This window comes from Oerskovia rustica (assembly GCF_014836555.1).
Taxonomy (GTDB): domain Bacteria; phylum Actinomycetota; class Actinomycetes; order Actinomycetales; family Cellulomonadaceae; genus Oerskovia; species Oerskovia rustica.
The window spans coordinates 89,368-136,021 of the sequence record NZ_JACSQQ010000009.1; the positions used below are offsets into that span (position 1 = coordinate 89,368).

40 protein-coding genes are annotated in these 46,654 nt (G+C 72.3%); 33 read left to right on the plus strand and 7 right to left on the minus strand.

The genetic code is table 11. The features are described 5' to 3' along the window. Window positions 1-43: 43 nt before the first annotated feature. A complete protein-coding gene (gene serA / locus H9652_RS07255) occupies window positions 44-1,243 on the minus strand; it encodes a phosphoglycerate dehydrogenase (RefSeq protein WP_191795652.1) in 1,200 nt (399 codons plus the stop codon). Window positions 1,244-1,315: 72 nt separating this feature from the next. Further along, window positions 1,316-3,550: a HelD family protein gene (locus H9652_RS07260; RefSeq protein WP_191795692.1), complete on the minus strand. Its 2,235-nt coding sequence runs from the start codon at window positions 3,548-3,550 to the stop codon at window positions 1,316-1,318. A gap of 316 nt (window positions 3,551-3,866) precedes the next feature. Here H9652_RS07260 and H9652_RS07265 point away from each other — a divergent pair, with 316 nt between their 5' ends. The 5 genes from H9652_RS07265 (at window position 3,867) to H9652_RS07285 (ending at window position 9,113) form a co-directional block, all read left to right on the plus strand. Then, window positions 3,867-5,174, plus strand: a complete 1,308-nt coding sequence (locus H9652_RS07265; protein ID WP_318244024.1) for a PP2C family protein-serine/threonine phosphatase — start codon at window positions 3,867-3,869, stop codon at window positions 5,172-5,174. After that, window positions 5,171-6,853 (plus strand): sensor histidine kinase, encoded by a 1,683-nt coding sequence (locus H9652_RS07270; protein ID WP_318244025.1) that lies wholly within the window; start codon window positions 5,171-5,173, stop codon window positions 6,851-6,853. The genes H9652_RS07265 and H9652_RS07270 overlap by 4 nt, the downstream gene beginning before the upstream one ends. 129 nt (window positions 6,854-6,982) lie before the next feature. Beyond that, window positions 6,983-7,423, plus strand: a complete 441-nt coding sequence (locus H9652_RS07275) for a response regulator (RefSeq protein WP_030150524.1) — start codon at window positions 6,983-6,985, stop codon at window positions 7,421-7,423. A 225-nt stretch (window positions 7,424-7,648) separates the two neighbouring features. Then, entirely contained in the window at window positions 7,649-8,596 is a 948-nt protein-coding gene (locus H9652_RS07280) for a proteasome assembly chaperone family protein (RefSeq protein WP_191795653.1), read from the plus strand. A 313-nt stretch (window positions 8,597-8,909) separates the two neighbouring features. Continuing rightward, entirely contained in the window at window positions 8,910-9,113 is a 204-nt protein-coding gene (locus H9652_RS07285; protein WP_030150522.1) for a cold-shock protein, read from the plus strand. A 79-nt stretch (window positions 9,114-9,192) separates the two neighbouring features. Here H9652_RS07285 and H9652_RS07290 read toward each other — a convergent pair whose 3' ends face one another. Then, window positions 9,193-10,299 (minus strand): spermidine synthase, encoded by a 1,107-nt coding sequence (locus tag H9652_RS07290; RefSeq protein ID WP_191795654.1) that lies wholly within the window; start codon window positions 10,297-10,299, stop codon window positions 9,193-9,195. A gap of 124 nt (window positions 10,300-10,423) precedes the next feature. On the opposite strand from H9652_RS07290, the gene H9652_RS07295 reads away from it, so the two are divergent. The 3 genes from H9652_RS07295 to H9652_RS07305 are packed head-to-tail and all read left to right on the plus strand — an operon-like array spanning window position 10,424 to window position 12,604. Then, window positions 10,424-10,870: an SAV_6107 family HEPN domain-containing protein gene (locus H9652_RS07295; protein WP_191795655.1), complete on the plus strand. Its 447-nt coding sequence runs from the start codon at window positions 10,424-10,426 to the stop codon at window positions 10,868-10,870. Between the two features lie 22 nt (window positions 10,871-10,892). Continuing rightward, window positions 10,893-12,152 carry a DNA polymerase IV gene (gene dinB, locus H9652_RS07300; protein ID WP_191795656.1) on the plus strand — a complete coding sequence of 420 codons (1,260 nt, stop codon included), beginning with the start codon at window positions 10,893-10,895 and terminating at the stop codon, window positions 12,150-12,152. A 38-nt stretch (window positions 12,153-12,190) separates the two neighbouring features. After that, window positions 12,191-12,604: a DUF3040 domain-containing protein gene (locus H9652_RS07305; protein WP_138824735.1), complete on the plus strand. Its 414-nt coding sequence runs from the start codon at window positions 12,191-12,193 to the stop codon at window positions 12,602-12,604. Here H9652_RS07305 and H9652_RS07310 read toward each other — a convergent pair. The 3 genes from H9652_RS07310 to H9652_RS07320 are packed head-to-tail and all read right to left on the minus strand — an operon-like array spanning window position 12,552 to window position 17,225. Next, complete coding sequence (locus tag H9652_RS07310; protein ID WP_191795657.1) at window positions 12,552-14,894, minus strand: transglutaminase family protein; 2,343 nt, start codon at window positions 14,892-14,894, stop codon at window positions 12,552-12,554. The two genes, H9652_RS07305 and H9652_RS07310, sit on opposite strands and share 53 nt — an antisense overlap. Continuing rightward, entirely contained in the window at window positions 14,891-16,219 is a 1,329-nt protein-coding gene (locus tag H9652_RS07315; RefSeq protein ID WP_191795658.1) for a DUF58 domain-containing protein, read from the minus strand. Before H9652_RS07315 ends, H9652_RS07310 begins: the two co-directional genes overlap by 4 nt. 1 nt (window position 16,220) lies before the next feature. Further along, on the minus strand, window positions 16,221-17,225 hold the full coding sequence (locus tag H9652_RS07320; RefSeq protein ID WP_318244026.1) for an AAA family ATPase: 1,005 nt from the start codon (window positions 17,223-17,225) through the stop codon (window positions 16,221-16,223). Between the two features lie 336 nt (window positions 17,226-17,561). Here H9652_RS07320 and mraZ point away from each other — a divergent pair, with 336 nt between their 5' ends. The 24 genes from mraZ (at window position 17,562) to H9652_RS07440 (ending at window position 44,911) form a co-directional block, all read left to right on the plus strand. Next, window positions 17,562-17,996, plus strand: coding sequence for a division/cell wall cluster transcriptional repressor MraZ (gene mraZ / locus H9652_RS07325; RefSeq protein WP_191795696.1), 435 nt, complete (start codon window positions 17,562-17,564; stop codon window positions 17,994-17,996). 301 nt (window positions 17,997-18,297) lie between these two features. After that, a complete protein-coding gene (rsmH, locus tag H9652_RS07330) occupies window positions 18,298-19,320 on the plus strand; it encodes a 16S rRNA (cytosine(1402)-N(4))-methyltransferase RsmH (RefSeq protein WP_191795659.1) in 1,023 nt (340 codons plus the stop codon). 173 nt (window positions 19,321-19,493) lie between these two features. Beyond that, complete coding sequence (locus H9652_RS19685; RefSeq protein ID WP_225227870.1) at window positions 19,494-19,760, plus strand: hypothetical protein; 267 nt, start codon at window positions 19,494-19,496, stop codon at window positions 19,758-19,760. Further along, window positions 19,757-21,838, plus strand: coding sequence for a peptidoglycan D,D-transpeptidase FtsI family protein (locus H9652_RS07340; RefSeq protein ID WP_318244027.1), 2,082 nt, complete (start codon window positions 19,757-19,759; stop codon window positions 21,836-21,838). The genes H9652_RS19685 and H9652_RS07340 overlap by 4 nt, the downstream gene beginning before the upstream one ends. Before the next feature lie 263 nt (window positions 21,839-22,101). Next, the gene (locus H9652_RS07345; RefSeq protein ID WP_191795661.1) at window positions 22,102-23,793 is read left to right on the plus strand and encodes a UDP-N-acetylmuramoyl-L-alanyl-D-glutamate--2,6-diaminopimelate ligase; all 1,692 of its coding nucleotides are present in this window, start codon (window positions 22,102-22,104) and stop codon (window positions 23,791-23,793) included. Continuing rightward, window positions 23,790-25,190, plus strand: a complete 1,401-nt coding sequence (locus H9652_RS07350; RefSeq protein WP_191795662.1) for a UDP-N-acetylmuramoyl-tripeptide--D-alanyl-D-alanine ligase — start codon at window positions 23,790-23,792, stop codon at window positions 25,188-25,190. Before H9652_RS07345 ends, H9652_RS07350 begins: the two co-directional genes overlap by 4 nt. After that, window positions 25,187-26,287 carry a phospho-N-acetylmuramoyl-pentapeptide-transferase gene (mraY, locus tag H9652_RS07355; protein ID WP_191795663.1) on the plus strand — a complete coding sequence of 367 codons (1,101 nt, stop codon included), beginning with the start codon at window positions 25,187-25,189 and terminating at the stop codon, window positions 26,285-26,287. Before H9652_RS07350 ends, mraY begins: the two co-directional genes overlap by 4 nt. Next, entirely contained in the window at window positions 26,287-27,747 is a 1,461-nt protein-coding gene (murD, locus tag H9652_RS07360) for a UDP-N-acetylmuramoyl-L-alanine--D-glutamate ligase (RefSeq protein ID WP_191795664.1), read from the plus strand. The genes mraY and murD overlap by 1 nt, the downstream gene beginning before the upstream one ends. A 391-nt stretch (window positions 27,748-28,138) precedes the next feature. Further along, a complete protein-coding gene (locus H9652_RS07365; RefSeq protein WP_191795665.1) occupies window positions 28,139-29,389 on the plus strand; it encodes an FtsW/RodA/SpoVE family cell cycle protein in 1,251 nt (416 codons plus the stop codon). 126 nt (window positions 29,390-29,515) lie between these two features. After that, a complete protein-coding gene (gene murG, locus H9652_RS07370; RefSeq protein WP_191795666.1) occupies window positions 29,516-30,640 on the plus strand; it encodes an undecaprenyldiphospho-muramoylpentapeptide beta-N-acetylglucosaminyltransferase in 1,125 nt (374 codons plus the stop codon). Further along, the gene (gene murC / locus H9652_RS07375) at window positions 30,637-32,133 is read left to right on the plus strand and encodes a UDP-N-acetylmuramate--L-alanine ligase (RefSeq protein WP_191795667.1); all 1,497 of its coding nucleotides are present in this window, start codon (window positions 30,637-30,639) and stop codon (window positions 32,131-32,133) included. Before murG ends, murC begins: the two co-directional genes overlap by 4 nt. Window positions 32,134-32,336: 203 nt before the next feature. Further along, a complete protein-coding gene (locus H9652_RS07380; protein ID WP_191795668.1) occupies window positions 32,337-33,242 on the plus strand; it encodes a cell division protein FtsQ/DivIB in 906 nt (301 codons plus the stop codon). Between the two features lie 173 nt (window positions 33,243-33,415). Next, window positions 33,416-34,729 carry a cell division protein FtsZ gene (ftsZ, locus tag H9652_RS07385; RefSeq protein WP_138824721.1) on the plus strand — a complete coding sequence of 438 codons (1,314 nt, stop codon included), beginning with the start codon at window positions 33,416-33,418 and terminating at the stop codon, window positions 34,727-34,729. A gap of 3 nt (window positions 34,730-34,732) precedes the next feature. Next, the gene (locus H9652_RS07390; protein ID WP_318244028.1) at window positions 34,733-35,518 is read left to right on the plus strand and encodes a polyphenol oxidase family protein; all 786 of its coding nucleotides are present in this window, start codon (window positions 34,733-34,735) and stop codon (window positions 35,516-35,518) included. A 143-nt stretch (window positions 35,519-35,661) separates the two neighbouring features. Next, window positions 35,662-36,147 (plus strand): cell division protein SepF, encoded by a 486-nt coding sequence (locus tag H9652_RS07395; protein WP_030150500.1) that lies wholly within the window; start codon window positions 35,662-35,664, stop codon window positions 36,145-36,147. Window positions 36,148-36,173: 26 nt separating this feature from the next. After that, window positions 36,174-36,458, plus strand: a complete 285-nt coding sequence (locus H9652_RS07400; RefSeq protein WP_191795669.1) for a YggT family protein — start codon at window positions 36,174-36,176, stop codon at window positions 36,456-36,458. Between the two features lie 156 nt (window positions 36,459-36,614). Then, entirely contained in the window at window positions 36,615-37,271 is a 657-nt protein-coding gene (locus H9652_RS07405) for a DivIVA domain-containing protein (RefSeq protein WP_138824719.1), read from the plus strand. A gap of 162 nt (window positions 37,272-37,433) precedes the next feature. Continuing rightward, the gene (locus tag H9652_RS07410; protein ID WP_138824718.1) at window positions 37,434-37,895 is read left to right on the plus strand and encodes a TraR/DksA family transcriptional regulator; all 462 of its coding nucleotides are present in this window, start codon (window positions 37,434-37,436) and stop codon (window positions 37,893-37,895) included. A 106-nt stretch (window positions 37,896-38,001) separates the two neighbouring features. Continuing rightward, window positions 38,002-38,781 (plus strand): signal peptidase II, encoded by a 780-nt coding sequence (locus tag H9652_RS07415; protein ID WP_225227872.1) that lies wholly within the window; start codon window positions 38,002-38,004, stop codon window positions 38,779-38,781. Continuing rightward, window positions 38,781-39,719 carry an RluA family pseudouridine synthase gene (locus H9652_RS07420; protein WP_191795671.1) on the plus strand — a complete coding sequence of 313 codons (939 nt, stop codon included), beginning with the start codon at window positions 38,781-38,783 and terminating at the stop codon, window positions 39,717-39,719. The genes H9652_RS07415 and H9652_RS07420 overlap by 1 nt, the downstream gene beginning before the upstream one ends. A gap of 43 nt (window positions 39,720-39,762) precedes the next feature. Beyond that, on the plus strand, window positions 39,763-40,230 hold the full coding sequence (locus tag H9652_RS07425; RefSeq protein ID WP_191795672.1) for a GNAT family N-acetyltransferase: 468 nt from the start codon (window positions 39,763-39,765) through the stop codon (window positions 40,228-40,230). Between the two features lie 178 nt (window positions 40,231-40,408). Then, window positions 40,409-43,966: a DNA polymerase III subunit alpha gene (gene dnaE / locus H9652_RS07430; RefSeq protein ID WP_191795673.1), complete on the plus strand. Its 3,558-nt coding sequence runs from the start codon at window positions 40,409-40,411 to the stop codon at window positions 43,964-43,966. Continuing rightward, on the plus strand, window positions 43,963-44,493 hold the full coding sequence (locus tag H9652_RS07435; RefSeq protein WP_318244029.1) for an NUDIX domain-containing protein: 531 nt from the start codon (window positions 43,963-43,965) through the stop codon (window positions 44,491-44,493). Before dnaE ends, H9652_RS07435 begins: the two co-directional genes overlap by 4 nt. Before the next feature lie 10 nt (window positions 44,494-44,503). Further along, a complete protein-coding gene (locus H9652_RS07440) occupies window positions 44,504-44,911 on the plus strand; it encodes a pyridoxamine 5'-phosphate oxidase family protein (protein ID WP_191795674.1) in 408 nt (135 codons plus the stop codon). A 36-nt stretch (window positions 44,912-44,947) separates the two neighbouring features. On the opposite strand, the gene H9652_RS07445 is transcribed toward H9652_RS07440, so the two are convergent. Further along, on the minus strand, window positions 44,948-45,175 hold the full coding sequence (locus H9652_RS07445; protein WP_138824712.1) for an RNA-binding S4 domain-containing protein: 228 nt from the start codon (window positions 45,173-45,175) through the stop codon (window positions 44,948-44,950). Between the two features lie 94 nt (window positions 45,176-45,269). Here H9652_RS07445 and hisD point away from each other — a divergent pair, with 94 nt between their 5' ends. Next, on the plus strand, window positions 45,270-46,595 hold the full coding sequence (hisD, locus tag H9652_RS07450; RefSeq protein ID WP_191795675.1) for a histidinol dehydrogenase: 1,326 nt from the start codon (window positions 45,270-45,272) through the stop codon (window positions 46,593-46,595). Window positions 46,596-46,654: the final 59 nt, after the last annotated feature.

The following is a 46,654-nucleotide window of genomic DNA, read 5'->3' on the forward strand; positions in this document are numbered from 1 at the left end:
GCCCGACGGGCTGGTCCCCTTCCTCATGTCAGGACGGCGGCGGTCAGGACAGCACGCGCAGCTTGACGGTCGCGTCCATGGCCTGCAGCTCGGCGATGGCGGCGGGCAGGAGCTCTGCACCGACGTCGGTCACCACGTAGCCGAGCTCGCCGCGCGTCGCGAGCATCTGGCCCTCGATGTTCGTCCCGTGCTCGGCGAGGACCGCGTTGACGGCCGCGAGCACGCCTGGCGTGTTGCGGTGCAGGTGGGCGATCCGGCTCACGCCGGTGCTCTGCTCGAGCGCGAGGTTCGGCATGTTGACGCTCAGCGTCGTCGACCCGGTCGCCAGGTAGTCGCGGAGCTTGCCGGCGACGAACTGGCCGATGGACTCCTGCGCCTCCTCGGTCGAACCGCCGATGTGCGGGGTGAGGATGACGTTCGGCAGGCCTCGCAGCTCCGAGTCGAAGTGGTCGCCGCGCTTCTTGGGCTCCTCGGGGAACACGTCGATGGCCGCCCCCGACAGGTGCCCCGAGAGGATCGCCTCGCGCAGGGCGACGGTGTCGACGACGAAACCGCGCGACAGGTTCAGCAGGATCGAGCCCTGGCGCATGCGTGAGAGCTGCTTCTCGCCGAACAGGCCGGCGTTGCCGCCGCGCCCGTCGACGTGGAGCGTGACGACGTCCGCCGTCTCGAGGAGCTCGTCGAGGCTGTCCATGCGCCGCGCGTTGCCCAGGGCGAGCTTCTCGGCGGTGTCGTAGAAGACGACCGACATGCCCAGGGCCTCGGCGACGACCGAGAGCTGCGTGCCGATGTTGCCGTAGCCGATGATGCCCAGCGTGCGACCGCGGACCTCGTGTGCGCCCTCGGCGGACTTGTCCCAGACGCCCTCGTGCAGCGCACGGTCGCGCTCGGTCAGACGGCGGGTCAGCGCGATGATCTCGGCGAGCGCGATCTCCACGACCGAGCGCGTGTTGGAGAACGGCGCGTTGAAGGTCGCGACGCCGTGGGAGGCCGCGGCCTTGAGGTCGATCTGGTTGGTCCCGATGCAGAACGCGCCGATCGCGATCAGGTCCGGGGAGGACTCGATCACGCGGGCGGTGACGTTGGTCTTGGACCGGATCCCGAGGATGTTCACGCCCTCGAGGGCTTCGATCAGCTCGGACTCGTCCATGGCCCCGGTGCGCACGGTCACGTCGATACCGGCGGACTCGAGGATCGAGGTGGCGAGAGGGTGCAGGTTTTCAAGGAGGAGGGCACGTAGCACGTGTCTATGGTGCGCCGAGTTGTTGCGAGCACCAAACGAGTCTTGTCCCTCGGACGACGTGATCTCCTCCGGTCAGTCGGCGAGGCCCCGGGGGAGCGGGCGGGAGTGCACGACCACGAGCCGCTGGGTCGGACGGGTCATCGCGACGTAGAGCTCGGACGCGCCGGAGGTCGCCGCGAGGACGTCGGCCGGCTCCAGGAGGACCACCGCGTCGAACTCGAGCCCCTTGGCCTGGGTCGGACTCATGACCGCAAGGGCCGCGCCCAGGGCGCCCTCGACCTCGGCCGCGGGGCCCGTGAGCAACGGGTCGACGGCGTGGGCACGGGTCAGGTGCTCGCGCACGCCCGCCACGCGGTCGGCCGGGGCGACGACCGCGACCCTGCCCGCGCCGTCGGGCCCGACGAACTCCGCGAGAGCCGACCGGACCCGGGCGGCGACCTCGGCCAGGAGGTCCTCGCCGTCCGGGACCGGGGCAAGGACGAGCGCTCCCGGCACGTCGCGCGCCGAGGTGAGCGACGACGTCGGGAGGCGGTGGGCCGCGGCGAAGCGCTGCGCGGTGTCCGCGATCTGCGTGGGCGTGCGGTAGTTGACCGTGAGCGTCGCGAGGCGCCACGAGGTGCGCAGCAACGGGTCGAGCATGCTCGCCCACGACCGGGCCCCCGCGAGGGAGGACGTCTGGGCGACGTCGCCGACGATCGTCATGGACCGCGTCGGGCAGCGACGGACCAGGGCCCGCCACGCCATGGCGGACAGCTCCTGCGCCTCGTCGACCACGACGTGCGCGTAGGTCCACGTCCGGTCCTGCGCGGCACGCTCGGCCGTCGTCAGGCGCGAGCCACCCCCGGCGAACCGGTCGGCGAGGACCTCCGCGCCCACGATCCCGCCGCCTGCACCGGACGACTCGAGGACCTGACGCGCGTAGTCCAGGCTCGCCGCCCGTTCCGCGGCCTCGGCCTTGGCCTGGGCGCGGGCGGCCTGGTCGTCCTCGCCCAGGAGCTCGGCGGCCTCGTCCAGGAGCGGGACGTCCGCGGGGGTCCACGGCGAGCCCTTGGGACGCGCGAGCGCGGCACGGTCCGCGCGTGACATGTCGGGGGCGGCCTCCGCGAGCCGGTGCGGCTTGATGAACAGGTCCTCGATCAGGCGCTCTGGCGTCAGCGGCATCCACGCGAGGTTGAGCGCGATCCGGATCTCCCGGTGGTGGCGAAGGTCGTCTATCACCTCGGCCCGCTCCTCGGGGGCGACCGGTCCGCCGAGCTGCGTCACGTACTGGTCGGCGAGGCGGCCCAGCATCTCCCGTACGAAGGGGACCCGGGCGAGGTTGTGCGGCTTGTGGGTGCGGTGGGCCTTGGCGATCGCGTCGCGCACGTCCGCGCGCCGGATCACGAGGTCGTGCCCGTCGATGCGCAGGTGCTGGTCCTCGGCGGGGACGCGCTGGCGGGCCCGGACCGCCCGCTGGACGATCCGGGCCCAGGACGCGCGGCCCTTGATGCGGGCCACCTCGGGAGCCTCCTCGCCGTCGGCGACGAGGCCCGGGAGGAGCTCGGCGACGGTCGTGCTGACGACGCCCGTCTCGCCGAGCGAGGGCAGGACCTGGTCGATGTAGTGCAGGAAGGACAGGCTCGGCCCGACGAGCAGCACGCCCGAGCGCTCGAGCAGGCGCCGGTGCGCGTACAGCAGGTAGGCGGCGCGGTGCAGCGCCACGGCGGTCTTGCCCGTGCCCGGCCCGCCCTGCACCACGAGCGCCCCGGCGAGCTCGGAGCGGATGATCGCGTCCTGCTCGGCCTGGATCGTCGCGACGATGTCGCCCATGCGGCTCGTGCGGCCCGCGGCCATCGCGGCGAGCAGAGCGCCCTCGCCCGACAGGGACGACTCGGCGACCGTTCCCGAGGTGAGGTCGAGGACCTCGTCCTCGATGCCCGTGACCGAGCGCCCCTGGGTCACGAGGTGACGGCGGCGCCTGACCCCGTCCGGGTGCGCCGCGGTCGCGCGGTAGAACGACTGCGCGGCCGGAGCACGCCAGTCGGTGAGGATCGACGTGTGCTCCTCGTCGGACAGCCCGATGCGCCCGACGTAGCGGGTCGCGCCGTCCTCCAGGTCGAGGCGGCCGAACGCGAGCCGGTCCTCGACCGCCTCGAGCTGGGCCAGCCGGTCCTCGTAGAGGGTCGCGAACGCGTCGCGCTCGCTGCGGTTCTGGGGAGAACCGGAGGGCCCGGACCGGCGAACCCCCGCGAGCCGCGAGCGGGTCGAGGCGCGCAGCTCGTCGAGACGCGCGTAGAGAGTGTCGACGACGCTCTGCTCCGTGGTGATCTCGTGCTGGCGGTGCGACGTCGGGACGTCCTCCGGCCGGACCTTCTCGCCGGTGGTCGACGCCCCGCTCGTCCGGTCGCTCGTCTCGCGCACGCTGTTCCGTCCTGTCGTCTGGTCCCTCGCGGTCCGCTCGCGCGCCCCGCGACGCAGCCGTCCATTATTGCCGATCCCGCACGTACCGGGCACCACCCGCCCCGTGCGTGGACACGCTCTCCCGAGAGCGCACGGGCTCCGCGGTACGGGCCTCACCTCCCAGCACGAGGCGCCTGCTTCCTCTACGATCGGGAACCATGGCGACTGACCGGAGGCGCGCGTCGTGGTGACTGAGCCCTTGTCGCCCCGTCCGCAGAGCGGGACCCCAGGTGTCCTGTCCCCGGAAGACCTCCTGCGCGTCCTGCTCGTCGAGGACGACGACGGGGACGCGGTCCTCGTGGAGGAGCTCCTCGACGACGCACGGGTCAAGGTCGAGCTGCACCGGGCGAGGACCCTCGACGTCGCCCTCGAGATGCTGCGCCTGCACGACGTGCACTGCGTGCTGCTGGACCTCGGCCTCCCGGACGCGGTGGGACTGACCGCGGTCGAGCGGCTCCAGTCCCGTCAGGACCCGCCCGCGCTGGTCGTGCTCACCGGGCACACCGGGATCGACCTCGGGGTCCAGGCGGTGGCGGCGGGCGCCGACGACTACCTGGTCAAGGGCGAGGTCGACGGAGACCTCCTGGGCCGCTCGGTCCGCTACTCCGTGCAGCGCCGCCGGTCCAAGGAGCAGCAGCGTGCGCTGTACCGCAGCGAGGTGCGCGCCGCCGAGACCGCCCGGCTCGAGCATGCCCTGCTGCCCAAGCCGCTCGTGACCGACGAGACCATCGCCGTGATGGTGGGCTACATCCCCGGCGGCAACGGTCTGCTGGGCGGGGACTTCTACGACGCCGTCGAGCGGCCCGACGGGAGCGTCCTGTGCCTGATCGGTGACGTGGCGGGGCACGGCCCGGACGAGGCGGCGCTCGGCGCGACCCTGCGCACCGCGTGGCGCACCCTCGTCCTGTCCGACGTCGAGCCCCCCGAGATCCTGCCCCTCGTCGAACGTGTCCTGGTCCCGGAGCGTGCTCGGCCCGAGGTGTTCGTGACCCTGTGCCAGGTCGTCATCTCCCCGGACCGGGCGAGCGTCGACCTCTACCTCGCGGGCCACATGCCCCCCCTGCTCCTGCAGGGCTCGTGCACCGAGCTCCCGACGACCTCGCGCGGTCGGGCGCTGGGCATCCCTGTCACGGGTGGGTGGCGGGCAGAGCGCGTGCCGCTCGACGCACCCTGGGCGCTCATGCTCTACACCGACGGGCTGATCGAGGCGACGCTCGCCGAGGACCCCCAGGCCGACGCACCGCCTGCCGGCGGGACGCCCGGTCGGCGCGAACGCCTCGGCGTCCAGGGGCTGGTCGCGGCCGTCGACACCGAGCTCGCGCACGGCGGGGAAGGGCTCGTCGAGAGGCTCTTCCGTCGGGTGCGCACCCTGCACGGCGGACCCCTCGCGGACGACGCGGCGGTGCTCGTGATCGGGTGGGGCGGCCCCGACCAGGACGCCCGGGGCGAACGGACCGCGACGCTCGCCGACTCGGACGGGTGGTCGCAGTGACGGGACCGTCCCCGGACGACGAGCCGCCCGCGAGCACGGACGGTGCGCCGCCCTCGACCCCGGACGACGAGCTGCTGGACGCCGAGGTCCCCGACGCACCACCGCCCGGCCCGTCGCTGCGGCGACGGCTCGGCGGTCTGCTGGTCCTCGCCGCCGCGATCCTCCTCGTGGTGGTCTGCGTCTCTGTGATCGCGCTCGTCAACGTGGTGCGCTACCAGGACGAGGTCACCAACCCCTACTTCACAGCCGTCACGCAGGCCGACAGCGCGTACGTGACCCTGGTCGACGCCGAGTCCTCGGTGCGCGGCTACCTGGCCACCGGGAGCGCCCTGAACCTCGAGGCCTTCGACCGGTCGCTGGCGAAGGAGGGGGGCAGCGCGATCCACGACGACGCCACGGCCGAGCGCATCACCAGGTCGTCACCGGTCGCCACGGCGCTCGACGACGCGACGCGGGCCGTCCACGCGTGGTCGGTCGAGTTCGCGCAGCCCACGGTCGAGAAGGTGCGCCAGGACGGCCCGGACGCCGTGACGACGGACGACCGGCTCGAGGGCGCCCGGCTCTTCGCGGAGGCCCGGACCGCGACGGGCGAGTACATCGCCGTGCTCCGTGAGGTCCGGGAGGAGAAGGTCCGCTCGCTCGAGGTGTGGACGCAGGTGCTGTTCGGCTCGGTCGTCGTCCTCGTCGTCGCGGCGGTCCTCGTCGGAGGCTTCCTCTGGAGCGTGCTCAAGCGATGGATCACCGACCCGGTGACGACGCTCGCCCACCAGGTCCGGGTCGTCAGCGACGGGAACCTGCGCCAGCCCGTGGCCGTCCAGGCACCGGGGGAGATCGGGGCGCTCGCGGTCGACGTCGAGCACATGCGCAGGGAGCTCGTGAGCCAGGTCGCGGAGATCCGCACGTCGCACGCGGAGGTCGAGCACTCGCACGAGCTCCTCGCGGCCCAGGCGCAGGAGCTCGCCCGCTCGAACCGCGACCTGGAGCAGTTCGCCTACGTCGCGTCCCACGACCTGCAGGAGCCGCTGCGCAAGGTCGCGTCGTTCACCCAGCTCCTGCAGAAGCGGTACGGCGGCCAGCTCGACGACCGGGCCGACCAGTACATCGAGTTCGCCGTGGACGGGGCGAAGCGCATGCAGCGCCTCATCCAGGACCTGCTGGGCTTCTCGCGGGTCGGTCGCACGGGCGCCGAGAGGGGGCCGGTGGACCTCGAGAAGGCCTTCGGGGTGGTGCTCTCCGACCTCGAGGAGAAGATCACGACGACGGGCACGATCGTGACGCACGACCCCTTGCCCACGGTGCGCGGCGAGAAGGGGCTGCTCGAACAGCTCTTCGTCAACCTCGTCGGGAACGCCATCAAGTTCCGGGACCCCGAGCGACCGCCCGTGGTGCACGTCGCGGTCCGTGCGCTCGACAACGCCTGGGAGTTCGCCGTCGCCGACAACGGGATCGGGATCGACGCCCAGTACGCGGAGCGGGTCTTCGTGATCTTCCAACGGCTGCACCCCAAGGACGTCTACGAGGGGACCGGTATCGGGCTCGCGCTGTGCAAGCGGATCGTCGAGTACCACGGGGGCAGGATCTGGATCGAGCCGACCGTCGGCGGCGGCACGACCGTCCGGTTCACGATCGCGCACCAGTACGACCCGGTCGGGAGCGCGCCGTCGCCGTCGGCCCGGTGAGGCGCCCGTGGAGCGTTGTCCGGCCCTCACGGCGCGCGCAGCCGCGCCCGTCCGGTCCTCGTCGACTAGGCTCGCGGCGTGGCTCCGGAGGACCGGGGCCCGACGACGAGGAACGGCGTGGTGGACGAGATGAGCAACGGGCACAAGGTGATCGACGTCCTGCTGGTCGAGGACGACCCCGGTGACGTGCTCATGACGCGTGAGGCCTTCGAGGACCACAAGGTCACCAACCGCCTCTCGGTGGTCAGCGACGGCGTCAGCGCGATGGCCTTCCTGCGCAAGGAGGGCGAGTACGCCGACGCCCCGACGCCCGACCTCATCCTGCTCGACCTGAACCTGCCCCGCATGGACGGACGCGAGGTGCTCGGCGAGCTCAAGTCCGACCCGGCCCTGCGACAGATCCCCGTGGTCGTCCTGACGACGTCGGAGGCCGAGGAGGACGTCGTGCGGTCGTACTCCTTGCACGCGAACGCCTACGTGACCAAGCCGGTCGACTTCGACCGGTTCATCGACGTCGTGCGCCAGATCGACGACTTCTTCGTCACCGTGGTCCGGCTGCCCGCCCGCTGAGATCCTCGCGCGGCTGCGTGACCGGTGCTCTGGCGCGCCTGCCCGGCCGGGACTGCGCGCGTGCGGCTGATACCTGCGCGCTCGTGCGGCCGGGACGACCCGGCCCTCTGGGCGGGAAGCATCGGGCGGCCCTCGGTGTTGTCGTGATCGAACCGCCCGAGAACCGTGCCGGCACCGCCCGGCCGCCGACCTGGGCGGGCGAGGACGACGACGGAGGAGCATCTGGTGTTGGACCCACGAGAGATCTACGAGGTGGACGAGGCCGCTGTGGCGCGCGTCCTGCCCGCGGCGACGGGGACGCAGGGAGAGGCTGCCGTCCGTGCGACGGGCCCGGTCATGCTGCACTCGGTGCGCGGGTTCGTGGACGCGGGGACGGCCGGCGAGCTCGCGGTCGAGCACCTGCTCGAGGAGTTCGAGGTCACGCGACTGGTCACGTTCGACGTGGACCAGCTCCTGGACTACCGCTCGAAGCGCGTGACGATGGTGTTCGACGCGGACCGGTGGGCGTCGTACGACGAGCCGTTCCTCGCGATCGACCACGTGCGCGACGCCGAGGGCACGGGCTTCCTGCTCCTGCACGGCATGGAGCCGGACCTGCAGTGGGAGCGCGTGGTCGCCGCGCTGCGCGAGCTCGTGCACCGTTTCGACGTGTCGCTCGTCGTGGGCTTCCACGGCATCCCCATGGGCATCCCGCACACGCGCCCGCTGTCGGTGACGGCGCACGCGACGCGGCGCGAGCTGATCGAGGACCACACGTCGTGGTTCGGCACGGTCAAGGTCCCCGGCTCGCTGGCCTCGTTGCTCGAGCTGCGCCTGGGGGAGTCGGGGCACGACGCGATGGGTTTCACGGTCCACGTGCCGCACTACCTGGCGCAGTCGCCGTTCCCGCCCGCCGCCGTGGTGGCGCTCGAGAACGTCCAGCGCTCGACGGGCCTGGACCTGCGGGTCGCGGCGCTCACGGCGGGGGCCCAGGAGGCCGTGGCCGAGGTCGAGCGGCAGATGGCCGAGTCGGAGGAGGTCACCGCGGTCGTGCGTGCGCTCGAGGAGCAGTACGACGCGTTCGCCCGTTCGGTGGGCCGGACGAGCCTGCTCGCGGAGTCGGCCCCTATTCCGACTGCTGACGAGCTCGGGGCCGAGTTCGAACGCTTCCTTGCCCAGCAGACGGGGGAGTGACGACCGCTCGCGGAGGTTCTGCGGAGGTTGTGCGGACGAATCACGGTATTTCCTCGGCGCCTGACGTGGCGAACTTCACCTTCACCGTGCAAAACTAAGTCTCGTTGCAGTGACGTGCTCGAGACATGCCTTCGCGTGAACCGGTATCGGCGCAGCAGGATCCCGGTCCGCCGGGGTCGTGCCAGTCCAACCGGCGGTCGCCACGACCGGACCTCGCGGAGCGCGTCGCGGGTCCGCGTGGCTGCGGCTCGATGAACGGGCGAAGGGTCCGTTCGCGGATGTCCCCGCATGGACAGAAGGTACGAGGAACAGCATGGCGCAGGGTTCTGTGAAGTGGTTCAACGCTGAGAAGGGCTACGGGTTCATCGCCCAGGACGGCGGCGGCGCCGACGTCTTCGTCCACTACTCCGCGATCGAGGCCCAGGGCTACCGGTCGCTCGAAGAAGCTCAGCGGGTCGAGTTCGAGATCACCCAGGGGCCCAAGGGCCCGCAGGCGGAGAACGTCCGCCCGCTCTGATCTCCCTGATCGTGTGTCGACTCTCGCGGGTCGGCGACGGAGGCCGCACCCCGGCGTGGGGTGCGGCCTCCGTGCTGTGTCAGTCCTTCTCCTGCCCGACGGCGTCGCGCCCGTCCGCCGCCGGCGCACCCGGGCGGGTGGCGTCGTCGGGCGACGACGAGGCGGGACCGGCGGACGGGACGGGCTCCGGCGGGTCCTCGAGCGGCGCCGCGGTGCCGGCGAACCGGCGCACCTCCTCGCCCGTGAGCAGCGTGGCCGGTACAGGCAGGCTCCGCAGCGCGCGTGCGAGCGTCGCGTCGCGCAGGTCGAGCCCGGTCGGGGCGGAGTCGTCGGACGGACCGGTCGAGGTGGCGGCCGCGCTGCGGACCGCGACCAGGACCAGGTTCCCGTAGCGGCGGCCCTTGAGCTGTCCTGGCTCGGCGATCAGTCCCACGTCGCCCCAGACGCCCCGGTCGGTGGCGCCGTCGGTGACGAGGGCCGAGACCGCCGTCGCCACCTCGGCCCGGACGAGCGCGAGCGGCGGGCGGTCGGCGCAGTTCGCGAGGTAGACGCCGCCGGGACGCAGCACGCGCAGGACCTCGCGCACGAAGCCGGTCGTCGTGACGTGCTCCGGCGTCGTGTCGCCTGCGAAGACGTCGCGCACGACGACGTCGGCGCTCGCGTCGGGCAGGGTCGCGAGCTCCGCGCGAGCGTCGCCGGCGCGCAGCCGGAGGCGCGGCGCGCGGGGGAGGGCGAACCACTCGCGCACGCGCGTGACGAGGTCGGCGTCGAGGTCGACCGCGACCTGCCGGGAGTCCGGCCGCTCGTGCTCGACGTACCGGGCGAACGCGCACCCCGCGGCGCCCAGGTGCACGACCCGCAGCGGCCCGGAGGGGAGTGCGGCGAGGACGGCCGCCATCTGCTGCATGTACTCGAACGTGAGCAGTCCCGGGTCGGCGAGGTCCAGGTGCGAGCTGGGCACCCCGTTGACGAGGAGGGTGACGCCGGTGCTGCCGTCCGGGTCCGGTACCAGCCGGGCGGTGCCCGTCGAGGTACGGACCTCCTCGGTGGGCAGGTCGCGGGTGGTCTCGGCGCCCTGGTGCCGGGCGCCCGCGCGGCCGCGCCGTGACGACGGGCCGGTCTCTGTGGGTGGCGAGGTGGATGCTGAGGTACGGCGGGACGAGCGCCCGGTGGTCTTGCGGCCCATGGGGTCAACCGTAGGCGGTCCATGACCGAGGGGCGTCGTCGCGTCGACGGGGGCCCGCCGGATGGTCGCCCGGAGGATTGACAGGATCGAACAGGTGTTCGATAGTTGGCATGGAGGTGTTCCGATGACCACGCAGCACAGCGCGCTCCCTGGAGCAGGATTCGTGGCCCCCGAGGTCGTGCGCCTCCTGGCCCGTGCCGACGCCGAGCTCGTCGCCGCCGGGCTCACGGCGGACCCGGCCGAGCGGTTCGTCCACTCGCACCTGGGTGCGCTGCGTTCCGCGGCCGCGGTCGTCGCGCTCCGCGGCAGGCCGTCCCCCCGGTCGCGCGCCCGGTCCGTCTGGGACATGCTCGCGCTCGTCGAGCCGGGGCTGTCCGCCTGGTCGGTCTACTTCGCGGGCGGGGCGCGGATCCGGGCGGCCGTCGACGCCGGGCGCTTCGACGCGGTCGAGGCCCGGCAGGCCGACGAGATCATGGCCTGCGCCGAGGACTTCCGCGACGAGGTCGCCATGCTGGTCGACCCCGGGGTCGGTTTCGTGCGCCACCCCTCGCTGCGGGTCGCGGCTTCATGAGCACCGTCCGGCGGAGCGCGCGGTGAGCCGCGGCCCACGGGCCGCCCTGGCCCGCCGTGACTGGGGCGACGACGAGTCGGGCTGCTCGATCATGCACGTGGACATGGACGCCTTCTTCGCGTCGGTCGAGCTGACGCGCCGGCCGGAGCTCGTGGGGCGCCCCGTGATCGTCGGCGGTGCCGAGCGCAGCGTCGTCCTCGCCGCGACGTACGAGGCCCGCGCCTTCGGCGTCCACTCGGCCATGCCCATGGCGCTCGCTCGCCGGCTGTGCCCGCAGGCCGTCGTGCTGCCGCCCGATCATCGTGCGTACCAGGACGCCTCGCGGGCGGTCATGGAGATCGTCCGCGAGATCACGGCGCTGGTCGAGCAGATCAGCATCGACGAGGCGTTCCTGGACGTGAGCGGTGCCCGCCGCAGGCTCGGCGCGCCCACCCTCATCGCCCGGGACCTGCGGGCGAGGGTCCGGGAGGAGGTCGGCATCACCTGCTCGGTGGGGATCGCCGCGACCAAGTTCGTCGCCAAGCTCGCGTCGACGCACGCCAAGCCCGACGGAGTCCTCCTGGTCCCGGCCGCCTCGACCGTCCCGTTCCTGCGCACGTTGCCGGCCGGCGCGCTGTGGGGGGTGGGAGAGCGGACCGAGAAGACGCTCGCCGGGTGGGGGATCACGACCGTCGCGGAGCTCGCCGACACGGACGTCGCGACACTGCAGGCCGCGGTCGGCAAGGCTGCCGGGGCGCACCTGCACGACCTCGCCTGGGGTCGGGACCCTCGTCCCGTCGAACCAGGGCGTGCCGAGCAGAGCATCGGTGCGGAGACGACCTTCGCGCAGGACCTCTACGACTTCGTGATCATCGGATCGGCCCTGCTGGGGCTCGCGGACCGGTGCGCCACGCGTCTGCGCAGCCAGGGGTTCGTGGCGCGGACCGTCTCGGTCAAGGTCCGGACGTCGGACTTCCGGACGCTGACGCGTTCGCGGACGCTCTCCTCGCCCACCGACGTCGCGCAGGAGATCCACTCGGTGGCGCTCGAGCTCGCCCGAGGGGTCGACCGGCGTGGCCTGCCCGTCCGGCTCGTGGGTGTGCGTGCGGAGAACCTCGAACGTCGCGGCGCCTCGGTCGAGCAGCCGACCCTCGAGGAGTCGGTGCAGGAGGCCTCCGGTGCGCAGCGTGAGGCCGAGAGGGCGCTCGACCGGATCCGCGACCGTTTTGGGGTGAATTCGATCGGGCCGGCGTCCACCCGCAGGCGCTCGACTACCACGCGGGCAGATGTCGAACTATCCTGAGGGGGACACATATCAACCGCTGAGAACCGGGGGTGCCCATGCCTCTGTCAGAGTACGAGCAGCGCGTACTGGAACAGATGGAAAGAGCGCTGACCTCGGATGATCCGCGGTTGGCGACGACGCTTCAGTCGAGCCCCCGCAAGTCGGGCCTGCGCTACGTAGCCGCAGGCATCGGCGTGGTCGGGGGACTGCTGCTCCTGGTCTTCGGTGCGGCGTCCGCCTCACCCGTGCTGGGAGTGGTCGGATTCGTGGTGATGTTCGCAGGAGTCGCGTTCGCGTTCTCCGCGCCTCGCAAGTCGACGACCGGACCGGTCGGGGTCGTGGACGAGCACGGCAAGGTCACGCCACCCAAGGCCTCCGCGAAGAGCGGGAAGAGCGGGGCGCCCCGTCAGGGCTTCCTCAACCGACTGGAAGAGCGTTGGGACCGTCGACGCGAGCAGGGCGGTCGCTGAGCTCGTCCCGGACTCCCGCGACCACCTTGTCCCGCAGAGCGGCGAGGTCGCCCGGCGGCGGAGGTGACCAGGTGCGCGCGTAGCGCTCCAGCTCCACCTCTGCGGCCAGGGCGACGAGGGCGTCGGTCGTCGCGTCCGGCAGGTGTCGGCCCGTCCTCTCAGCAACCTGAGCCGCCACGACGGCAGGAGCCCGGCGAAGCGTCACGGAGTCGTGCCAGCTGATGCCCAGGTCGTCGAGCTGCCGGACGAGGTCCGTCCACGTCGACTCGACGTCGGGCTCCGCCGAAGCCCCGCCGCGGCGGCGCGCCACGAGCCACCCCAGCCCCGACAGGACGAGGACGGCCACGAGGGCGAGCAGGCCCATGCTCCAGCCGCGTCCAGAGGACGCCTCGTCGCCGAGCGAGCCGGAACCGACCCCCGGGGCCGGCGCCGTGGACTGGACCGCTCCCGGCGTCGCGTTCGGCCCGGCCTGGCTCGTCGCCGCGTCACCCGGTACCGCGGTCGAGTCGTCGCTCGAGGGTCCGAGCAACGGGTCGGCCCATGCGGGCACCGGCCCGGCCTGTACCGCGGGCGTCGGTTCGAACCGGACCCACCCCTGACCGGGGAAGTACAGCTCCGGCCACGCGTGCGAGTCCTTGCCGGTCACCTGGAAGACGTTGTCGCTCGCCCGTTCGCCGGGCAGGAAGCCCACGGCCAGGCGGGCCGGGATCCCGACGGCTCGGGCCATCATCGTCATGGACGTGGCGAACTGGACGCAGTACCCCTCCCGGTCCTGGAGGAAGTTCCAGACCGTGTCGTCGGTCGCGCCCTCGGGGACCTCGGTGGAGTAGGTGAAGTTGCTCCCGTCGCGGAAGTAGGACTGCAGGGCGACCGCGGCGTCGTAGCGGGTCGTCGTGCCCGCCACGATCTCCTCGGCGAGGGCGCGGACGTCGTCCCGGTGCGCGCTCTCGGGCACCTCGACGACGTTCGGGTCGTCGAGGTCGTCGCCGGTGCTGGCGCGCAGGGCGTCAGCGGTCAGGTCGCGGGCGAAGACCTCGAACGAGTAGGTCATGCCGGGCGTCGTCGCTGAGTTGCCCGTCACCTCGTCACGAGAGTCGTCGTAGAACCACTCGCCGTCGACGTCGACGGACCGGGGCTCGGTCGGAAGGACGAGCTTCTCGTCGCGCAGGGTCCGGAGCGTGACGGCGACCGTCCTGGGTTCGGTCGGCCCGGCCCCGGAGTCGTCGGGCCACAGGACCTGCCCGGCGTCGACCGGGGGCCCTTGCCGCGAGTCGCCGCGGCGCCAGCTCTTCCCGTCGAAGCCGGTGAGCGTGAACATGCGCAGGGGGCCGATGCCGGTGCTCGCGCCTCCCTCGTCGATCTCCTGCGGGAACTCGTACGTCAGCGCGACCTCCTGGGAGCGGGCGCTGAGGTTCTCCTCCATGTCGAGGTCGCTGGCCAGGCGCACGGTCGGGCCGGCGCTCGTGAAGAAGGACGACCACGGCGAGCTCAGGACCTGGGGGATCGCGCCGGCCGCGGTACCCGCGACCAGGGCCAGCACGGCGATCGCAGCAGTGGCACCAAGGATCCCGCCAGCGCGCAAGGTCCGCGCGGCGGGCCCGACGGGTGCGGGCACGGCGCCTCGGCGACGGGCCACACGGTGCGGGTTGTCGACCGCGACCAGCAGGAGGAGCGCGACGACCGTCACGACGAAGACCGGCGGCGGGATCGAGCCCTCGATGACCAGCGGAGGGATCCACAGGGCCAGGAGCGGCAGCGCGGCCGCGGCCGGGAAGCGGAGGCCGGCCACGACGAGGTCGGTGGCGAGGAGGACGAGGATCGTCCCGGCCACCGCGATCAGGGCGAGCGGGAACGAGGGGTCGATCGGGGCGACCTCCTCGGCGACCAGCCGTTGCCCTGCGCCGAGGCGTGCGAGCAGCCGGTCGATGCTCGCGCCGCTGATCGCCAGGTCGATGCCGCGCGAGGTGGGTCCGCCGAACACGGCCAGGAGCCCCCAGGCGCCGACGACCAGGCCCACGAGCGTCGGGACGACGCCGCGGAACCCGATGTCGTGGCGTCCGGGCCGGGCTTCGTGGCCACGTTCCAGCAGGAGTCGGGTGCCCCCGGTCACGAGGGTGAGCGCCAGCACGAACAGCGTGCCCGTCCGGGTCCACTGCCCTGGTCCGATGAGCACGGTGAGCGCTCGGAACGAGGCGAGCGTGGCGACGGCGACGAGGACGGAGGTGGCGACGATCCGCAGGACGACGTCGCGGGAGACCGCGCTCGTCGCTGGGGTGGGCGTGGCGGTCACCGGTGCTCCTCCATGAGTCGGTTCCATGCTGCGCCGACCGTGGTCTCGCGCGGGTCGACGGAGACGGCGAGCCAGCCGATCGCGCGCAGCATGGACAGCGTGTCCTGGACGGCGCTGCCCAGGCCGTCCCCGTCCGGCGCGACGACGAACGCCCAGTGGTTGCCGTCGCCCGCCAGCGGGGCGACGGACGGACCGGAGATCGCCCCGAGGGGGCCCAGCACGGCGACCGTGAGCTCGCCGGGGCGACGGGAGGCCCGCAGGGCGTCGGCGGTCGCGGCGAGTGCGCGCTCGGCGTCGCGCGGGTTCGCGTGCCCACCGAGGTCGATCGTGTCGTCGAGGATCTGGGCCGCGCCGTCGCTCGTGCGTCCGGTGGAGTAGGGGTAGGCGTCGAGGGTCGGGGCCGCCGACGACGCGACGAGGCGGACCGGGTGCCCCGCCCCCAGGAGCGTGACGGCGACGGACGCCGCGGCCTCGACCGCCCACTCGCCGTCCTGGGCCGCCATCGAGGACCGGTCCGTGTCGGGCGGCGGGAGGACACCACGGTCGAGGAGCACCGTGACCGACGCCATGCCCGCGTTCTCGTCGGTCCTCACCATGAGCTGCCCACGTCGGGCGGCCGTGGCCCAGTGGACGCGACGCGGGTCGTCGCCCGCGACGTACTCCCGCAGGACGCTGTCGTCGCTCGACGAGGTCCGTGCGCCGTTCCTGGACCGGGCGAGGTCGCCGAAGGCTCGCGATCCTCGTACCGCCAGCTCGGTCGTGCGGGGACGGACCGAGACGGTGCTCGCCTCTCCGAGGGGCTGCCCTGCGCGGACGAGGCCGAAGAGGTCCACCCTGCTGGTGAGCACCGGGCCGAGCGGCCAGCGGCCCCGGTGCTCGGGACGGATCCGGTAGCGGACGGCGATCCGGTCCGGATGGGAGACGACCTGTGCGCGCAGAGCGTCGTGCTCGCAGAGCTCGGCGGCGGCCTGCTCGCTGATCTGCAGCCGGGCGAGCCGGCCGAGGGACGTCGCGTTCGGCGAGACGGGGGAGACGAGGAGCCGGGTGGTGACCTGGGTGCCGCGGACCGCGGGATCCGGTTCGATCCGGCGAGAGACGCGCAGGGCACCCCGGCCGCGATCGATCCGGCGCAGCACCATCCAGGCCCACGCCGTCGCGACGACGAGCAGACCCGCGGCGCCGAGCCCGACGACGTCGGTCAGGCCGAGCGCCGTGCCCGTGCCGACGAGCACGAGGCTCGCCGCGAGGACGGCGGTCCCTCGGGCGGTGGGCCGGACCTGCGCGGCCCTTCCCCGGCGCGGTAGCGGACGCCGTGAGCCGGACACGTCAGCGACGTTCCGTCGTCGAGTGGGCGGGGATCGGGGTCGCCTCGACGATCCCGCGGACGACCTGCTCGGTCGTGCGCCCCGCGAGCCGGGACTCGGTCGACAGGATCAGGCGGTGCGCGAGCACGGGCTGCGCGAGCAGCTGGACGTCGTCGGGCAGGACGTGGTCGCGGCCCGCCATCGCCGCGACCGACTTCGCGGCCCGCAGCAGCTGGAGCGAGGTGCGGGGCGACGCACCGAGCTTGAGGCCCGGGTGCTCCCTGGTCTGGGTCACCAGCTCCAGGACGTAGCGCTTGACGGCGAGCGAGGCGTAGACCGACCGCACGACCTGGGCGAAGCGCAGGACCGTCGAGCCGTCGACGACCGGTTCGATGTGCTCGAGGGGGGTGTCGGACTCCTGGCGGTCGAGCATCTCGAGCTCGGCGTCGAGGTCCGGGTAGCCGACGGTGAGCCGGGCCATGAAGCGGTCGCGCTGCGCCTCGGGAAGGGGGTAGGTGCCCTCCATCTCGACCGGGTTCTGCGTGGCGACGACGAGGAACGGGCGAGGGAGCCGGTGGGTGGTCCCGTCCACCGTCGTCTGACCTTCCTCCATGCACTCGAGCAGTGCGGACTGCGTCTTGGGCGATGCGCGGTTGATCTCGTCACCGATGACGATGTTGGAGAACACCGGACCCCGGCGGAACTCGAAGTCGTGGGTCTCCGTGCGGAAGATGTTGACCCCGGTGAGGTCGCTGGGGAGCAGGTCCGGGGTGAACTGGATGCGCCCGACCTGGCAGTCGATGGTCCGCGCGAGCGCCTTGGCGAGGGTCGTCTTGCCGACACCTGGGACGTCTTCGAGGAGGAGGTGTCCCTCGGCGAGGAGGACGGCCACGGTGAGGTGGACGAGCTCGGGTCGCCCGGAGATCACCGACTCGATCCGGGTCCGGATCCGCCCTGTCGCCTCGACGAGCTCCCCGAGAGGATCGATCCCGTCGCGCCGTGGCGCGGTGGAGTAGTCGGTGAGCACGAGAACCTCCGTTGGTCACGCCTGGCGTCTGGAAGGTCGAGCCTAGTTGACCATTCTCCCCACTTCCCCCCACGTCCGGATCCCGGGACCTGTGCCGGGGGTGCGCGGCAGGGGGACGAGCCGGGCGTACTGCGCGAAGCCCCCGTGCGGTCGCGGCGCGCGGCGCGTCGCGCTCCACATCGGTCCATGTGTCCTGACCTGCGGAGATTCTGCGAAGAGGGGTGAAATGGGCTCCATATCTCGGGCCTGGTGGAGGCTTGTGGAGTACTGTGGAGGACGAGGGAGCGGGAGGGGAGGTGGAGTCTGGTGAACGAGTCGTTCGGCGGTTCTCCGAGCCTGCTCCTCGGGACGTACACCCCTCGGCTGGACGACAAGGGGCGGCTCATCCTGCCTGCGAAGTTCCGCGGTCAGCTCGCCTCCGGGCTGGTCATGACCAGGGGGCAGGAGCGGTGCTTGTTCCTCCTGCCGATGGACGAGTTCCGTCGGATGTACGACCAGATCCGCCAGGCCCCCGTCACCAGCAAGCAGGCGCGGGACTACCTCCGTGTGTTCCTCTCGGGGGCCAGCGACGAGATCCCGGACAAGCAGGGCAGGATCTCGATCCCTGCCGCGCTGCGGACGTATGCAGGCCTCGACCGCGACGTCGCCGTGATCGGCGCCGGCACCCGGGTCGAGATCTGGGACGCCGCGGCCTGGGAGGCGTACCTCGCCGACCAGGAGGCCGAGTACGCGGCGACGGCCGAGGAGGTGCTTCCAGCGTTGCGCTTCTGAGACCAGGGCCCCCGGGGTCCGCCCGGCACGAGACACCGAGCACGGACAGCACGAGCAGCAGGTGACGAGGCTCCGCACGATGAGGCCTCCTCCCGCCCGGTCTGGCGCACTTCCCCGGCGCCAGAAAGGACGCGGAGGGAGACCTGATCGGGCGGGACCGCGAGACAGCAGGACGGCGTTCCCCGGCAGCACCGCAAGGACAGCAGCGACAGATTGCTGGCAGACCGCACGACAGACAGGCACCGCACCACATGCTCCACCCCTCATCGACCCGACGAGGACCCACCAGGAAGGAGGCGTCATGACCACACCTCGCAGCACGTCAGGAACAGGAGCGGAGGACCGCCACGTCCCGGTCCTTCTGCAACGGTGCGTGGACCTCCTCGCCCCCGCCCTCGCCGAGCCCGGCTCGGTGCTCGTCGACTGCACCCTCGGGATGGGCGGCCACACCGAGGCGGTGCTCGAGCAGGTACCCACCGCGCGCGTGGTGGGGATCGACCGAGACCCGCAGGCCATCGCGCTCGCCTCCGAGCGGCTCGCCCGGTTCGGTGAGCGGTTCCAGGCCGTGCACGCCGTGTACGACGAGATCGGGGAGGTCCTCGCGAACCTGGGCCTTCCTGCCGTCCAGGGCGTCCTGATGGACCTCGGCGTCTCGTCGCTGCAGATCGACGAGTCGGAGCGCGGGTTCTCCTACGCCCAGGACGCGCCGCTCGACATGCGCATGGACACGACGACGGGACTGACCGCTGCGGACGTCCTCAACACCTATGACGAGCGCGACCTGACCAGGATCCTGCGTGAGTACGGGGAGGAGCGCTTCGCGCAGCGCATCGCGCGGGCCGTGGTGCGTCGTCGGGAGGTCGAGCCCTGGACGCGCAGCGCCGCGCTCGTGGACCTCGTGCGGGCCAACATCCCTGCCGCCACGCGCAAGACCGGGGGCAACCCTGCCAAGCGCACCTTCCAGGCGCTGCGGATCGAGGTCAACGGCGAGCTCGAGGTGCTCGGGCGTGCGGTCCCGGCGGCCGTCGACGCCCTCGCGGTCGGCGGCCGGATCGTCGTCGAGTCCTACCAGTCGCTCGAGGACCGCATCGTCAAGCGGGAGCTCGCTCGCGGTGCGACGTCGAGCGCGCCCGCCGGGCTGCCCGTCGAGCCCGAGACCCACAAGCCCTATCTCAAGCTGCTCGTCCGCGGTGCCGAGGAGGCGCCGCCGGAGGAGCTCGAGCGCAACCCGCGCTCGGCCTCGGTACGACTGCGCGCCGCCGAGAGGCTGCGCCCCACACCCGACCACCTACGCCACCGCCCGCGAGGGGAGAACAAGCCATGAGCCCACGACAGGCCACCGCTCGGCCTCTGACGTCGACCAGCCCGGCCCCTGCCCGCAGGCCGTCGCTCACCGCCCTGCCGGGGGGTGCCGCGGGTCGGTCCCACCGCCCTCGGCTCGAAGCCGTCCGCGCCCCGTTGCAGGTGCGCTCGCGGGTTCCCTTCCTGGTCCTGTGCATGTCGATCCTCGGGGCGGCGCTCCTGGGTGCGCTGCTGCTCAACACGACGATGGCCAAGGGGTCCTACCAGCTCTCGGACCTGCGGACCAGGGCGGGCGTGCTCGAGCAGGACACGCAGTCGCTGCACTCACAGCTGCAGGCCGCGGCGACGTCGCTCCCCGGCCGGGCCGCCGCGCTGGGCATGGTCGAGTCCGATGCGCCGACGATGCTGCGCCTGTCCGACGGCGCGATCGTGGGAGCGCCGGAGGCAGGGAGCACCCCGTGACCGGTGGGGCGGACCGGCAGGGGCGCGGCGAGCAGCCGCGCCGGGCCGGTTCGTCCCGCACGAGCGCGTCGACCCGGTCGTCGGGCGCGGCAACGGGCCGAGGCGGCACCCCGCGACCGTCGACGTCGGGGGAGGCGCCGCGCAAGCCCGGCCGGGCCGTGCGGAAGTCGTCGCCCGCGCGCGGTGCGACCGGCACGCAGGGCTCGGCCGTGGGGCACTCCGGTTCGGGACGCGGTACGGGTCTCGGTCGACCCGCCGCCGCAGCCGTGCCCGCCCCGGGCCGTCCGGAGCATCGCCAGCGCTGGATCATGGGCATCGCGCTGGCCGTCCTGCTGGTCTTCACGGTCCGCCTGGTGTACGTCCAGGTCGTGATCGGTCCGAGCCTCGCCCAGGCCGCGGAGAACCAGCGCACGCAGTCGCACGTGACGATGGCGCACCGGGGAGACATCACGGACGCCGACGGCGTCGTGCTGGCCACGTCGATCGACCGGTACACGGTCTCGGCGGACCAGAAGACGATCCCGGACTTCGAACCCTCGGCACGGCACACGGTGGACGGGAAGCAGGTCGAGGGCAAGGGAGCGGTCGCGCTCGCCAGGCTGCTCGCTCCCATCCTCGACCGCTCGGCGCCGGAGCTCGCGGCCCAGCTCAGCGGGACGAACGGTCGGGTCAACCGCAACGTGGTCCTCAAGAAGGACGTGGTCCCGGAGGTCCAGCGCCAGATCGTCGAGCTCGGCGTCTCGGCCTACATCAGCACGAAGCTCACCACGGAGCGCACCTATCCGGCGGGAACCACGGCGGGGAACATCGTCGGGTACGTCGGCGCCAAGCCGTCGGAGGACGGCACGACCGAGCAGGTCGTGGGGCTCGGGGGGATCGAGGCGACCTACGACGACCTCCTCACGGGGACCCCGGGCACCGAGCTCTTCCAGCGGGCGGGCGGCGCGGGCGGCGTGCGCATCCCGGGCAGCACCCGGGAGAGCGTCGAGGCCGTGCCGGGAGAGTCGGTGGCCCTGACCCTCGTGCGCGACATCGGGTGGAAGGCGCAGGACTCGATCGACAAGGCGGTCGCCGAGACGGGGGCCGACTACGGGATCGCGGTCGTCCAGGACGTCAGGACCCAGGAGGTCCTCGCCCTGGCGGACTCGGGGGCGATCGACCCGAACGACCGGTCCAGCTCACGCGTCGCGGACGGCAGCCGTGCGGTCAAGGACGTCTTCGCCCCGGGCTCGACGGGCAAGGTCGTCACGATGGCGGCCGTGATCGAGGAGGGGCTCGCGACCCCCGCGAGCCAGTACGAGGTCGGGTACACCTACACGACGGCGAACGGCGAGACCTTCAAGGACTCGCACCAGCACGGCGTCGAGAAGCTGACGCTCGCGGGGATCCTCGCACAGTCGTCGAACACGGGGACCGTGATGGTCGGCCAGGACCTGCCCAAGTCGGTCCGCGAGGACTATCTGAGGGAGTTCGGGTTCGGGTCGAAGACCGGTCTCGGACTCCCGGGCGAGTCCGCTGGCCTGCTGGCCCCGGCCGAGAAGTGGGACGGGCGCACCGAGTACGCGGTCCTGTTCGGTCAGGGCCTGGCGGTCAACGCGGTCCAGGCCACGAGCGTCTTCTCGACGATCGCGAACGGCGGCACGCGCGTGGCCCCGACCCTCCTCAAGGGCACGACCGGTCCGGACGGGGTCTTCACCCCGGCCCCACCGCGAGAGACGACCCAGGTCGTGTCGGAGTCGACCGCGGACCAGGTCCTGCACATGATGGAGGCCGTGGTCCAGGACGGCTCGGGTGCTGCGGCGGCGATCGACGGCTACCGGGTCGCGGGCAAGACGGGCACGGCGGAGGAGGTCGGTGCGGACGGCCGGCTCACGGACATCATGGCGTCGTTCATCGGCGTGGCCCCCGCGGACGACCCGCAGTACACGGTCGCGGTCTTCCTCAAGAACCCCCGCACGACGATCTACGGCGGGCTCGTCGCGGCCCCGGTGTTCAAGGACGTGATGGGCTTCACGCTCCAGCACATGAACGTCCCGCCGAGCTCGAAGGTCGAGGAGCCCTACGCGACCGAGTGGTGAGCATGGCGACCGGTCGGCGGGCGGCTCCGTCGTCGGGTCGCGAGGCCGGGGGAGAGGGTGGGACGTAGGACCGGCCCGCCACCCACGGGCCCTCGGCCGCGCGGTCCGTGCGCGGGCTTCGCGGGACCGCCCTGTGGGGGTTCCCACACGGGCGGCCCCGGTGTGCGCCGAGGACGCCCGGCGCGCGTGAAGGTCCCGTGAAGTACCCGGTCCGGGCGTCCTCGCCGACCGGGCGAGACCCCGACGCACGGTAGGTTCTACTCGTGACATCCCCGATCGACCGCCTTCGTCCCGCCACGTCCGTGCACCGCACGGCCCGGGAGCTCGCGACCACCTTCGGCCTTGCCGCCGCCGCTGGGGGGACGGCGTCGGACCAGGGACCGGACGCCCTCGGTGCGGCCGAGATCTGGTCCGTGGCCTCGGACAACCGTGTCGTCGCCGACGGCGACCTCTTCGTCGCCCTGCCCGGCGCGGGCACGCACGGTGCGAGGTTCGCGAGCGACGCGATCTCCCGTGGCGCACGGGTCGTGCTGACGGACCCGCAGGGAGCGCGACTGCTCGCCGACGCGGGGGAGAAGCGTGTGCCGGTCCTCGTGACCGAGGACCCCCGCGCCGTCCTGGGGCGCGTCGCGGCCTGGGTGTACGGGGAGCCCGCGACGCAGCTGACGACGTTCGCCGTGACGGGCACCAACGGCAAGACGACCACGACGTACCTGCTGGACCACGTCCTGCGCACGCTCGGCTGGAAGGGTGGACTGATCGGCACGGTCGAGATGCGCTCGGGCGACCGGGTCCTGCCGAGCCGCCTGACGACGCCCGAGGCGGCCGACCTGCAGGCCCTGCTCGCCACGATGCGCGAGGACGGGGTCGGGACCCTCGCGATGGAGGTGTCCTCGCACGCGCTGTCGCTGCACCGCGTGGACGGCATCGTGTTCGACGTGGCGGGCTTCACGAACCTGAGCCAGGACCACCTCGACTTCCACGGAGACCTCCAGGAGTACTTCGAGGCCAAGGCCGCGCTCTTCACCCCGCAGCACGCCCGTCGGGGCGTGGTCGTGGTCGACGACGCCTGGGGCCGGCGCCTGGCCGAGGTCGCGACGATCCCGGTCTCGACGCTCGCCGTCACCGGCGGTACCGACACTGCCGACGGCGCGGGGGCTGGGGCGGACTGGACCGTGTCCGACGTACGTGCCGTCGACGCGGCCGCAGGGACGGGCAGCACGTTCGTGCTGCGCCACCGCGACGGTCGCGAGCTGCGGACCTCGACCACGCTGCCCGGCGGGTTCAACGTGGCCAACGCGGCGCTCGCGCTGGCGATGGTCCTCGAGGCGGGCGCTGACCCGCGCGACGTCGCTGCGGCGCTCGAAGGGGCGGGCGGCGTGAGCGCCCAGGTCCCCGGGCGCATGGAGGTCGTGGGCACCGCGCCCCGCGTCGTGGTCGACTTCGCGCACAACACGGACGCGCTCTCGCTCGCCCTGGCCGCCCTGCGCCCGACGACGACGGGACGCCTCGTCGTGGTCTTCGGCGCGACCGGCGACCGGGACAAGGGCAAGCGACCCAGCATGGGCGCGGTCGCGGTCGAGGGCGCCGACGTGGTCGTGATCACGGACGACGACCCGCACGGGGAGGACCCCGCCGCGATCCGCGCCGAGGTGCTCGCCGGGGCGAGGGCGGCACAGCAGGCCGCCGAGGTGGACCAGGTCGCCGGGGCGCGCGACGGCGTCGGGCACGGGGGAGCGCCTCGCGCGCACACCGTGGTCGAGGTCGCGCCGCGGGCCACCGCGATCCGTGACACGATCCGTGAGGCCGCCCCCCAGGACACGGTCCTGGTCGCGGGCCGAGGCCACGAGGTCTGGCAGGAGATCGCCGGGGTGGACCACGCCCTGGACGACAGGGTGGAGGCGCGTGCCGCACTGGCTGCGCGCCACGAGACGACGAAGGAGCACGGAGAATGATCGAGCTGACTGCGGCGGAGGTCGCCGCAGCGACCGGTGGGCGGCTGGCCGCCGACCCGGACGTGAGGGTGACCGGCTCGGTCGTCGTCGACTCCCGCCTGGTGCGCACGGGGTCGCTCTTCGTGGCGCTCCCCGGTGAGCACGTCGACGGGCACGACTTCGTGCCGGTCGCGGTCGACAAGGGGGCGGCGCTCGTCCTGGCCGCGCGCGACGTCGACGCGCCCGCGGTCGTGGTCGAGGACGTGCAGACCGCGCTCGGGGCCCTGGCGCGCGAGGTGCTGCGGCGCCTGCGTGCCGCGGGCGACCTCCAGGTCGTCGGGATCACCGGGTCGGTGGGCAAGACGACCACGAAGGACCTCCTGGGCCAGCTCCTGACGCCCCACGGGCGCACGGTCGTCCCGAGGGGATCGTTCAACAACGAGATCGGTCTGCCGCTGACCGTGCTCGAGGCCGACCCCTCGACCCGCTACCTGGTCCTGGAGATGGGCGCGAGCGGAATCGGTCACCTGACCTACCTGACCCGGATCGCGCCCCCGGACGTGTCCGTGGTCCTGGCGGTGGGCAGCGCCCACCTGGGGGAGTTCGGCGGGATCGAGGCCGTGGCCACCGCCAAGGCCGAGATCGTCACGGGCCTCGCCCCGGGAGGGACGGCCGTGCTCAACGCGGACGACCTGCGCGTCGTCGCGATGGCGGGCGTCGCGCCCGGGCCCGTCGTGACGTTCGGGACCATCCCTGCGGCCGACGTGCGCGCCGAGAACATCGGGATGGACCGTGCCGGGTGCGCGTCGTTCGACCTGCGCGTGCGCGGCACCGAGGAGACCTTCCCGGTCCAGCTCCGGCTCGTGGGCGAGCACCACGTCGCCAACGCGCTCGCGGCCGCCGCCGCGGCGATCCGGCTCGGTCTCGACCCCCGGCTCGTGGCTGCGGGCCTGGCCGAGGCGACCGCGATCAGCCCGCACCGCATGGCCGTCACGCAGCGCGCCGACGGCATCACGGTGATCGACGACTCGTACAACGCGAACCCCGACTCGATGCGTGCGGCCCTCAAGGCCCTCGCGGTCATGGCAGGGCGCGAGCGCAGGTCGGTCGCGGTCCTGGGCGAGATGCGAGAACTCGGGCCCGACTCGCGCGCCGCTCACGACGAGATCGGCCGTCTCGTGGTCCGATTGAACATCAAGCTGCTCGTCGTGGTCGGTGACGGTGCCGGCGGTATCCACGACGGCGCCACCCAAGAGGGGTCCTGGGGCGATGAGACTCGGTTCGTGCCTGACGTCGAGGCCGCGTCCGCGCTGCTGCGCGACGAGCTGCTGCCGGGCGACGTGGTCCTGGTGAAGTCCTCGAACGGCTCGGGCCTGTGGCGCCTGGGCGACGAGCTCGCGGGTGAGGTGCGCGCATGATCGCGATCCTCGTCTCCGCGTGCGTCTCGCTGCTCGTGGCCCTCCTGGGCACCCCGCTCTTCATCAAGTTCCTGATCCACCGCAACTACGGCCAGTTCGTCCGCCAGGACGGCCCGACGGCGCACTTCACCAAGCGTGGTACGCCCACCATGGGCGGGGTCGTCATCATCGGGGCGACCTTGATCGGCTGGGCGATGTCCTACGTCGTGTCGTCGATCGTCTCGGACACGCCGAGGACGCCGAGCGTGTCCTCCCTCCTCGTGCTGTTCCTCATGACAGGGCTGGGGCTGGTCGGCTTCTTCGACGACTTCACGAAGATCCGCAAGCAGCGCAGCCTGGGCCTGTCCCCGCGGGCCAAGATCGTCGGCCAGGGGGTCGTGGGTATCACGTTCGCGGTCCTGGCCCTCCAGTTCCCCAACGAGAACTTCCGGACCCCGGCCTCGACGCACATCTCGTTCCTGCGGGACACGAACCTCGACCTCGCGTTCGCGGGGGCCACGGTCGGCCTCGTCCTGTTCGTCCTGTGGGCCAACTTCCTCATCACGGCGTGGTCCAACGCGGTGAACCTGACGGACGGGCTCGACGGCCTGGCCACGGGCGTGTCCGTGATCGTGTTCGGCAGCTACATCCTCGTGAGCATCTGGCAGCTCAACCAGAGCTGCCAGATCCTCGACGCCGCCGGGCCGCGCTGCTACGAGGTCCGTGACCCGCAGGACCTGGCGATCGTCGCCGCCGCCATCATGGGCGCCTGCGTGGGCTTCCTGTGGTGGAACGCGAGCCCCGCGAAGATCTTCATGGGGGACACCGGTTCGCTCGCTCTCGGCGGTGCGCTGGCCGGCCTGACGATCCTGTCCCGCACCGAGGTGCTCGCGGTGATCATCGGTGGCCTGTTCGTCATCATCGTGCTCTCCGACGTCATCCAGATCGGGTACTTCAAGATGACCGGCAAGCGCGTCTTCAAGATGGCACCGCTGCACCACCACTTCGAGCTGTCCGGCTGGGGCGAGGTGACGATCGTCATCCGGTTCTGGTTGATCGCGGGGCTGTTCGCGGGCCTGGGACTCGGGATCTTCTACGCCGAGTGGGTGGTCAGCTAGTGTCCGACGCCGCCCATGCGCTGCGGGTCCCGTGGGAGCGGGCACGCGTCCTGGTCGCCGGGCTCGGTGTCTCGGGGCGTGCCGCGCTCGCCGCGCTGACGCCTCGAGCGGCCTCGGTCGTCACGGTGGACCGCGCGGCGCCCGACGCCGACGTGCAGGACGCCGCACGCGTCGACCTGTCGACGATCGACCTGGTGGTCGCGTCGCCGGGGTGGGCGCCGTCGTCGGGCCTGCTGGTCGCTGCCCGGGAGGCCGGTGTGCCCGTCTGGAGCGAGGTCGAGCTCGCGTGGCAGCTGCGCACCCCGCGCGCCGACGGGTCGTGCGCGCCGTGGCTCGCGGTCACGGGGACGAACGGCAAGACGACCACGGTCGAGATGCTCACGTCGATCCTGTCCGCCGCGGGGCTGCGCGCCGCAGCGGTGGGGAACGTCGGCACGCCGGTCGTGACCGCCGCGCTCGACCCCGACATCGACGTGCTCGCGGTCGAGCTCTCGAGCTTCCAGCTCCACTTCACGCACAGCATGTCGGCCCGGGCCGCGGCCGTGCTCAACGTCGCGCCCGACCACATCGACTGGCACGGCTCGCTCGACGCCTACGCGGGCGACAAGGGCCGCATCTACGAGCGTGCCCAGGTGGCCTGCGTGTACAACGTGGCGGACCCCCGGACCGAGCACCTCGTCCGGGAGGCCGACGTCGAGGAGGGAGCCCGGGCGGTCGGGTTCACGGTCGGGGCGCCCGCGCGCGCACAGCTCGGCGTGATCGAGGACGTCCTCGTGGACCGTGCGTTCCACACGGCGCCGGACGACCCTGCGCGGCACCGCAGCGCGCAGGAGCTCGCGACGTTCGCGGACCTCGCGCACCTCGCAGGCCCCGACGGCGTGGTGCCCGTGCACGTCGTCGCCAACGCCCTCGCGGCCGCCGCGCTCGCCCGGGCGCACGGGGTCGACGCACGTGCCGTCCGGGACGGCCTGCGCTCGTTCAGCCCGGGCGCCCACCGGATCGCGCACGTCGCGACGGTCGACGGCGTCTCGTACGTCGACGACTCGAAGGCGACGAACGCGCACGCCGCCGCCGCGGCGCTCGGCGCCTTCGCGCCCGGGTCCGTGGTCTGGGTCGCGGGCGGACTGGCCAAGGGGGCGACGTTCGACGAGCTGGTGCGCGTCCGCCTGTCGAGGCTGCGCGCGGTCGTGCTGATCGGGGTCGATCCCGAGCCTCTGGCGGGTGCACTGGCCCGACACGCACCCGATGTCCCCGTGGTCCGTGTCGATCCCGGTGACACTGGGACGGTGATGCAACGCGCGGTGTCCAGCGCCCGCGGACTCGCCGTCCCCGGGGACACGGTCCTGCTCGCGCCCGCGTGCGCGTCGATGGACCAGTTCGCGTCCTACGCGGCCCGCGGCGACGCGTTCGTGCGCGCTGTCCACGACCTGACAGGTTCCGAGACCGAGCTGGAGGGGTAGCCCAGTGGCCCAGACGACGAGTGGGCGCGGGCCTGCGTCCCGCTCGGCCGCGGGCCGCTCCACGCCGAAGCCTCCGGCCCCGGGCGACGCCCGGCCGGCGACCGCTCGCCAGGCCGGGAAGCCTGCGCCTTCGAACCCGGTCCGCGCCAAGGGGAGCGAGACGGGGGGAGCCACCAGGACCCGCCCGAAGGCGGGCACCGGCGGCTCCGGGACGCCCCGGACCGCCGGGACCGGCAAGCCGACCGGCACCACCAGGACCTCCGCCAGGGCCAGGCCCTCGGCTCGCGCGACGGGCACGGCCGCGACGGGGCTGCTCGGGCGACGCAAGGACGCCACGACGGCGAAGGCGGGCACCCCCCGTCGGCGGACGCGGGCGACCAGGAGAACGACCGTGCAGGAGCGCGCCTGGCTCGGTCAGTGGGACAGCGCGGTGACGAGCTACTACCTGCTGGTCGGCGCGACGACCCTGCTCGCGATCATCGGCCTGGTCATGGTGCTGTCGAGCTCGGCGGTCACGGAGATCGCCGCGGGCCGCTCGCCGTACGAGGCGTTCTTCACCCAGGCGCGGTTCGCCCTCATGGGCCTGCCCGTGCTGCTGGTCGCGACCCGGCTGCCCACGAGCTTCTACCGGCACGCCGCCTGGCCGCTCCTGGGTGTCAGCCTGCTCCTCCAGGTCCTGATCTTCAGCCCGCTCGGCAAGGAGGTCAACGGCAACCTGAACTGGCTGAACTTCGGCTCGTTCTACGTCCAGCCCTCGGAGCCGGCCAAGCTCGCGCTCGCGGTGTGGCTCGGGGTGGTGCTCGGCCGCAAGCAGCGGCTGCTGGGCTCGTGGAAGCACGCGATCGTCCCGGCGGTCCCGGGCGCGCTGCTGGTCATGGGCCTGGTCCTGGCGGGCCACGACCTGGGCACCATGCTCGTGATCCTGCTGCTCGTCGCGGGCGCGTTCTTCGTCGCCGGTGTCGACTGGAGGCTCCTGGCGACGGCGGGAGGAATCGCCGCGCTGGTGGTCGGCGTCGGGTTCGTGGCCATGCAGGAGAGCTCCAACCGCACGAGCCGGTTCCTCGCGACCTACGCGGGCGTCTGCGACACCACCGACGCGAACGTGGGCACGGGGTGCTACCAGTCGGTCCACGGACTGTGGGCCCTCGGCACCGGCGGGTTCGGTGGCGTGGGCCTGGGGGCGAGCCGCGAGAAGTGGAGCTATCTCCCCGAGGCGCACAACGACTTCATCTTCGGTGTGATCGGCGAGGAGCTGGGCCTGCTCGGCACGCTCCTCGTCCTCGCGCTCTTCGCGGTCCTCGGGCTCGCGATGAGCCGCGTGATCCGCCGGCACCCGGACCCGTTCGTGAAGATCACGACCGCGGGCATCGCGTGCTGGATCGTCGGGCAGGCGTTCATCAACATCGGGGTCGTGATCGGCATCGTCCCCGTGATCGGCGTCCCGCTGCCCCTGGTCTCCTCGGGCGGCTCGGCACTCATCACGACCATGGCCGCGCTCGGCGTCGTCATCTCGTTCGCGCGCGACGAGCCGGGGGCGCGCGAGGCGCTCAGCGCCCGGGGGAGCGTCGTGCGCAGGTCGCTCGCCGTCGTCGGGCACGCCGGGCGACGCGCCCTTCCGCACCGACGCTCCCAGCAGCGATGACCCGGGCCGGCACGGGCGCGGCGCCCGGGCACCGGGGCTCTCGGCCGGTGCGCACGGCTACCCTCAGGACTCCGGGCCTTCCCGGGACAGACAGCAGCAGCGACAGCAAGGACAGGTGACAGGTACGTGGTGAGCTCTTCAGTCGGCTCGGTGGTGCTCGCAGGCGGCGGGACGGCGGGGCACGTCAACCCGCTGCTCGCGGTCGCGGACGAGCTGCGCGCACGCAACCCCGAGGCGGTCCTGACCGTGCTCGGGACGGAGAGCGGGCTCGAGGCGGACCTGGTGCCGGCGCGCGGGTACCCGCTGCGCTTCGTGCCCAAGGTGCCGCTGCCGCGCCGTCCCAGCGGCGAGTGGGTCGCCCTGCCGGGCAGGCTCAAGGCCGCGGTCGAGGCCGCGGGGGCCGTGATCGACGAGACCCGGGCCGAGGTCGTGGTGGGCTTCGGCGGCTACGTCTCGACCCCCGCGTACATCGCGGCGCACCGCCGTGGCGTCCCGATCGTGATCCACGAGCAGAACGCGCGCCCGGGTCTGGCGAACCGGGCGGGGGCCCGCTGGGCGACGTCGGTCGCGCTCACGTTCGAGGGGACCCCGCTCAAGGGCGGCGTCGTCACGGGGCTGCCGCTGCGCTGGGAGATCGCCGACCTGATCCGCGACCGCGGGGTCGACGCCCCGACGGTCCGCGCGAACGCCGCGGCGTCGTTGGGCCTGGACCCGGCGCGCCCGACCGTGGTCGTCACGGGTGGTTCGCTCGGCGCGCAGAGCCTCAACGAGGCGGTGTCGGGCGCGGCACGCGAGATCCTCGCGACGGGGGCGCAGGTCCTGCACCTGACCGGCCGGGGCAAGGCGGACGCGGTGCGTGCCGCGGTGGCGGGGCTGGAGGGCTATGACGTGCGCGAGTACCTCGCGGAGATGCACCTCGCGTACGCGGTCGCGGACCTCGTGGTCTGCCGCTCGGGTGCGGGGACCGTCAGCGAGCTCGCCGCCCTGGGCATCCCCGCGGTCTACGTGCCGCTGCCCATCGGGAACGGCGAGCAACGGCTCAACGCCGGGCCGCTCGTGCGGGCCGGGGGCGGCATCCTCGTCGAGGACGAGGCGTTCACCGCGCAGTGGGTGGCCGTGAACGTCCCGGCGCTGGTCACCGACGGCGACCGCCTGCGCACCATGGCCTCGCTCGCCTCGCGTGCCGGGGTCCAGGACGCGACGGCACGGGTCGCCGACCTGGTCGTGAAGGCAGCAGGGAGCTCGCGATGACGGGCCCGGGCGGCGGCCGGCCCGCGGTGGCACCTCCGGCGCTCGAGGACCTGGGGACCGTCCACCTGGTCGGTATCGGCGGCGCGGGCATGTCCGTCGTGGCCCGCCTGCTCGTCGCGCGCGGGGTGCGGGTCCAGGGGTCGGACGCCAAGGACAGCGCCGTGGTCGAGGCGCTGCGCGCGGACGGCGTCACCGTCCACGTGGGGCACGAGGCGGGCAACGTCACCGGGGCCGACACGCTCGTGCTGTCGAGCGCGGTGCGCCCCGACAACCCCGAGCTGGTTGCGGCGCGAGCCGCGGGTCTGCGCGTGCTGCACCGTTCGGAGGCGCTCGCCGCGCTCATGGCGCGGGGGCGCTCGGTGGCGGTCGCGGGCGCGCACGGCAAGACCACGACGTCGGCCATGGTCGCGACGACCCTGAAGTCGGCGGGTCTCGACCCGTCCTTCGCGATCGGGGGCTCGGTCATCACGAGCGACGGCGCGATCCCCGGCGGGCACCTGGGTGCAGGCGACGTCGTGGTCGCGGAGGCCGACGAGTCGGACGGCTCGTTCCTGAACTACGCCCCGACCATCGCGGTCGTGCTGAACGTCGAGCCCGACCATCTGGACCACTACGGCTCGCGCGAGGCGTTCGAGCAGGCGTTCGTCGCCTTCGCGCAGCGCATCGCGCCGGGCGGGTTCCTCGTCGCGTGCGCGGGCCCCCACGCGCACCACGCGGCAGGCGGCCGGGTCGTCACGTACGGCACGTCGCCGGGCAGCGACGTGCGGCTGTCGGACGTCCGGCCCGACGGCGCCGCGGGGGTGGCCGCGCGGCTCACCGTCGCCCGTGACGCAGAGGGCGGGGCCGCCCGACCGCTCGCCGGTGCGCCGGACGGGGACGCGAGCCTGGGCCTCGACCTGCGCCTGCAGGTGCCCGGTGCGCACAACGCGCTCAACGCTGCCGCGGCGGTCGCGACCGCGATCCTGCTGGGCGTGAGCGCCGAGCGGGCGGTGTCGGGCGTCGGGGAGTTCCTGGGGACCGGTCGACGCTTCGAGGCGCGGGGCGAGGCTGGCGGCGTGCGGGTGGTCGACGACTACGCGCACCACCCCACCGAGGTCGCAGCGCTCCTGGCCGCGGCTCGGCCCGTGGCGGCCGGTGGTCGGGTGCTCGTGCTCTTCCAGCCGCACCTGTTCTCCCGCACGCGTACCTTCGCACGGGAGTTCGCCGACGCGCTGTCCCTGGCCGACGAGGTCGTCGTCACGGGCGTGTACGCGGCGCGGGAGGACCCCGACCCGACCACGGGTTCGTGGACCATCACCGACCTCATGGCCGACGGGTCGGCCCGGGGCGTCGAGGACCGGTTCGAGGCGGCTCGCACGATCGCCGCCTCGGCGCGTCCCGGCGACCTGCTGCTCACGGTGGGGGCGGGGGACGTGACCGAGCTCGGCGCGGTGGTGCTCGACGCGCTCTCGGGGCAGGAGTCCGCCGCGCCCGCGGGGGAGGGTGACGACTGATGCGTCCGCCGTCCCGTCCCCGGCCCGCCGCGCCTCGTCCGGCCGCGCGCCCTGCGCAGCCTCGGCCGACGCAGCCGGCAGGGCCTCTCGCTGACCGTGGTGCGGGCGGACCCGCACGGCCCGTCGAGGCGACCGAGGCACAGGGCTGGGACGACGTGGGGACGACCGGCGGAGCCTCGGGCACTCGTCGCTCCGCGAGTACGGTGGGGACGGACGACGACGTCGCGACGCAGCCGCTCGTGCTCCGCGGCAGCGAGCTCGCACGTGCCGAGGCTCCGGGACGGACCGCAGGACGGGAGCGTCCGGCGTCGGCCCCCGTCCCCTTCGTCAGGGCGGTCGGCGGGCAGGGGAGCCGACCGGTCGACCGGGTCGTCTCGACCGGGATGGCGGACCGTCTGGCCGAGAAGGCCGCGATGCGTCGGCACCGGCTCAGGAACCGGGTCCTGGGGTGGGCCGCGGCGGTGCTCGCGGTCGCGGTCGGGGTGTGGGTCGTGCTCTTCTCGCCGCTGCTCGGGACGGACCCGGCCAAGGTCGAGATCTCGGGGGAGGGGACGGTGATCGACGTCGCCCAGGTCGAGCAGGTCGTGGCGCGGGTCTCGGAGGTCCCGTTGCCCCGGGTGGACACGATCGGTCTGCGGGACGCGATCCTCGACCTCAACGGTGTGCGCGACGCGCGCATCCTGCGGGTCTGGCCCGACGGGCTGAGCGTGACCCTCGAGTCGAGGGAGCCCGTGGCAGCCGTCCCTCACGAGGGCGCCTTCGCCCTGCTGGACCGCGACGGGGTCCAGGTCGGTACGGTCGACGCGGTGCCGGAAGGCTTGCCGGAGATCGGTGTGACGCTCGACGAGCAGGGTGCGCGGTCGTTGCGTGCGGCTCGTATCGTGCTCAACGCGCTCCCTCCGGAGCTGCGCGCCGAGGTCGCCGAGGTCACGGCTCCGACGCAGGACGCGGTCACCATGACGCTGCGCGACGGCGCGGTCGTCGAGTGGGGCAACGAGGAGGACGCGGCGCTCAAGGTCCGGGTGCTCCAGGCGCTGCGGGCTTTGCCGGAGAACCAGGGGGTCACGCTCTTCGACGTGTCGGCCCCCACGATGCCGATCAGTCGGTGAGCGGTCGGGGACGGTGTGACATGGACCATGGCGCAGGTTTTCGCCGACACGCGCGGGCGGGTCGTTGATACGGCAGGGACGGGCACCTACCGTCGACACAGCACAACCTGACATAACTATAACCCTCTAGTTGAGGGTGAAGGTTGAGGGCTACAGGATCGAGAGGCATTGACGTGGCAACTCCGCAGAACTACCTAGCAGTGATCAAGGTGGTCGGCATCGGCGGTGGTGGCGTGAACGCCGTCAACCGGATGATCGAGGTCGGTCTCAAGGGCGTCGAGTTCATCGCCATCAACACCGACGCGCAGGCGCTGCTGATGTCCGACGCGGACGTCAAGCTCGACGTCGGGCGCGAGCTCACGCGCGGCCTCGGGGCGGGTGCCGACCCGGAGGTGGGCAAGAAGGCGGCCGAGGACCACGCCGAGGAGATCGAGGACGTCCTGCGGGGCGCCGACATGGTCTTCGTCACGGCGGGCGAGGGCGGTGGCACCGGGACCGGTGGAGCGCCCGTCGTCGCCCGCATCGCCCGCTCGCTCGGCGCCCTGACCGTCGGTGTCGTCACGCGACCCTTCACGTTCGAGGGGCGTCGTCGGTCCGTCCAGGCGGACCAGGGGATCGAGGCCCTGCGCAACGAGGTCGACACCCTCATCGTCATCCCCAACGACCGGCTCCTGTCGATGTCGGACCGCAACGTCTCGGCGCTCGACGCGTTCCACTCGGCAGACCAGGTCCTGCTCTCGGGTGTCCAGGGCATCACGGACCTCATCACGACCCCGGGCCTGATCAACCTCGACTTCGCCGACGTGAAGTCGGTCATGCAGGGGGCGGGCAGCGCCCTCATGGGCATCGGGTCCGCGCGGGGCGAGGACCGGGCCGTCCAGGCCGCCGAGCTCGCGATCTCCTCCCCGCTGCTCGAGGCGAGCATCGACGGCGCGCACGGAGTCCTGCTGTCGATCCAGGGTGGCTCCGACCTCGGGCTCTTCGAGATCAACGAGGCCGCACGGCTCGTCCACGAGGCGGCGCACACCGAGGCGAACATCATCTTCGGTGCGGTGATCGACGACGCTCTGGGTGACGAGGTCCGCGTGACGGTCATCGCGGCCGGGTTCGACGGCGGCACGCCCCAGATCCGCAAGGACGCCCGCGCGCTGGGCCAGGTCGCCGGCACGCCCGCGGCCCCGCCCGCACCGGCACCGCTGCCCGCGGCGGTGCCGACGGCCACGGGAAGCCACACGCTCCCGCGCCCGGTGGTCCCGATCACCTCGGAGCCCGACGACGTCCCGGTGACCTTCGGGGGCGGTGCGGCGACGGTCTCGGCCGGCTACGCGCCGATCCCGACGTTCAGCGTCGTCCCGACCGAGGAGAACGTCAACGCCGAGCAGTCGGCGGCCGAGCGGTCCGCCCAGGTCGAGGTTCCCCGCCTGTACGACGAGGAGCCCGTCCGGCGCAAGGTCGAGGACCTCGACGTCCCCGACTTCCTGAAGTAGCCCGTGCTCGATCCTGCACTCCCCGCACCCCCGGTTCTCGAGGTCGACCTCGGGCCGGGGGTGCGTGCTGCGTTCACGGGCCGTGCCGGTGGGTCCTCGCCCGCACCCTGGTCCGGGCTCAACCTCGGGCTGGGGGTGGACGACGACGCCGAGCGCGTCCTCGCACACCGTGACGCGGTCGGCCGGTGGCTCGGCGCGCCACTGGTCTTCGGCACCCAGGTGCACGGCGCCGACGTCCGCGTGCTCTCGGCGGCCGACAGGCTGGCGCGGGTCGAGGCAGGGACGGGCGCCGCCACGTGCGGCGAGCAGGACGCTCTCGTGACGGCCCAGCCGGGGCTCGGCCTCGGGGTCCTGGTCGCGGACTGCGTCCCGGTCCTGCTCGCGGACCCGGACGCCCGGGTCGTCGGGGTCGCCCACGCGGGGCGCCAGGGCCTGCTCGACGGGGTCGTCGGTGCGGCGCTCGAGGCGCTCGTCGCCCAAGGTGCACGCGTGGACCAGGTGCGCGCCGTCGTCGGGCCCGCTGCCTGCGGGCGGTGCTACGAGGTGCCCGAGCAGATGCGCGACGAGGTCGCCGCGGTCCGTCCCGGCACGTCGTCGACCACGAGCTGGGGGACCCCGGCGCTCGACCTGCCCGCAGGGGTCGTCGCGGAGCTGCGCGCCGCCGGCGTGCGCACCGTCGTCGAGACCGGGATCTGCACCCTCGAGGACGAGCGCTTCTACTCCCACCGTCTCGCGACCCGCGGCGGCACCACGACGGGGCGGTTCGCGGGCGTCATAGCCCTCGAGTGACCGGACGGCGGGCCTCGGCGTGCCGTTTCTCACCCCCCGGCCCGTTGTCGGTTCCTGGGCGTGTCGCATCACGCGCGTGTCCGGGGCTGGGTTAGCGTGCAAAGCACGGAACCAGCAGTCGACATGAGGACGGAGAGAGGGCGATGGCCGGAGCACTTCGCAAGACCATGCTTTACCTGGGCCTCGCTGATGATCGAGGCGAGGGCGACCAGGAAGAGTTCATCGACGAGTACGACGACTTGGGGGCCGACGTGCCGACCGACTACCAGGCTCAGGTGACCCCGCTGCACCGGACGGTCGCCCCACGAGAGGTACCCCAGACGAGCATGTCAGCAGCCGAGCTCCGCCGGATCACCACCGTGCACCCGCGCTCCTACAACGACGCCCGCGTCATCGGGGAGGCGTTCCGTGGCGGCACCCCCGTCATCATGAACCTCTCCGACATGGACGACGCGGACGCCAAGCGGCTCGTCGACTTCTCCGCGGGCCTCATCTTCGGGCTGCACGGAGCCATCGAGCGAGTCACCAACAAGGTCTTCCTGCTCTCTCCCGAGCACGTCGAGATCACCGGTGAGGAGCAGGCTCCCGAGCCTCCGGTGAGCCGGGCCGGCTTCTTCAACCAGAGCTGACCGCGGACTCTGGCACAGTTGACCCTGTGAATTTCGTCTTCGATCTGCTGGCATTCGTCCTCGGCCTCTACCTCGTGGTGCTCATCGGACGGGTGGTCTTCGACTGGGTGCAGGTCTTCGCCCGGGACTGGCGCCCGCGCGGTGTCATGCTCGTGCTGGCGGAGGCCATCTACACCCTGACCGACCCGCCGCTCCGAGCGCTGCGCAAGGTCATCCCGCCCCTGACCCTCGGTCAGGTGCGGATCGACCTCGGCTTCATCGTGCTCTTCCTCGCAGTGTCGTTCGCTGCACAGATCCTCGGCTCGATCTAAACGTGTAGAAATCCTGACAACCCGGCGATCTCGCGGCCGGTGGCCCCTCAAGGGTCCCCGGTCGGAGGCCGCCTCCGCTGACAATCTCCGCTACTTTGGACTGTGGCGATCTCGAGATCGCCCGGACTGACGGCGCAAACGCATTGAGGTGAGACGATGGCACTGCTGACAGCAGAGGACATCCTGAACAAGAAGTTCTCCGCGACGAAGTTCCGCGAGGGATACGACGTCGAAGAGGTCGATGACTTCCTGGACGAGGTGGTGAGGACGCTCAACTCCGTGCAGGAGGAGAACGACGACCTCAAGACCAAGCTGGCCGCAGCGGAGCGACGCGTCGCCGAGCTCAGCCGGGCCGACGCCTCGGCGCCGTCCAAGCCGGCCGTGGTCGAGACCCCGTCCGCGCCGGAGCCCGCACCCGTCGTGGCGAGCGTCGCGCCCGCCCTGGGCAAGCCGACGGCCGAGCCGGAGTCCGCCACCGGCATGCTCCAGCTCGCCCAGAAGCTGCACGACGACTACGTGCGCTCGGGCCAGCAGGAGGGCGACCGCCTCATCGCGGAAGCGAAGGAGGAGGGGACCCGGATCGTGCAGGAGGCCGAGGAGACCTCGCACCGCACGCTCTCCCAGCTCGAGCAGGAGCGTTCGCTCCTCGAGCGCAAGATCGACGAGCTCCGTCTCTTCGAGCGGGACTACCGCACGCGCCTCAAGAGCTACCTGCAGAACCTCATGGGGGACCTCGACAACCGCGGCAGCGCTCTCCCGCCCCGCAGCGGTTCCGGCGCGGGTCGCTCGAGCGACCTCAGCGCGGGCATCTAGTCCACCTGCCACCTGGCAGACGATCACACCAGGCGTGCGGACCACAGGGTTCGCCGCCGGTCGGTCCGTGACGACGCACCACACCGGTCCATCCGGCGTGGTGCGTTGTGCGTACCGGCAGGCGGCGTCTACTCTCACCGCAACTCGAACCGGAGGGGCGACATGACCAAGCTCAGCACCGCGACGCGCGCGGTCGTACGACAGCAGTTCCCGAACCTAGCTCGCGACGTCAAGTCCTTCCCCGTGCGTGACGGCGAGGAGCCGTGGACGCTCAAGGAGGCGGAGGAGCAGGCAGCGACCCTGCTGGAGGAGCGCGAGCGCCTCGAGCGAGAGCTGACCGAGGCCGACCAGGAGCTCTCGGAGCTCCTGCGCAACTCGGGGGACGGTGCGGGCGACGACCAGGCGGACTCCGGGTCCAGCGCGCTCGAACGTGAGCAGGAGCTCACCCTCGTCAACAACATGAGGGACCTGCTCGAGCAGACCAAGCACGCGCTCGACCGCATCGCGGCCGGGACCTACGCGACGTGCGAGGCGACCGGGCTCCCGATCGGCAAGGCGCGCCTGCAGGCCTACCCGCGGGCGAACCTGTCCGTCGAGGCGAAGCAGCGCGAGGAACGTCGCTGACGCGACCGCCCGGCGCACGCGAGGAGGCCGCCGTCCCCACCGGGGACGGTGGCCTTCGCCGTCCCGGATCGTTGACCAGCGGCTGGACATGGCAGACTTGCCGCCGATGCCATCGACTCCCTCTCCCCAGCAGCCCGTGCCCGCCGACCCGTCCGCGGGTGGCACCGAGGCCGTGTCCGCGGCCCCCACCACGGACGTCCGGCCGCGCACGACCGTCGCCCCGCGGCGCCTCGTCCTGTGGGTCGTGGTGCTCGCGGCCCTCGTGATCCTGGTCGACCAGGTCACCAAGATCTGGGCCGTCGCAGAGCTCGAGGGTCGCGAGACCATCGAGCTCCTCGGCGAGTGGCTCCACCTGACGTTCATCCGCAACGAAGGGGCGGCGCTCGGGATCGGCTCGGGCTACACCTGGATCCTGACGATCGTCGTCACGGTCGTGATCGTGTTCATCGTGCGCAGCATGCGCAAGATCGGGTCACGCGGCTGGGCCGTCGCCCTCGGGCTGCTGCTCGGTGGGGCGCTGGGCAACCTCATCGACCGGATCTTCCGCGAGCCGGGCTTCGCGCAGGGCCACGTGGTCGACTTCATCGGGTACGGGGACCTGTTCATCGGGAACGTCGCGGACATCGCGGTCGTGGCGGCCGCGGTGATGATCGCGATCCTGTCGGTCCAGGGGATCGGCATCGACGGGCAGCGCCACGTCGACCAGGAGCAGGACCAGGAGCAGGCGAAGGACGACGCCGACGAGGAGGGGGGCGCCGCCGAGCGGACCACCGACGCTCCCGAGCCGGGCGCTCCCACGAAGACCTCCCCGAGCGCCGGACCCCAGGGTTCCGGCGCGCCGGGCACGGCGGCCACGTCCGGCCCGACGGCCGGGACGGAGTCCTGATGGGACAGGTGCGCTCGCTCCCGGTCCCGGACGGGCTGGCCGGCGAACGGGTCGACGCGGCCCTCGCACGCCTGCTGGGCCTGTCCCGCACGCGTGCGGCCGAGGTCGCCGCCGCGGGTGGGGTGCGCGTCGACGGTCGGGAGCTCGGCAAGTCCGACCGCCTGGTTGCCGGGGCCTGGCTCGAGGTCGAGATCCCCGACGAGCCCGAGGCGTCCACGCCGCAGATCGTCGCCGAGCCCGTCCCGGGCATGAAGATCGTGTACGACGACGACGACGTGGTGGTCATCGACAAGCCCGTCGGCGTCGCGGCGCACCCCTCGCCCGGCTGGACGGGGCCGACGGTCGTCGGCGCCCTGATCGCCGCGGGGTACCGCATCTCGACGTCGGGGGCCGCGGAGCGCCAGGGCATCGTTCACCGGCTCGACGTCGGCACGTCCGGGCTCATGGTCGTGGCCAAGAGCGAGCTCGCGTACTCGGTGCTCAAGCGCGCCTTCAAGGAGCGCACGGTCGAGAAGGTCTACCACGCGCTCGTCCAGGGGCACCCCGAGCCGACGACCGGCACGATCGACGCGCCCATCGGGCGCCACCCGTCGGCCGACTACAAGTTCGCGGTCACGGCCGAGGGCAAGCCCTCGGTGACGCACTACGAGGTCCTCGAGATGCTGCCGGCGGCCTCGCTCGTCGAGGTGCACCTCGAGACCGGCCGCACGCACCAGATCCGCGTGCACTTCTCGGCGCTTCGCCACCCCTGCGTGGGGGACCTGACGTACGGTGCGGACCCGGTGCTGGCCAAGAAGGTCGGGCTCACGCGGCAGTGGCTGCACGCGGTGCAGCTCGGTTTCGAGCACCCGGCGACGGGGCAGTGGACGCAGGTCACGAGCGAGTACCCCGACGACCTGGCGCGAGCGCTCGAGGTCGTGCGCGGGGCGTACTCCTGACCGGGCCGGCGGGGATCGCCGGTCCACCGACGGAAGGACGACGATGCTGACGACAGAACGGGTCCGTACGCCCGAGCAGCTCACCGAGGCGCACGCGCTGCGCCTGGCGGTCTTCGTGGACGAGCAGCACGTCCCGCTCGCCGAGGAGATCGACGACGCCGACTTCGCGCCGACCACGACGCACGTCGTGGTCCGGGACCCTGCGGGGGACGTGGTGGGTACCGGGCGACTGCTGACCGATCCCGCCCACCCGGGCGAGGTGCACGTCGGGCGCGTCGCGGTGGCGCGCGCTGCGCGAGGCACCGGCGCGGGTGCAGCGGTCATGCGGGCGCTCGAGGAGATCGCGCTCGCCGAGCACGCGCCGGACGGCAGCGTCCGGATCGAGCTCAGCGCGCAGACGCAGGCCACGGGCTTCTACGAACGCCTCGGCTACCAGGTGTACGGGCCCGTCTACCTCGACGCGGGGATCGACCACCGCGACGCCGCGAGGATCCTGCGCTCGCACGACTGAGGGGCGTTCCCCGACGCGTGCCGCGCCGATCGCCACGGGCCCGCCGAGGCGCTCCGCAGAGGCACGCGGCGCCGTCGGGCAGGGGACGAGCGTCGACCTAGGGCATGAGACGAGGCACACGCCGGTGTCGGCAGGCGACACGCCGAGAGGCGTCGGTGGCTCGATCTAGACTCGTCGCATGCCGTCTGCCGTCGCCCCCGGAAGCACCCAGAAGTCCGACGACTTCGTCCACCTCCACGTCCACACCGAGTACTCGATGCTGGACGGCGCCGCGCGGCTCGGAGACCTCTTCGAGGAGACCGCGCGACTGGGGCAGAAGGCCATCGCGACGACGGACCACGGCTACATCTTCGGGGCTTTCGACTTCTGGTCCAAGGCGACCCAGGCGGGCATCAAGCCCATCATCGGCGTCGAGGCGTACGTCACGCCGGGAACGAGCCGCTTCGACCAGACGCGCGTGCGCTTCGGCGAGAAGGGCCAGGAGTCCGACGACGTGTCGGCCCGCGGCGCGTACACGCACCTGACGATGTGGGCCCGCAACAACGAGGGCCTCCACAACCTCTTCCGGGCGAGCTCGCTCGCCTCGCTCGACGGCCAGATGGGCAAGTGGCCCCGTATGGACCGGGACCTGCTCGAGCGCTACGGCAAGGGCATGATCGCGTCCTCGGGCTGCCCGTCGGGCGAGATCCAGACCAAGCTGCGCCTCGGCCAGTGGGACGCGGCCGTGCAGGCCGCCGGCGAGCTCCAGGACGTGTTCGGCAAGGAGAACTTCTACGTCGAGCTCATGGACCACGGGCTCGACATCGAACGCCGCGTCATCAAGGACCTGCTGCGCCTCTCGGAGACCATCGGCGCCCCGCTCGTCGCGACGAACGACCTGCACTACGTGAAGAAGGAGGACAGCCACTCCCAGGAGGCGCTGCTGTGCATCAACTCCGGCTCCACGCTCGCGGACCCGGACCGCTTCAAGTTCGACGGCGACGGCTACTACGTGAAGTCCGCCGCCGAGATGCGCCACATCTGGAAAGAGCTGCCCGAGGCCTGTGACAACACGCTGCTCATCGCCGAGCAGTGCGAGGTCAGCTTCGACACGTCCGCGAACTACATGCCCAACTATCCCTGCCCTCCGGGCGAGGACGAGACCTCCTGGTTCATCAAGGAGGTCGAGAAGGGGCTGCACTACCGCTACCCGGACGGCATCTCGGACGCCGTGCGCAAGCAGGCCGAGTACGAGACCCAGGTCATCGTGCAGATGGGCTTCCCGGGCTACTTCCTCGTCGTCGCCGACTTCATCAACTGGGCCAAGGACAACGGCATCCGCGTGGGGCCGGGACGTGGCTCGGGTGCGGGCTCCATGGCCGCGTACGCGATGCGCATCACGGACCTCGACCCGCTGCAGCACGGCCTGATCTTCGAGCGCTTCCTCAACCCGGACCGTGTGTCCATGCCCGACTTCGACGTCGACTTCGACGAGCGTCGTCGCGGTGAGGTCATCCGCTACGTCACGGAGAAGTACGGCGAGGACCGCGTCGCCCAGATCGTCACCTACGGCACCATCAAGGCCAAGCAGGCCCTCAAGGACTCCTCGCGCCTCCTCGGCTTCCCCTTCGCGATGGGGGAGAAGCTCACCAAGGCCATGCCGCCCGCGATCATGGGCAAGGACATCTCGCTCACGGGAATCTTCAACCCCGACGACAAGCGGTACAACGAGGCCGACGAGTTCCGCCAGATCCACTCGGCGGACCCCGACGCCCAGCGCGTCGTCGAGCTCGCCAAGGGCATCGAGGGCCTGAAGCGCCAGTGGGGCGTGCACGCGGCCGGCGTCATCATGTCGAGCGAGCCGCTCATCGACATCATCCCGATCATGCGGCGCCTGCAGGACGGCGCGGTCATCACGCAGTTCGACTACCCCACGTGCGAGGGCCTCGGCCTGATCAAGATGGACTTCCTGGGTCTGCGCAACCTCACGATCCTCGACGACGCGCTCGAGAACATCGTGATGAACGGCAAGGACCCGGTCGAGCTCGAGGCGCTCACGCTCGACGACCCCAAGACGTACGACCTCCTGGGCCGCGGCGACACCCTGGGCGTGTTCCAGCTCGACGGCGGCGGCATGCGGACCCTGCTCAAGCTCATGCGCCCCGACAACTTCGAGGACATCTCGGCCGTGGGCGCGCTGTACCGCCCCGGCCCCATGGGTGCCAACTCGCACACCAACTACGCGCTGCGCAAGAACGGGATGCAGGAGGTCACTCCCATCCACCCCGAGCTCGAGGAAGCCCTCGAGGACATCCTGGGGACCACGTACGGCCTGATCGTGTACCAGGAGCAGGTCATGGCCATCGCGCAGAAGGTCGCCGGGTACTCGCTCGGCCAGGCCGACATCCTGCGCCGCGCGATGGGCAAGAAGAAGAAGTCCGAGCTGGACAAGCAGTTCGAGGGCTTCTCCAACGGCATGAAGGAGCGCGGCTTCTCCATGGCCGCGGTCAAGACGCTGTGGGACATCCTGCTGCCGTTCTCGGACTACGCGTTCAACAAGGCGCACTCCGCGGCCTACGGCGTGGTGTCCTACTGGACCGCGTACCTCAAGGCCAACTACCCGACCGAGTACATGGCCGCGCTGCTCACGAGCGTGCGCGACGACAAGGACAAGTCGGCCCTCTACCTCAACGAGTGCCGCCGCATGGGGATCACGGTCCTGCCGCCGGACGTGAACTCGTCGTCGGCCAACTTCACCGCCGTCGGCAAGGACATCCGCTTCGGCCTGACGGCGGTCCGCAACGTGGGCGCGAACGTCGTGGACGCGATCGTCGCGACGCGCGAGGACAAGGGGACGTTCGCGTCCTTCACCGACTTCCTCGACAAGGTCCCCGCCGTGGTCTGCAACAAGCGGACCATCGAGTCGCTCATCAAGGCGGGGGCGTTCGACTCGCTCGACCACGCGCGGCGCGCCCTGCTCGTGGTCCACGAGCAGGCCGTGGACTCGGTCATCAGCGTCAAGCGCGAGGAGGCCAAGGGGCAGTTCGACCTCTTCGCGGACCTCGGCGGCGAGGACCCCGCCATGTCCTTCAGCGTCGACGTGCCCGACATCCCGGACTGGGACAAGAAGCAGCGGCTCGCCTTCGAGCGCGAGATGCTCGGCCTGTACGTGTCCGACCACCCGTTGTCGGGGCTCGAGCACGTGCTGACCCGCGCGGCCGACACGTCGATCGCGGCCCTCATGGCCGACGAGGCCAGGCCCGACGGCTCGACGGTCGTCATCGCCGGGCTCATCACCTCGCTCCAGCGCAAGATGAGCAAGAACGGCAACCCGTGGGCCGCGGTGACGATCGAGGACCTCGAGGGAGGCGTCGAGGTCATGTTCTTCGGCGAGACCTACCTCGCGTACTCGACGATCCTCGCCGAGGACCAGGTCGTGGTGCTGCGCGGGCGGGTGCGACGCCGCGACGAGACCATGCAGCTCCAGGCCATGGAGGTCTCGCTCCCGGACATCTCGACGGTCGCCGAGACGCCGGTGCTCGTGAGCCTGCCCGAGTCTCGCTGCACCCAGCCCGTGGTCGAGAAGCTGCGCGAGATCCTCTCGACGCACCCGGGGGTGACCGAGGTCCACCTCAAGCTCACGAGCCCCGGGCGGACCAAGGTCATGCGGCTCGAGGACACCCTGCGGGTCGCGAAGAGCCCGGCGCTGTACGGCGACCTCAAGGCGCTGCTCGGCCCGACGTGCCTCACCGTGTGAGCCCGGACGTGGGCCGGGAGGACGCGGGCGGGTACGTCCCGGCGGCGGACGGTTCGCCGGGGCGGTTCCAGGTGGTCCCTGCGGCCTACGTGCTCCTGCGCCGCGGCGACGAGGTCCTGCTCCAGCGCCGGCAGAACACCGGGTACATGGACGGTCACTGGGCCGCGGCAGCGGCCGGGCACGTCGAGCAGGGGGAGAGCGTGCTGGCGGCTGCCCGGCGTGAGGCGCGCGAGGAGCTGGGCATCGAGGTCGCGACGACGGACCTCGAGCCGCTCACGGTCATGCACCGTACGCGCCCGGACGGGGGACCGGTCGAGCAGCGGGTCGACTTCTTCTTCAGGTGCCGCACGTGGTCCGGCGAGCCCGTGATCGAGGAGCGGGAGAAGGCCGCCGACCTGCGCTGGTTCGCGCTGTCGGACCTGCCCGGGCCCCTCGTGCCGCACGAGGCCGTGGTGCTCGACGCTCTCGCGCGAGGCGTCGTGCCACCCGTCACGACCTACGGTTTCGAGGCCCCGGAGGACACGTAGACTCGCGGTCGTGATCCACCTGACCCCCGAGCAGCGCGTCTTCGTGACCGAGCGCCACCTGGCGACCCTGACCACCCTGCGGGAGGACGGCAGCCCGCACGTCGTCCCCGTGGGCTTCACGTGGGACCCCGAGACCGGGGTCGTGCGCATCACGACCAACGACACGTCGGTCAAGGCCCTCAACGCAGAGCGCCTCACCTCCGACGGCGCCCACCCCCGGGCCGCGGTGTGCCAGGTCGAGGGCGGGCGCTGGATCACGCTCGAGGGCACCGTCTCGGTCTCGCGCGACCCCGACGAGGTCGCCGAGGCCGTGCGGCGGTACACGCGGCGCTACAAGGAGCCGCGCGTCAACCCGCGCCGCGTCGTCCTGCGGATCGTCGCGGACAAGGTCATGAGCTCGAGCTACATGGCCTTCTGACCGGGCCGCGGACGGTCGGGGCCCCGTGCACCGTGGTCAGCCGACGATCGCGCCGATCTGACCGGTCGGGACGTCGACCGTCACGACGTCGCCCTTGTGCAGCTGGCGCCCACGACGCGTGTCGACCTCGCCGTTGACCTGGACCTCTCCCTCGGAGATGAGGTCGCGCGCGTGGGCGCCGGACTCGACGAGGCTCGCGAGCTTGAGGAACTGGCCGAGGCGGATGACGTCGTCGGTGATCTCCACCGTGGGTGTCGTGGTCATGAGAGCCATTCTCTCGCGTCCGGGGCGTGCCGGAGAACTGCCCACCTGCTGAATGGCCTGGAGGTCGGTTCGCGGCCCGGCCTACGATGGGTCGGTGATCAATCGCATCGACCTGCGTGGTCGTTCCCTGTCTCCCCGTGAGCTCACGGAGATCCTGCCTCGTCCGGAGATCGGCGTCGAGGACGCCGCGGAGAAGGTCGCCCCGATCCTGCATGACGTCCGCCTGCACGGCGCCTCCGCGCTGCGGGACCTCTCGGAGCGGTTCGACGGCGTGCGACCGGTCCACCTGCGGGTCCCGACCGAGCGCCTGTCGGCCGCGCTCGAGACGCTCGACCCGCTCGTGCGCGACGGCCTCGAGGAGGCGATCCGCCGTGTCCGCACGGTGCACGCCGCGCAGCGCCCCCAGCCGTTCTCGGTCGACCTGGCCCCAGGGGCGCAGGTCCGCCAGCGCTGGATCCCCGTGCGTCGCGTCGGGCTCTACGTGCCCGGGGGGATCGCGGTCTACCCGTCGTCGGTCATCATGAGCGTCGTCGCGGCCCAGGAGGCCGGTGTGCGCGAGCTCGCGGTGGCCTCGCCTCCGCAGCGCGAGAACGACGGCCTGCCGCACCCCACGATCCTCGCGGCGTGCGCGCTGCTGGGTGTCGAGGAGGTCTATGCGGTCGGTGGTGCGCAGGCGATCGGCATGTTCGCGTACGGCGCCACAGGCAGTGAGCCGCAGGACGGCGACTTCCTGTGCGAGCCCGTCGACGTCATCACGGGTCCGGGGAACATCTACGTCGCGGCTGCCAAGCGCCTCGTGCGCGGTGTCGTTGGGATCGACTCCGAGGCCGGTCCCACAGAGATCGCGATCCTCGCGGACGGCGGCGCGGACCCGACGCACGTCGCGCTCGACCTCATCAGCCAGGGCGAGCACACACCCGACGCCGCAGCTGTCCTCGTGACGCCGTCGGTCGAGCTGGCCGCGGCCGTCGACGCCCGCCTCGTGGACCTCGTCCCCGAGACCAAGCACGCGGCACGCGTGGCGCAGGCGCTGTCCGGGCCGCAGTCCGCGATCATCGTGGTCGACGACCTCGAGCAGGGCCTCGACGTCGTCGACTCGTACGGTGCCGAGCACCTCGAGATCCAGACGGCCGACGCCGCCGCCGTCGCCGAGCGGGTGCAGAGCGCGGGCGCGATCTTCGTCGGCCCGTACTCGCCCGTCCCGCTGGGCGACTACATGGCGGGGTCCAACCACGTCCTGCCGACCGGCGGGTGCGCGCACTACTCGAGCGGGCTCGGGGTGCACAGCTTCCTGCGCGCGGTGCAGGTCGTCGAGTACTCGGCCGACGCGCTCCAGGAGCTGGCCGACCGCATCGTGGCCGTCGCGAACGACGAGGACCTGCCCGCGCACGGCGAGGCGATCAAGGCGCGCTTCCAGTAGTCGCGGCACCACCCGAGGCGATGAGAGCGGGGGGGGGGGGGGGGGGGGGGGGGGGGGGG

What these genes read in the sequence shown, in the direction of transcription:
- H9652_RS07275 (WP_030150524.1), top strand. Translation starts at nt 6,983, where the DNA reads ATGAGCAACGGGCACAAGGTGATCGACGTCCTGCTGGTCGAGGACGAC.
- H9652_RS07285 (WP_030150522.1), top strand. Translation starts at nt 8,910, where the DNA reads ATGGCGCAGGGTTCTGTGAAGTGGTTCAACGCTGAGAAGGGCTACGGG.
- H9652_RS07290 (WP_191795654.1), bottom strand. Translation starts at nt 10,299, where the DNA reads ATGGGCCGCAAGACCACCGGGCGCTCGTCCCGCCGTACCTCAGCATCC.
- H9652_RS07295 (WP_191795655.1), top strand. Translation starts at nt 10,424, where the DNA reads ATGACCACGCAGCACAGCGCGCTCCCTGGAGCAGGATTCGTGGCCCCC.
- H9652_RS07305 (WP_138824735.1), top strand. Translation starts at nt 12,191, where the DNA reads ATGCCTCTGTCAGAGTACGAGCAGCGCGTACTGGAACAGATGGAAAGA.
- rsmH (WP_191795659.1), top strand. Translation starts at nt 18,298, where the DNA reads ATGACCACACCTCGCAGCACGTCAGGAACAGGAGCGGAGGACCGCCAC.
- H9652_RS19685 (WP_225227870.1), top strand. Translation starts at nt 19,494, where the DNA reads ATGTCGATCCTCGGGGCGGCGCTCCTGGGTGCGCTGCTGCTCAACACG.
- H9652_RS07350 (WP_191795662.1), top strand. Translation starts at nt 23,790, where the DNA reads ATGATCGAGCTGACTGCGGCGGAGGTCGCCGCAGCGACCGGTGGGCGG.
- mraY (WP_191795663.1), top strand. Translation starts at nt 25,187, where the DNA reads ATGATCGCGATCCTCGTCTCCGCGTGCGTCTCGCTGCTCGTGGCCCTC.
- murC (WP_191795667.1), top strand. Translation starts at nt 30,637, where the DNA reads ATGACGGGCCCGGGCGGCGGCCGGCCCGCGGTGGCACCTCCGGCGCTC.
- H9652_RS07395 (WP_030150500.1), top strand. Translation starts at nt 35,662, where the DNA reads ATGGCCGGAGCACTTCGCAAGACCATGCTTTACCTGGGCCTCGCTGAT.
- H9652_RS07405 (WP_138824719.1), top strand. Translation starts at nt 36,615, where the DNA reads ATGGCACTGCTGACAGCAGAGGACATCCTGAACAAGAAGTTCTCCGCG.
- H9652_RS07410 (WP_138824718.1), top strand. Translation starts at nt 37,434, where the DNA reads ATGACCAAGCTCAGCACCGCGACGCGCGCGGTCGTACGACAGCAGTTC.
- H9652_RS07415 (WP_225227872.1), top strand. Translation starts at nt 38,002, where the DNA reads ATGCCATCGACTCCCTCTCCCCAGCAGCCCGTGCCCGCCGACCCGTCC.
- H9652_RS07420 (WP_191795671.1), top strand. Translation starts at nt 38,781, where the DNA reads ATGGGACAGGTGCGCTCGCTCCCGGTCCCGGACGGGCTGGCCGGCGAA.
- H9652_RS07425 (WP_191795672.1), top strand. Translation starts at nt 39,763, where the DNA reads ATGCTGACGACAGAACGGGTCCGTACGCCCGAGCAGCTCACCGAGGCG.
- dnaE (WP_191795673.1), top strand. Translation starts at nt 40,409, where the DNA reads ATGCCGTCTGCCGTCGCCCCCGGAAGCACCCAGAAGTCCGACGACTTC.
- H9652_RS07445 (WP_138824712.1), bottom strand. Translation starts at nt 45,175, where the DNA reads ATGACCACGACACCCACGGTGGAGATCACCGACGACGTCATCCGCCTC.